The sequence below is a fragment of the Microtetraspora malaysiensis genome, assembly GCF_050947145.1.
In the GTDB taxonomy this organism is placed as follows: Bacteria; Actinomycetota; Actinomycetes; order Streptosporangiales; family Streptosporangiaceae; genus Microtetraspora_A; species Microtetraspora_A malaysiensis.
In genome coordinates this window covers 4,017,997-4,074,287 of record NZ_CP191998.1, presented here as the reverse complement: position 1 = coordinate 4,074,287, position 56,291 = coordinate 4,017,997, and the positions used below count along the sequence as shown (strand labels likewise).

Below are 56,291 nucleotides of genomic sequence, written 5' to 3'. Positions count from 1 at the left end.
CTCCCGGCCGTCGAGGTACTCCCGCAGCCCCGGCGACTGCGCCGCGATCTCCTGGAACGCTCCACGTGTCAGGACGAGTGCCGTACACGGCGTGATGGCCTTGGCGGTGAACTCCCACGCGGCCGCCTCGTCGGTCAGGCCCCGGTCGCCCAGGTGGTCGCCGTCGGCCAGCACGTCGGCCACCTTCTCGGCCCCGTACGCGCCGGCGGCGAGCCGGTTCACCTTGCCGTGCGCGATCAGCACCACCCGGTCCGCCGGCGCGCCCGCGCTGACGATCACCTCGCCCGGCTCGAACTCCCGCTGGGTGAACCGCTCGGCGAGCGCCTCCAGCACGTCGGTGTCGTCGAAGCCGCGCAGCGTGGGCAGCTCGCACAGCTCGGCCGGGATGACGCGGACGTCCGCGCCGGTGGAGACGAACGTGATCCGCCCGTCCCCGACGGCGTAGCTGAGCCGCCGGTTCACCCGGTACACGCCACCCGCGACCTGGACCCAAGGAAGGATCTTGAGCAGGTGCCGCGAGGTGATCTCCTGCATCTGCGGCACGGACTTGGTCGTCGTGGCCAGGTTCCGCGCGGCGGCGGTGCCGAGGCTGAGCTGCGGCTGCTCGTTGGAGGAAACGGTCTCCGTCATGACGTGAACCACCTGTTCTCTGTCGGTTTCCTGGGCGTGCTCGCGAAACGCGCGGCGAGGGTCGGCTTTCTCGGCGCGCGGTCAGGTTCCGCGTGTGGGGTGTCGTCTGGTCCGCGCAGCGGGCACGCGACGCCGGCCGTGCCGTACGGCACGGCGAGGGGGCGCCGCGGCGCGGCGTCAGCGGGTGCGGTGGATGAGTCCGTCGGCCAGCATGGCGAGCCCAGCCCTGGCCTCGGGGCCGATCGACGCGGAGTGGAGGACGTCGTACGCCTCGCGGGCACGGCCGTCGATCATGAGTTCCACGTGCGCCAGCGCCCCGGTGCCGATCACGATCTGCCGCACGCCGGCGGCCTGCTCCTCGGTCAGCTCCGGGTTGCCGTGCCATCTGCGCAGGTGGGCCGCCTCGGCGGGTGAGGCGTGCTGGAGCGCGTGCGCGATGAGGATCGTGTGCTTTCCCTCCCTGAGGTCGTCGAGCACCGGCTTCCCGGTCTGCGCCGGGTCGCCGAACATGCCGAGCACGTCGTCGCGGAGCTGGAACGCCTCGCCCAGCGGGACGCCGAACCGGGAGTAGACGTCGAGCAGGGAGGGGTCGGCCCCGGCCAGCGCGCCGCCGATCTGCAGGGGGCGCTCCACGGTGTACTTGGCCGTCTTGTAGCGCACCACGGTGAGCGCCTGCTCGACCGTCGGCAGGTCGCGGACCTGGGCGAGGATGTCCAGGTACTGCCCGGCGATCACCTCGGTGCGCAACCGGTCGAAGAGGGCCCTGGCCCGCTTCAGCCGGGACGGTTCGACCCCGCTGCCGGACAGGAGCTCGTCGGACCAGGCGAGGGTGAGCGTGCCGAGCAGGATCGCCGCCGCCTGCCCGAACGAGCGGGCCGCGAGCCCCGGGTGCAGCCCGGCGAGGCTGCGGTGCATCGTCGGATGCCCCCGGCGCAGGTCGCTGCTGTCCATGATGTCGTCGTGGATGAGCAGGCCCGCGTGGCACAGTTCGAGCGCCGCGCCCGCCGTGACGATCTGGTCGCAGTCCGCTCCCCCGGCTCCCCGCCACCCCCAGTAGCACAGGAGCGGCCGGACCCGTTTGCCTCCGCCGAGGATGAAGCCGCGCAGCAGGCGGTAGGCCGTGGTCACCTCCGGATCCGCCACGGGGGCGGCGTGCTCGTCGAGGAACCGGGCGAGCCTCTCGTCGACCAGCGTTCGCATCCGCCGGGCGGTTTCACTGACAGCCTCACTGACAGCCTCACCGGCGGTCTCCTCCGCCCCGCCGACCACCTCGGCGAGCGCCGTGTCGGCCGCCTGCCCGATCGACGCCTGGTCACTCTCCACCGTCATCGTCCGTCCCCTCGAGGAAGCTCCGATGCACAGGACGCTATTGATCGACTACAGCGCGCGGAAGAGCCCATTCCGGATAGTGGAACGGTCCCGGCGGCCGTCCCCGCCCCACGTGCGGTGATCCGGATCCATAACATCTTTGATACGCAGTGTGGTGATTCATTGCCATGGGTAATCATGGTCTTGCGAATCTCGTAGCCGGAGTTTGCCCTCACATCTCCCGTAAGGTGCGCACCGACAGAATGCCGCGAACCATCACCCATCAGGGGCCGTCGTCCGTGCCACAATCGCTCCCCGCCGCACCGCCGCCGATCGCACCGGACGACCAGGGGCCACTCGAGAAACCGAGCAGCCTGGAGAAGGGGATCACGATCCTCGCCTCGCTGAGCGCGGCCGTTCAGCCGATGGGCCTCGCCGAGCTGTCCAGGAGGACCGGCCTGCCGAAGACGACGGCCTACCGCCTGCTCGGCGTCCTGTGCGCCAAGGGCCTCGCGCAGCGGGTCGGCATCGACTACGCCATCGGCGACCGGCTGGCCACCCTGGCCGGGCCGGGGCCGCGGATGATCCCCGGCACCCGCCCCCTCGTCCTCCCGCACATGATCCGCCTCTACGAGCGGACCCGGCAGACGGTCAACCTGGCCGTCACGCGGGGGTTGGAGATCGCCTACGTCGAACGCGTCTACGGCCACGACCGGGTGAGCTCGCCGTCCGACGAGGTCGATCGCGCCCCGCTCCACTGCACGGCGAGCGGCAAGGTGCTGCTCGCGTTCGACCACGGGCTCAACTCGGCCTTCCACGATCGGGGGACCCTCGACCGCATGACGCGGCGCACGATCGTCGGGCACGCCGCCCTCGACCGGGAGCTGAGGATGGTGCGCCGCCGGGGCGTCGCCTATTCGCGGGAGGAGTTCGCCGAGGGCGTGGTCTGCGCGGCCGCGCCGGTGTTCGACGGTGACGGCGGCGTGCGCATGGCGGTGAGCGTGGCCTGCCCCTCGCGGTCGGCCGTGTCGGGAGAGGTCACCGCCCTGGTCAAGCAGGCCGCGCAGGCCATCTCCGCCACCGTCGTCACCGCCCTGTCCGCGATGACGCCGCGGCCGCGCCCCGACGGGCCGCCCGCGTCCTTCCTCTGAGCACGCCTCCTGCGCACGACTCCTGGGCACGGAGTACGCCTCAGGAGCGGACGGCGCCCGGGTCCGCTGAACGGTCCCGCCGCCGTCCACGCTCCTCCCCGCCCCGGCCGGGCGTCCCGACGATGTTCCCGAGAAGGGAAAGATCGGCCAGGATTGCGAAGGGCCGTACGTCCGCCGCCCCCGAGACGAGGAGATCAGGTGACGTTGCCCTTCGACGCGGTGCTGTGCGACTTCGACGGCGTGCTCAGGTTCCACGACCCCGTCGCCCAGGCGCGGATCGACGAGACGTACGGACTCGCGCCCGGCACGATCCTGAAGACGGCGCTGAGCCCGGCGCTGATGGGGCCGGCCTCGCTCGGGCTGATCACCTGTGAGGAGTGGGAGGCGTCGCTCGTCACCGCTTTCACCGACGTCCTCGGCTCGCCGGGGCGCGCGGCGCGGCTGGTCGAGGAGTTCGCCGCCGTGCCGTCCTGGATCGACGAGGAGGCGCGCGGCCTGCTGGCCGAGGCCCGGCGGCGGGTGCCGGTGGTGCTGGTCACGAACGCCACGACCCGGCTGGAGGAGGAGATCGAGCGCCTCGGCATGGCGGGCTTCACCGACGCCGTCGTCAGTAGCGCCCGGGTGGGGGTGGCGAAGCCGGACCGCCGCATCTACGAGATCGCCGCCGAACGCGCGGGCGCTGCCGTCGAGCGCTGCCTGTTCGTCGACGACCGGCCCGAGAACGTCGCCGCTGCCGTGGCACTCGGCATGACCGGCGTCGTGTACGGCGGGCCGACGGACCTGCGCGCGGCGTTCGCCGATTTCATATCGCCCGCGTGGCGGAACCAGTCTCGGTAGCCCCCACATGTGAGCATGATCCGCGGGGGGCTCCAAAGTGATCGGGGGATCAATGCTTCGCAAGTTCGTGCTGGCTGCAGCCATCGCCGCTGGGGTTTCGCTGTCTGCGGCACCGTCCTGGGCCGACACTTCCGCGCCGTCCACCACGGCCGTGTCGCCCAGCGCCGCCTACGTGCCCGGATCGCCGTACGCCACCACGCCCTACCCGTTGTACGACTCCGTCCGGTGGGACCGGTGGGACCGGTGGGACCGTTGCCACCGGTGCGACGATCACTGCCGGTGCGATGACCGGTGCGACGACCGCTGCCGCTGCGACGACCGGTGCGACTGCGACGACCGGTGCCGCTGCGACGATCACTGCCGGTGCGACGACCGGTGCGACGACCGCTGCCGCTGCGACGACCGGTGCGACGACCGGTGCCACTGCGACGACCGGTGCGACCACGACGACTGCGACCACGACCACCATGGGAGGTCGGCGCTCCTGGACGTCGACCTGGGTCTGCGGGTGCTGTAACAGGCGGACCGCCTCGCCCGACCGGAGACCGGACGGGCGAGGCGACGAAACGGTGAACGCGGCCCGCCCGACCGGTTTCCCCGGCGGTGCGGGCCGCGCCCGTGTGCGGCGTCCGCATCGGGCGCCCCCTCGCTCGCGTGCCGGCAGTCGTCCACACCGACTCGTACGGCGCCGCCAAGCGCGCGGGCGCTGCCGCCGAGCGCTGCCTGTTCGTCGACGACCGGCCCGAGAACGTCGCCGCCGCCGTGGCACTCGGCATGACCGGCGTCGTGTACGGCGGGCCGACGGACCTGCGCGCGGCGCTCGCCAATTTCATATCGCCCGCGCGGCGCGCCCCGGATCGGTAGCCCTCATATGTGAGCATGATCCGCGGGGGGCTCAAAAGTGATCGGGGGATCAATGCTTCGCAGTTTCGTGCTGGCGGCGGCTGTCGCCGCCGGGCTTTCGCTGTCGGCGGCGCCGTCCTGGGCGGCCGACGCTTCCACATCGTCCGTCGCGGCCGTGCCGTCGAGCGCCGCGTGTGCGCCCGGATCGCCGTGCGCCGCCGCGCTGTGCCCGCCGGGCACCGTCTGCGTCCCGGCGCCCAAGCAGTGCTTCACCCTGCCCTGCCCGCAGTACGACTGCGTTCGGGTCGACAGGGACCACCGCTGGGACCAATGGAACCCGAGGGACCAATGGGGCCGGTGGAACCGATGGAACCGATGGAACCGTTGGGACCGTGCCCGTTGGGACCGTGACCCTTGGGGCCGTGACCCTTGGGGCCGTGACCCTTGGGGCCGTGACCGACTGGACCAGGGGGCGGCGTTCTAACAGGCGGACCGCCTCGCCCGGCCGGAAAGCGGACGGGCGAGGCGGCGGGACGATGAGCGCGGCCCGCCCGACCGGTTTCCCCCGGCGGTGCGGGCCGCACCCATGTCCGGCGTCCACCGGCGGACGCCCCTCGCGCGCTCTGGCCGGCGCGCGGGGACGGGGCCGATCAGAGGCCGAGGCGGACGGGGAGCCGGGCCAGACGCCAGGAGCCGGGCAGGAGCTGGCGTTCGAGATCCTCGGGCGGCACGGCCAGGCGGAGGCCGGGGAAGCGACGGGTCAGCGCCAGGAAGGCGACCTCGCCCTCCTGGCGGGCCAGCGCCGCGCCGAGGCAGTAGTGCAGGCCGTGCCCGAACCCGACGTGGACCTCACGCCGCCCGTCCGGCTCCCGGGCGATGTCGAGGCGCTCCGGATCGCCGAACCGGCGGGGGTCGTAGTTGGCCGAGACGAGCAGGGCCATCACGGGCTCGCCGCGCCGCACCAACGTCCCTCCGATCTCGACGTCCTCGGCCGCGTACCGGAGGCGGGTGGCATGCACGGGCCCGCACCAGCGCATCAGCTCGTGGACGGCACGAGGCGCCAGCGCCGGATCGGCGCGCAGCGCGTCCCACTGGTCGAGGTGGGTCAGCAGGGCCGCCGTGCCGTTGCCGATCAGGTGGGCGGTGGTCTCGTGCCCGGCCAGGACCAGGGTCAGCACCATCGTGACCATCTCGACGTCGCTCAGGCGGTCGCCGTCCTCGTCGTGGGCCCGGATCAGCCCGGTGAGCAGGTCCTCGGCCGGCCGGGCCCGGCGGCGCTCGATCAGGTCGTGAATGTGGTCGATCATCTGGCGCAGCGGCTCGTTGATTGCCCCTGGCTCGATGGAGAACAGCGCCCTGCCCCATTCGTGCCACTGGGGGCGGTCCTCCTCCGGGATGCCGACCAGCTCGCAGATCACCGTGATCGGCAGCGGATAAGCGAACCCCTCGATGACATCGACCACGCCGTCCTCAGCGAGGCCGGGAAGCCGGTCGAGGAGGTCTTCGGTGATCTGCTCCACGCGCGGGCGCAGCTCCGAGACACGCCGCGCCGTGAAAGCGCGGGAGACCAGCCTGCGCAGCCGGATGTGGTCGGCGCCGTCGGCGTCGAGAACACTGTCGAGGATGTACTGGGCGTACTCGGGCAGGACGCCGCGAGCCCTGATGATCTCTTCGCGGAGGTCATGCGCATCCGTTCCCGGCACGTTCGCCGGGTTGTTCACGAACCGCTGGTCACTCAGCACCGTCTTGACGTCGTCGAACCGGGTGACCAGCCAGATCGGGGTGCCACCTCCGACGAAGGCCGCACGCGCGAGCGGAGCCTCCTCCCGGAGACGGGAGTACCCCCGGAACGGGTCGCTCAGCAGGGCGGGGTCCATCATGTCGACGGAACTGGTGGTGCTGGGAGTGCTCATCGTCGCCTCCATCGGGCGTGTCAGATGCGTTTCTGCCTGCCGATCTCTTCGTTCAACCGGTCGAGCAGGCTTTGGTGGAGATCGGCCACCCGCGGCGCCACCGCCGCCGCCGCCTCCGACGCGCGCGGCGTCTCGAAGGCGGCGCGGACGACGTGGGCGACCATGTCCGCGTTGTCCGCGACGCTCGGGACGCCCGAGGGAAGCATGGGCTCGATCATGAGGAACCCGGTCAGCACGGCGACGTACGCGTGCCGCTGCGCGGCCGGGGACGGCCCTGGAACGATCAGGCCGTGTTCCCGCAGGAGCCGGAAGTAACCGTCGAGAGTCCGTTCCCGGACCTCCATGAGATCGCCGATGACGTGGGCGGCGCTCCTGCTCAAGGTGCCCAGGGTCTCGAGGTCGCCGGTGAACATCGCGCGAACGATCGGATCCTCGTGAACCCACAGGTAGGCCGCGGCGGCCACCCGGCTGGGCAGGACCGCCAACGGATCGGCCCGGATCTCCTGGACGAACCGCTCGACCATCCTGCTCTGGGCCCGCAGCAGGACCGTGAGGAAAAGGACCTCCTTCGTGGTGAAGTGCAGGTAGACCGTACCCTTGCCGACGCCGGCGCGGCGGGCGATGTCGCCCACTGTCACGCGCGGGTATCCCCAAGCCACCAGCAACTCCCCGGCCGCGTCGAGGATCCGCTCCGCCCTCCTGTCGCGCTCGGCCTCGACCTGGCTCACCGCTCCGAGATCGACCTGCGTCACGGCTGCCCTCCCGTGCCTTCCGCCTGACCGGACGCGCCGGAGCGGGTGGTCGCCCCCTGGCCGCCCCTGCTCGCGCCCCCGGGACCGCAGGTACGGCGAGCCGCCCCCGGATCTTCGTGACCGAGATGAGAAATCTGGTCATCGGGTCAAACGTAAGCCGGATCCGCCTTCCCGACAACCACCTTCACGCCACGAAAACCTCACCGTAGGGACATGGAGAAGGTGACGTACAGGCGCGGCCCCGGCGTCGACGCCGGCGAGCGGGCTGTGGCAACGTTCGGTCCACATAGATCATAGAGACCACCCGGATACCGACCAGGAAGGCCGTTCATGGACATCTCGACCGCGGACCTGTATGACGAGCGCGAGACCGAGCTCGACTCCTGCGACCTGCAGTTCCGGCAGTACGGCGGGCGCCGCTCCTTCCGCGGCGTGATCGCGACAGTGCGCTGCCATCAGGACAACGCCCTCATCAAGGCGGTCCTGTCGGAGCCGGCGGAGGGGCGGGTCCTCGTCGTCGACGGCGGCGGGTCGCTGCACACCGCGCTGATCGGCGACGTCGTCGCGGGCATCGGCGTGGCCAACGGCTGGGCCGGGGTGGTCGTCAACGGCGCGGTCCGCGACGTCGTGGCGTTGCGCGACCTCGACCTGGGCCTCAAGGCGCTCGGCTCCAACCCCCGCAGGTGCACCAAGGACGGCGCCGGCGAGCGCGACGTCCCCGTGGCTTTCGGCGGCGTGGTCTTCCGTCCCGGCGCCGAACTGTTCAGTGACGACGACGGGGTCCTCGTCACCACGGCGTGAACTCCGCGCCGTTCCCGGCTCTACGGGGGCGAGCCCGCGACGGCGCCGGAGCACGTAACCACGGACATGATCACGGCCGGCCGGAGACCGTTCTGTAGGATTTCAGATGATCACAACGCCCCCTGATCCAGGAGTACCGGTTTGCCCGATCTCTCCCGCGAACGGCTCCGCGCCCTCGTTGACGCTCCGGCCTTCCAACGTGCCGTCATCGCCGTCATCACGCTGAATGGGATCACACTCGGGCTGGAGACATCGCCCGATCTGGCCGACCGGTACCCCGCCGCCTTCCTCTGGACCGACCGGGTCATCATCGCGATCTTCGTCGTCGAGCTCGCCCTGCGCATCGCCGCGCACGGGAAGGCGTTCTTCCGCGATCCGTGGAACTGGTTCGACCTCATCGTCGTCGGCATGGCCATCGTGCCCGCCTCGGAGTCGTTGTCGATCCTGCGGCTCTTCCGGTTCCTGCGCGTCCTGCGGCTGATATCCGTGGTCCCCAGCATGCGGCGGGTGGTCTCGGCGCTGTTCACCGCGCTTCCGGGGCTGGCCTCGATCCTGGCCCTGCTGATGCTGTCGCTCTACATGGCGGCCGTCATCGGCGAGCAGCTCTTCCGCCAGGCGGCCCCGCAGTACTTCGGGAACCTCGGGAAGTCGCTGTTCACGATGTTCACCGTGCTCACGGTGGAAAACTGGCCGGCAGTCGCCGAAGACGTGATGGCCAAGGAACCGATGGCCTGGATCTTCTTCGCCGCGTTCATCGTGATCACGGCGTTCTTCGTCCTCAATCTGCTCATCGGCGTGATCGTGTCCGCGATGGAGACCGAGGTCAACGCGTCGCGATGGAAGGAAGACCAGGAGCTGGAGCTGAAGCAGCACAACGCGGTGATGGGGCAGATCCGGGCGCTCAGCGAGAAGGTGGACCTGCTGGCGGCCAACCTGGCGGCCCTCTCGGCCACCCGCCCCGCCCCGGAGGCCGAGAGGGAACTCCTCCCCGCCGGCGTCGGCGACGGAGCCGGGAGCCGGGACGCGAAGTACGCGCGGCGACGGCGCCGTCGTCAGTGAATGGCTGTCCGAGCACTGGCCCCTGGGGGCCGTCGCGTACGCACCGCGCCTGAGGTTCCCGCCGGGGTTCAGCCGGCGAACCGCTCCTTCCGGCGCGCGACGAACTCCTCGACCGTCTCCGCCGGCCTCCCGGTGACCTCCTCGACCGTACGCGTCATGCGGTCGTACCGGTTCTCCCGATGCAGGCGGGCCATGGTGGCCAGGTGCTCCTCGACGTGCGCCCCGAGTCCGGACGGCGTGAGCACCTGCTCGACCCAGGTCTCCCACGGCACGTCGACGTAGGAGATCGGCCTGCCGAGAGCGCGCGAATACTCCGTGGCGACGTCCGTCATGTCCTCGGACCGCGGGCCGGTCAGCTCCAGGACCCGGCCCACGTACGGACCCGGATCGGCCAGGACGGTCGCGACCACCCGGGCGACGTCGTCGGCCGCGACGGGCGAGGTGCGGCCGGTCCCGAACGGCAGCCGGATCGTGCCGCTTTCGGCGATGGATCGCGCGGCCAGCGTCGTGAACAGCGGGTTGTCCAGGAAGATGGTCGGCCGGACATGCACGACCGGAAGGCCGGACCAGTCGAGCACCTGCTCGGACAGCCAGTGCAACCGCTGCTGGTGCGACTCGCTCGTGCTGACCGCGTCCATCTGCGAGACGGTCAGCTGCGAGATGGCGACCAGCGCGTCGAGGCCGCCGACGGCCCGTGCCACGGTCGCGACAACGGTCGTGGCCTCCAGGTAGGACGGCGCCACGCTCATGCTGAAGAACATCCGGCGGGTCCCGCCGAGGGCCCGCGCCACGTCCGCGGGCCGGGTGAGGTCGCCGACGACGACCTCGGCGCCGAGCGCGCGCAGAGCCCCGGCCCGGTCGTCGTCGTGGTGCGCCATCGCCCGGACGGCCAGGCCGCGCCGGAGCAGCAGTTCCACGACCGTGCGGCCCACACCACCGACTCCCCCGCCGGCGCCGGTCACCAGAACAAGGTCGGTCTCCGCCATCACACCCACCCCCCTTCCAGCATGACGGTCGCGGCCTCCGGCCTACCGCGGGCATACGCCGTTCCCGGTCAGAACGGGAGGGTGACGCGGTCGACGCACCAGTAGAGGCTGACCGCCACGATGGGGATCGACATCGCGACCGTCACCCAGCGGGCGGCGGACGTGCGGCGCAGCAGCGTCAGTAGTGGGAAGAGCACCGCGATGATCACAAGTTGGGTCACTTCGATGCCGACGTTGAAGCTCAGGAGCGACAGGAGCAGCCCCCACGACCCGCTCTCGTCGATGTCGAGCGCGCTCGCGAAGCCCAGCCCGTGCACCAGGCCGAAGGCGAAGACGACCGGCAGCCTCCATCTGCCCGCTCTCTCCTCCCCGCGGCCCAGGAGGTTGGCGACGGCCACGACGATGATCGATACGGCGATGACCGGCTCGACGATCGCCGCCGGAACGTCGACGACGCCCATCGCCGCGAGGAGGAACGTGATGCTGTGCGCGACCGTGAAAGCGGAGGCCGTGACGACGACGTCGCGGCGCCGGCGGGCGCCGATGAGCAGCGCGAGCAGGAAGAAGATGTGGTCGAGGCCGGACAGCAGGTGCTCGGCGCCGAGCAGGAAGAACTCGCCGACCTGGTGGGCGGCCCGGCGCTCGCCGATCCGCAGCGTCGGGCCGGCGGCGGTCAGGACCGCGGAGCCGGTCGTGCCGTCGAGCCGGTATCCGACGAGCGTCTCCGTGCTATGCACGAAGCTCTCGGCGTCGGGGAAGAGCGCGCTGGAGATCGCGTGCTGCCCCGGGCCGTCGCCCGCGCAGTCGTAGTCGAGGGTCACGACCGCGAAGGCCACCTTCGCGCGCTCGCGCACGTCCGCGTCGCCCGCGGGCGTGGGCGTGCACGGTGCGTCGTCGTAGGTCACGGCGAAGCGGCGGGTGACGTAGTCGATGACGGCGTCGTGGTTGATCTTGAGCTGGCGGAGCTGCTCGGTCCGCTCCTTCGCGTCGTACGCCTCCGCGTACAGCCAGGCCGACTTCATGAGGAGGTCGTACTCCAGATCGAGCACGGCCCTGACGTCCGAGCCCGTCCCGGTCACCGTGGCGTGGGCCTTCGTGGTCGCGTCGTGCGCCGCCGCCGGGGCGGGACGCGCCGCGTCGACGAGCACACCGACAAACACGCCGGCGAGCACACCGGCCAGCAGTCCGACGAGAACGTGGGCGAGGACGAGGGCGGACAGCCGGTGCCTGCGAGGCATGTCTCGTTCTCCAAAAAGTACGGGAAAGGTACGGGAAATCCGGCAGGGGAACGCCGCCCCGGACCGGGGCCCGGGGCGGCGGAGATGGGGTTACTTGCGCTGGAACCAGCGGTACATCGGCGAGTCCGGCCCCCAGTCGCCGGGACGGCCGTGCTCGTTCTTCGTGACGAAGACGCTCGGTTCGGACGCGGTCAGGCCGCCGCCGGTGGAGCGTGCCGTGACGAACCACGCGTAGGCCGTGTTGGCCTTGAGGCGGTCCCAGACCACCGAGGCGACCTGCCCCGACTCGACCGTGCTCGTGCCGACGACCCGGGTGGGCTTGTAGATCGCCAGCGAGTCGGTCGCGAAGCTCGTCGTGCGGGTGGTGAGGTCGACCGGGAGCACCATGTTGTCCTCGCGCCCGTCGTAACGGCGCAGCGGGTCGAACTCGCCGGCGCCGAAGTCATTGAGCAGCGGGGAGTAGGTGTCCACGGTCAGCTCCGACCGCTTGACGTTGAACTGCAGCAGGCGGAAGAAGCTCGCGCCGAACTGGAGCTGGTCGTCCGGGTTGTATCCGCCGACCTCGGTGAGCCCGAGGCGGTCGGCCGACACCGTGTAGAACTGGTAGTCCGCCAGCAGCTCGACGACACCCTTGCCGACCTGGCCCACCTTCGGCTTGACGTTGGTGGCCACGCCGTGCTCATGCCCGGCGAGGATGAGGAAGACGTTCGGGTTCTTCTCGACCACCGTCTTGTACAGCATCGAGCCGTCGGGAGCCGAGAATCCGGCGCCGCGTCCGTCCGGGTTGGTGCTCGGCACGAGGTAGTCGTGCGAGAGCAGGATGCCGTTGCGGTCGGGGAACCGCTTGAAGATGGAGTCGGCCCACTCGGCCTCCTCCCGCGTGACGCCGTACGACAGGCCGACCACGACGAAGTCCAGCCCGCCGGCGGAGAACAGGTCGTAGTGGTTCTGGTTGTCGCCTTCCTTCCACGGCCCGCCGTACTCGGCGTGCTGCCAGCCCTGCGCCGCCGTCTGGTACCGGCCGGGGCCGTAGTACTTGTTGTAGATCGCCTCCGGCCCGTCCTCGGTGCCCGACTGGTTGTCGTGGTTGCCGGCGATCACGCCGTTCGGGATGCCGGCCTCGTCCAGCACGCGCTGCTGCCGGGAGGACACCTCGAGCTCGCCGACGACCTGCTTCTGCATGGCCTCGTCCGCGGGCTTGCGGATGTTGTTCTCGATGATGTCGCCGGTGTGCGCGACGTAGGAGATCTTGCGCGGGTCCTTGTTGTCCTTGATCCAGTTGACGATGCCGGAGTAGGCGGACTCCCACACCGCGCGCTCCTCGGCGGTCTCCTGCTCCACCGCGCCTTCGGAGATGTACTGCGTGTCGGTGAAGTGGACGATCGAGAAGTCGTACGTGGAGGGGTCGGCGAAGCCGTTCGGGTCGCCGGGGTCGATGTCGTCGGCGAACGGGTCCTCGCCCGTCACCATGACGTGGACCTTCTGGCCGTCGATGTACTCCGCGCCGACGACGGAGGTGAGCGTGGTGTTGCCCTCGGCGGCGCCGCGGGAGCTCGTCAGGAGATCCCACGCCTTGGTCTTGGTGTTCCAGGCGCGCAGGGACGCCAGGCGCTCGGGGTCGATGACGCCTTCCCAGCGCAGGACCGGGGCGTCCACGTGGCCCTTCACCTGGATGTCGAACCGCTGGTAGGTGACGTCCCGGCCGGCGGGCGCGTCGAGCGTCGCGCCGTCGGCGGGGTCGAGCCCCTTGGTCGTGATCTTCTGCTCGCCGGGCACCTGCAGGGTCGTGGGGACGGTCGCGGCCACGCCCTGGTATGCCTGGTTCGGGGTCAGGATCTCGGCCTCGGAGAACGTCGCCTTCACCTGACCGCCGCCGGGCTCGGCCACCTTCGCCGAGAGCGTGACGGATCCCGACACGTCGACGCTGCCCACCGCCGGTGCGAGCTCGGCGGGGACGTCCGGGACGCCCGCGGACTCGAACGTGATCTCACGCGTGGCGGTGTTGCCGAGGCCGTCGGAGCCGGTCACGGCCAGGGTGTGCGCGCCGGGCGACAGCCCGGGGCCCACCTGGGCGCCCAGCGCGATCGGCCGGCCGTCGAGCGTGACGTCCGGCCCGGACACGACGCCGGAGGCGTCCTCAAGCGTGACGTCCAGCACGACCGAGGCGGTGAGCTTCTCCCCCGCGGCCGGGACGCTGGCGGCGACCTTGGGCGCGGAGTTGTCGGTGATCAGCGTGCGGGTGGCGGTCTCCCCCGACGTCGAGGCCGCGGCGAGCGTGTGCTTGCCGTCCTTGACGGCGGTGGTGTCGAGGTCCGCGCGCAGACCGCCGGCGGGCGCGTCCACGAGGAATTCGAGGTCGATCTCGGTGAGCAGGTTCACGTTGTCGCCGCAGTTGCCGTCGCCCATGCTGTACGAGCTCTTGAGCATCTGGCCGGCCGCCGTCCCCCGCACCGGGGCGAGGGCGATGTTCGAGATCGCGAAGTCGTCGCGGTTGGCGCCGCACGACGTCGGATAGGTGCCGGTCACGAAGTCGATCGTGTTCCAGCCGGGCACGAGGTACTCGTTCGGGAACGTGAAGTCGACACGCCGGCTGACGAAGTCGCCGTCGAGCACGACCTTCCGCCCGTTGACGAGCAGGTAGTTCTGGTAGCGCGCCTCGATCGAGTTGCTGCCCACGGTGAAGCTGAGGGTCGCGTCACCCGAGCCGAGCGTCTGGACGACATGCACCGGCCGGGCGTCGATCGTGTAGTGCAGTTCGACCTCGCGCAGGGCGGTCTGGCTGCTGCCGCAGTCGCCGTCGCCCATCTCGTACGACGGCTTGATGTCCTTGCCGGTCACGGTGGCGCCGTCGAGGGCGAGGTCGAGGTTCGCGATGGTGAAGTCGTCGCGGTCGATCCCGCAGGACGTCTTGTAGTCCCCGGTCACGACCTTGATCGTGTTGTCGCCGGGCACCAGGAATCGGGCGGGCACCGCGATGGGGACTCGCCGGCCGGCCCAGGAGCCGCCCAGGTCGATGCGCTTTCCGTTGACGAGTAAGTAGTCGTCGTACTTGTCGTCGATCGAGTCCGCGCCCACGTCGAAGCTGAACGTCGCCGCCCCGTTGCCCAGGGTGGCCTTCGTGGTGGGCTCGGCGCCGTCGACGGTGAGGGACGTGACGCCGCCTCCGCCCTCGGCGGGCACGGTCGCGAAGACCGACTGGTCACCCGCCACGAGCGTGCCGTCCGTGGGCAGCAACCGCGGCGCCCCGGCCGGAGAGTTGTTCACGGTCACGCTGTTCTTGACGGTGACCCCGGCCGCGGTCTTGGCCGTGATGGCGTGCTCGCCGTTGCCCAGCTTGGTGGTGTCCAGGTCCGCGGCGAGACCCGTGGTGCCCTGCGGGTCGCCCTGAACGAAGAACGTCAGTTTGGCCTGCTTGAGCAGCGAGGTGTTCGAGCCACAGTTTCCGTCACCGAAGGAGAGGGTGTACGGGTTGTCCTCGCCGTCCGCGACCTCGCCGAGAAGTTCGAGGCTCACGTCGGACAGGACGAAGTCGTCGTAGTTGACGCCGCAGGAGCTGTTGATCGTCCCGGCGAAGATCTCGATGGTGTTCTCACCCTTGACGAGGTGCTCGTTCGGGATCTCGATGGTCGCCCGCTCGCTCACGTGGTCGCCGATGTCGCTCCGGTACGCGCCGTTGACGAGCACGTAGTTGTGGTAGCGCGCCTCGGTCGAGTTCGAGCCGACGTCGAAGCGGAGCCGGGAGACGCCCACCGTCCGGGTGGCCTTGATCGCGGCACCGTCCACGGCGAGCTCCGTGACGCTGTCACCGGCCTCGGCCGGAACGGCCGCGACCTTGGCCGTGCCCTCGAGGAACGAACCGTCGGCGGGGCTGAGGGTTGGGGGGGGTACGAGAGCCGGTCGGCGTCGGGCTGGGACGTCCCTTACCGGGTTTCCCCGGGTCGGGGTCGGCGTGCGCCGCCGTCACGACACCGCTGACCAGCAGCGTCGCGACCACGGCTACCACGGCGAAACGTCCTCGAATGCTCGAGCTTCCCAGCAGCTTTCGTGCTGCCACTGGCTGCATCGGGTGCAGTCCCTTTCATCACGTTCGGATAAAGCGCCCATAAAGGCGCTTTGGTCTCGAGCGGCCACAGTGGAGGGCACGAGTGAACAGTAAGCATGAAGGGGCTGAAGGGAAAAAGAAATATCATTTCGCCTCGCGGTGATCGCGCGAGCCGCCCCGGCCGTCCGGCGCGTTCGGACGTGGCGCCCCGCTCGCCCCCGGGGCGAAGGGGCGAGATCCGCGACCGGCGTGAGCTGCCCTGATGGTCCCGGGCCGCGCCGCCGTACAGTGGGCCGTGGGGCACGGCACGGCACAGCACGCCGCAGACGGGCGTGACGGACGCTTGCTCGTGCCGGCGGTTCGCGGTCAAGGGGTGAGAGCCATGACCGGACTCAACGTCACCCGGAAACTGATCGGCGCCCACCTCGTGGACGGCGTGATGACACCCGGGGAGGAGATCGGGCTGCGCATCGACCAGACGCTCACGCAGGACGCGACGGGGACGATGGTGATGCTGGAGCTGGAAGCGCTCGGCCTGGACCGGGTGCGCACCCGCACATCGGTGCAGTACGTCGACCACAACCTGCTGCAGACCGACGAACGGAACATGGCCGATCATCTGTTCCTGCGTTCGGCCTGCCACCGCTTCGGGGTCTGGTACTCCCGGCCGGGCAACGGCGTGTCGCATCCCGCGCACATGCAGCGCTTCGGAGTCCCGGGTGCGTCGATGGTCGGCTCCGACTCCCACACCTGCGCCGCCGGCTCACTGGGCATGCTGGCCGTCGGCGTGGGCGGCCTGGAGGTCGCCATGGCGATGGCGGGGCAGCCGCTGTACCTGACGATGCCGGAGATCTGGGGCGTACGCCTGACCGGCGCGCTCCCGCCGTGGGTCTCGGCCAAGGACGTGATCCTGGAGATGCTGCGCCGGCACGGCGTCGACGGCGGGGTGGGCCGCGTCATCGAGTACCACGGACCCGGGCTGGCGGCACTGACCGCGATGGACCGGCACGTCATCGCCAACATGGGCGCGGAACTCGGCGCGACCACGACCGTGTTCCCGGCCGACGACCAGGTCCGCGCGTTCCTCGCCGCCGAGGGGCGGGCGGGCGACTTCACCGAGATCCTCCCCGATCCGGACGCTGATTACGACGTTCACGAGGAGATCGACCTGTCCGCCCTGGAACCGCTGATCGCCGCGCCCTCCTCGCCGGGCAACGTCGTCCCCGTACACGAGGTCGCCGGCGAGGAGGTCCATCAGGTGGTGGTCGGATCGTCGGCCAACCCCGGGTTGCGGGATTTCGCGATCGTCGCCGCCGTCCTGGCCGGTCGCCAGGCGCATCCGCAGGTGTCGGTGGACATAAATCCGACCTCGCGGGAGACCCTCGCCGACCTCACCCGCATGGGGGCCACCCTCGACCTGATCAGGGCCGGCGCACGGCTGCACCAGGCCGGATGCATGGGGTGCATCGGCATGGGGCAGGCGCCCGCGGTCGGTCGCAACAGCCTGCGCACCATGCCGCGCAACTTCCCCGGCCGATCGGGGACGAAGGAGGACTCGGTGTGGCTGTGCTCTCCGGAGACGGCGGCGGCCGCCGCGCTGACCGGACGCATCACCGACCCGAGGACGCTGCCCGGCCTGCTGGGGATCGAGTATCCCGTCGTGACGCTGCCCGAGCGGGCCTCCGTCGCCGAGGGCATGTTCGAGCCGCCCCTCGCCCCCGCCGACGCGCGGCGGGTCGAACTGGTCAAGGCGCCCAGCATCGGGACGCTCCCCGACTTCGACCCGTTGCCGGACCGGCTGCGCGCCCCGGTCCTGATCAAGGTGGGCGACAACGTCTCCACCGACGAGATCCTGCCCGCTGGGGCCCGCGTGCTGCCCTTCCGCAGCGACATCGCGCGGCTCGCCGAGTTCACCTTCAGCCAGATCGACGAGAGCTACCCGGCGCGCGCGCATCAGGCCGGCCCGCACGTCGTCGTCGGAGGCGACAACTACGGCCAGGGGTCCTCGCGCGAACACGCGGTGATAGCGCCCCGCTACCTCGGCCTGCGCGCGGTGATCGCGAAGTCGTACGCGCGCATCCACTGGCAGAACCTCGCCAACTTCGGCGTGCTGGCCCTCGAGTTCGCCGACCCGGCGGACTACGACCGCGTCGGCCAAGGCGACGAGCTGTCCCTGGAGGACCTGCGCGGCGCGCTGGAGAGGGGCGGCGACATCACGGTACGCGACACGACTACGGGCGCCGACTTCGTCGTCCGGCACCGCCTGTCCCCCCGCCAGGTCGCGATGGTGCTCGCCGGCGGGCAGATCCCGTTGATCAGGTCGCGGACCGCGGCGTGAGGACCCATCTGGAGACACCCCTGGGTGACCGGTGTCTTCTGGTGTCGACCAGCCACCCGACCCAGGCCGGTACCTCTGTCATCGATCAGCTCCGATCGGCGATGTGGCCGTCCCGCGTCGGAGCGCCGCCCCTCTCGCTCGGCCGGGCCTAGATCGCCGAACCGGTGCATGTACGTCGATTTCGATATCTTGCATAGATCGTGACCGACCGAAACCTGCGAAAAAGGGAGCACCATATGCTCGACGACGCCGGCCTGCGGGCGCTCCGCGAGGCGGCCCGCCTTTCTCCGGAGAATCTCCCCCTGCGGCAACACCTCGCCGGGCAGCTCCTGGCCATGGGATATCTCGCTGAGGCGGAGGCCGAGTACCGGGCCGCTCTCGTGCTTGCCCCCAAGAACGCGGACATCACGGCAGGTCTGGCGGAGGCGTTCGTCCGGCAGAGCGCCTACGGCGCCGCGCTGGCGGCGCTCGAACCGTTGCTGGCTTCACCCGGCTACCCGCCCAAGCTCGGCGTGCTGGCGGCTCGGGCGCTACTGGCCGAGGGCGACACGGCACGGGCGGCCCACCGCTACCACGACGCGGTATCCCGTGATCCGTCCGTGGGCGACGCCGATCTCGCCGCCCGCCTGTCGGCCCCTCCCGTGCCCGCATCGCCGTACCCGGCGCCCGCCCCCGCGCCGGCCTACCCGGCGGCGGAGTCCGTACCCGCGTCACCGTACCCGGCGCCCGCCCCCGCCCCGGCGTACGTGGCAGCAGGCTCCACACCGGCCTACCCGGCTCACCCGACCTACCCGGCACATCCTGCGCCCGCTCCCGCACCGGCGTACCCGGCGGCGGGCTCCCCGCCGCCGGATGGTGCCGAGGTGGAGCGCGCCGGGCTCTCCTTCGCTGACGTGGCGGGCATGGAGGCGGTCAAGGAGGCGCTGCGGATCAAGCTCCTGCTGCCGCTCCAGCAGCCGGAGCTGTTCGCCGCGTACGGCAAGCGCGCCGGCGGCGGGGTACTGCTGTACGGGCCTCCGGGCGCGGGCAAGACTCACCTGGCCAGGGCCGCCGCCGGCGAACTGGGCGCGGCTTTCGTCAACGTGGGACTGGCCGACATCCTCGACATGTACATCGGGTCGAGCGAGCGCAACCTGCGCGCCACATTCGAAATGGCCCGCCGCAACCGGCCGTGCGTACTGTTCTTCGACGAGGTCGACGCGCTGGCGGCCCGCCGCTCCGACATGCGCCAGGCGCACACGCGGCAGCTCGTCAACCAGTTCCTGGCCGAGCTCGACGGCGTGGACCAGAAGGCCAACGAGGGCGTCCTGGTGCTGGCTGCCACGAACGCTCCGTGGTACGTGGATGTGGCGTTCCGCCGACCGGGCCGCCTCGACCAGCCGGTGTTCGTGCCGCCGCCCGACGCCGCGGCGCGCGCGGCCATTTTGCGCATCCTGTGCCGAGACAAGCCCCTGGCCGAAATGGACTTCGACGCGGTGGCGCGGGCGACCGAGCATTGCGTCGGCGCGGACCTGAAGGGTGTGGTGGACCGGGCGGTGGAGGCCAAGCTCCAGCAGTCGATCCGTGCCGGCCGCCCCATCCCGCTGTCGACGCCCGATCTGCTCGCCGCCGCGCAGACCGTACGGCCCACGGCGGTCCGCGAGTGGATGTCCACCGCGCGCAACTACGTGATGCACGCCAACGACTCCGGCGCCTGGGACGAGCTGATGCCCTGGGTCAAGCGCAAGTGGTAGCTGTCGCCGACTCAGTCCAGCGGGCGCGCACGCTGCTGGAGATGCGCCGTCCCGCTGACGCCGAGCGGGAGCTGCGCGGTGTGCTCGCCCAGGAGCCGCAGCACGTCACCGCGCACTCCTTCCTGGCCCTCGCCCTGGTCCAGCAGGGCAACGTGGCCGAAGGCGTCGCGGAAGCGCATGAGGCGGTCCGGCTGGCGCCCGACCAGTGGCTCACCCACTACATGGCCGGACAGGTGTATCAACACGCCGGCCGTCCCGATGAGACGATCGCCGCGATCAACGCGTCCCTGGCTCTCGAGCCCGAGTTCGCGCCGGCCTGGGAGCTGCTGGCCCGGGCACACCTGATGAAAGGCGAGTGGCCCGAGACGGCCGAGGCGGCGCGCCGCGGGCTGGCCTTGGATCCGCAGGATTCCGATCTGGTGAGCCTGCTGGCGCTGGCTCTCACGAAGACGGGAGAGGAGGAGCAGGCCAGGGCCGCGGCCGCGCACGCCGTACAGCTGGACCCGGAGAGCGCCACCGCGCACCTGGCGTACGGCCGGATGGCGCTGGCCTTCGGTGATCCCCGGCGAGCGGCGGACGCCTTCCGCGAAGTGCTCCGTCTCGCCCCAGGCTTCGACGAGGCCAGGGATCTCCTCGTGGCCGCGCTGAAGCAGCGCAATCCTCTTTACCGAAGGCTCACGCGACTGCAGGGCAGGTTCCGCGGCAACCGGCGGCTCGTGTTCCTGCTGCCCGCCGTACCGCCTCTCATCGTGTTCTTCGTTCTCGTCGCGGTGCTGCACTGGGCGGCGTGGGTCGCCGAGGCGTGGACCACGCTGCGCCTGGCCCGCATGAAGGCCACCCGGCTGCTCTTCTCCGATGCCGAGGCTCGCGCGGCCCTGATGTGCTGCGGCCTGGTGGCCGTGGGCGCGGCGGTGCTCACGCTGGGAGTGACGCTCGGCCTGAACGCTGTCGGCACCGCGGGCGTGGCCGTCATGGCCCTGGTCACCTCTGTCCAAGAGGCCGTGCACACCGGGTCCGCCCGGGGCCGGACGGTCCTGTACGGCTGGACGGCCCTGCTTGCCCTGGCCATCGCCGCGTCGGCGGTTCTCACCTCGCCGACCACAGCTCTGTTGTGCGTGTACGCCGGCCTGTCCACGATCTGGGTGGCGGCCGGCATACGCCGTGTCCTTGGTCGTGTCTGACAGATCACGCCCTGCTGCGCGCGGCTCCGGCGGGATTCACCCGGCGTCCGGCGCGGAGGTCCCAAGGTTCGACGAGGGAGCGGGCACGGCGCCCTATGGGGTGGGGGACGCGGCACCGGGCGTGGCCGCGTACTCCTCCCTCGTGATCACGGTGACCTGAACAGGCCGACCGGTGCTCGGGACCGCCGTACGGCGCTCCGGGCGCATTCCGAGCTTGGCCATCACCCGCAAGGACGCCGTGTTGTCCACGTGGGCGACGCTGACGATCTCGTCCAGCCCCACCTCCCGGAACCCGAAAGCCAGCACCTCACTCGCCGCTTCGGTGGCGTAGCCGCGGCCCCAGTGCGCCGGTCCCAGCCGCCAGCCGATCTCCACGGCGGGCATCACCTCCGGCAGAAACTCCGGAACCGCCAGGCCGACCCACCCCGCGAACTCCCCTGTCTCCCGCACCTCGACCGCGAACAGGCCGAACCCGCGCTCCTGCCACCCCAGCCCCAGCCTCACCAGCGCCTCGGCCGCCTGCTCGCGGGTGCGCGGCACACCGTCACCGATGTACCGCATCACCTCGGGGTCGCCGTCCATCGCGGCCAGCGGGTCGAGGTCGTCGTCCCGCCACATCCGCAGCCGCAACCGCTCCGTCAGTCGTTCCACTCCGGGCCCTCCTCGATCGCCGAACCGTGATCGTAACCGCCGCGCGCGGCGCCTGTCGTGGCCGAGCCGGACCTGCCGCACGCGCAGACGCAGGCCGGCGCGTCACTCGCCGGGGAGGTCTCCTGTCTCCAGCAGCCGCCCGCCCGACAGTTCCAGCCGGCGGCCCACCTTGATCTCCGCGAGGAACCGCTCATCGTGGCTGACCACCACGAACGCCCCCTCGTACGCGTTGAGCGCGCTCTCCAGCTGCCCCACGCTGACCAGGTCGAGGTTGTTCGTGGGCTCGTCGAGCAGCAGAAGCTGGGGTGCCGGCTCCGCGCACAGCACGCAGGCCAGCGTGGCGCGCAGCCGTTCGCCGCCCGACAGCACCCCGACCGGCAGGTGGGCACGGGCGCCCCGGAACAGGAAGCGGGCGAGCAGGTTCATCCGCTCCGCCTCGGGCATGCCGGGGGCGAACGCGGCGAGATTCTCCGCCACGGTGCGCTCGACGTCGAGCAGGTCCAGCCGCTGCGACAGGTAGGCCACCCGGCCGTCGGCCCGCCGGGTCATGCCGCCGTCCGGCTCCAGATCGCCGCCGATCAGGCGCAGCAGGGTGGACTTGCCCGCCCCGTTGGGGCCGGTCAGGGCGACGCGCTCGGGTCCGCGGATCGTCAGGTCGACGCCGGGCTCGGCGAACAGGTCGCGGGCCTGGAGGTGCTCGCCGTGGAAGACCGTGCGCCCCGCGGGGACGTTGGTTCCCGGCAGTTGCAGCACGATCTTCTGGTCGTCGCGCAGGGCGCGCCCCGCCTCGTCGAGCCGGGCCTTGGCGTCGCTGACGCGGGAGGCGTGCATCTGGCCCGCCCGCCCGGCCGACTCCTGGGCGCCCCGCTTCATGTTCCCGGCGAAGATCCGCGGCAGTCCGGCGCTCTTGAGGTTGCGCGCGGCGTTGCTCGCCCGGCGTTCGGCCCGCTCGCGGGCCTGCTGCATCTCCCGCTTCTCGCGCTTGAGCTCCTGCTCGGCGCTGCGCACGTTCCGCTCGGCGGCCTCCTGCTCGGTGCGGACCGCCTCTTCGTACGCCGTGAAGTCGCCGCCGTAGAAGCGGACCTCGCCCCGGTCGAGTTCGGCGATGCGGTCCATGCGGTCGAGCAGGGCCCGGTCGTGACTGACCACGAGCAGGCAGCCGTTCCAGTCGCCGAGCACGTCGTAGAGCCTGCGGCGCGCGTCGAGGTCGAGGTTGTTCGTCGGCTCGTCGAGCAGCAGGACGTCGGGCCGCCTGAGGAGCTGCGCGGCCAGGCCGAGCGACACAACCTGGCCGCCGCTCAGCGTGCGCAGCGTACGCGCGAACTCGAGGTCGCCGAGGCCGAGCCGGTCGAGCTGGGCTCGGGTGCGCTCCTCGATGTCCCAGTCGTTGCCGATCGTGGTGAAGTGCTCCTCGCTCGCGTCCCCTGATTCGATGGCGTCCAGCGCCGCGATCACGGGGGCGATGCCCAGGACCTCGGCCACGGTGAGGTCGCCGTCGAGCGGCAGGCTCTGCGGGAGGTAACCGAGCACGCCGTCGACGGACACGCTGCCGCCACCGGGCCGGTATTCACCGGCGATCAGTTTGAGCAGCGTGCTCTTGCCCGCGCCGTTCGGGGCGACGAGGCCCGTACGGCCGCCGCCCACGGTGAAGGACAGATCACTGAAGACGGGCGTGTCGTCGGGCCAGGAAAAGGACAGGTTGGAGCAGATGATGAACGCATCGGACATGCGGGAGACCTCGTAAGCACGTGATCCGGGCGCAGCGAAGCCGCCCGGCAATGGGACAGGTTTTCGGGAACGACGACCACGGCCACGTCGGCGGCGGTCATACGCGCCTGCCGGGGCCGATCAACCTCCGGTATCACCCGGAGATGTCGTCGTCACCTGCCACGTCTGGTCTCCTAGCTTTCGCTTACAAGCGTCACACACCATAACAGCCGTCTACCGTCCGACGGCAAGGCGTTTTTGCCGGGCTCCGCCGGCGGGTGCCACGCCGACCACGAACCGGCCTGCCTTGAACGTCAACGCCAGGAGCGGGATCGGCCACGTGCTGCGGGATCAGGGCGTGCCGGAGGTGCCCGGTGGACGGTGCTCGGCGGCGATGCCGATTCGACGCTGCTCAGCCGGGTGGGACTCCCCACTCTGGTGGAAGGCCGCCGCGCCCAGACGAATGATCGTCTCCGAAGGCTGCCGTTCCGCGTCCTCCAGCTCTTGCAGGCGTTCGAGGTCGGCGGCGGGAACCAAGGCCACGATCGGCTTTCCGTGCCGGGTCATCACGATGCGCTCCCCGCCGTACGCGGCACGGTTCACCAGCTCGGCGAAGTCGGCCCGAGCTTGCGTGACAGGGATCTCTTCGGCCATGGATCCAACATAGCAGTCTGTATGTAATGTACGTTCTGTATATTCTGTACAGAACGGAGGCCACCTATGATTCACCCCACCAGCCGCTACGTCCTGCCGGAGGTCGTCGAGAGGACCAGCCACGGCACGGTCGTGATGGATCCCTACTCCAAGCTCCTGGCCGGGAGGATCGTCTTCCTCGGCGCCCCGATCGACGACACCAGCGCCAACGACGTGATGGCGCAGATGCTGTACCTCGACTACGACAACCCCGACCAGGACATCTCGCTGTACATCAACTCCCCCGGCGGCTCGTTCACCGCGATGATGGCGATCTACGACACGATGCAGCACGTCGCCGCGGACGTGGAGACCGTCTGCATGGGCCAGGCCGCCTCCGCGGCCGCCGTCCTGCTGGCGGCGGGAACCCCGGGCAAGCGGCTCGCCCTGCCGCGCTCACGCGTCCTCGTTCGCCAGCCCTCGGGCGAGGGGGAGGGACAGTTCAGCGACCTGGAGATCCACGCCCGGGAGGTCCTGCGCGCGCGGGCGCTCACGGAGACCCTGCTCGCCCGGCACACGGGGCAGAGCGCGGAGCGCATCCGCCGCGACATCGAGCGGGACAAGATCCTCACCGCGAACGAGGCCATCTCCTACGGCTTCGTCGACGCGCTGGCCGGATCCCGCAAGAGGGTCCCGATCCGGTGATGTACCGGTGACCGGCGCGGCCGTCGCCGACGGCGTGATCAAGGCGTCAGGCGGAAGACCGGCCGGCCGCGTGGGTCGCGCTCGGCGTCCAGGGTCTTGTCCTCGAGGAACGCCACGGCATCCGGGTCGAGGAAGACGCGTACGTCCTCCTTCTCGATCACGTGGTCTCCGGACCAGGCATCGCTCGCCAGCGAGAACTCGAGCGCGCCTCGTTCGTCCGGCTTCACGGCGATCCGCAGGCCCGCCTGGTGCGGCAGGTACTCGCCCACGATGAGATCGCGGATCGCCCCCATGGCATTGTCGGTCATCGTCAGCACGGCAGGCTCCTCGATTCTGATGCCGCGGTCCGTCTCGTCCGATGCCGGCCCGCCCAGCGGATCGGCTGCCCTTGGCTCCGGACAAGCCGTGCGCCCGCGCTCCGCCGCCGGTGGACGAGGACACCCCTCGCGCCCCCTGCCCCGAGCCGTCCCGATCAAACGGCGTCGCCGCGCCCACAACCATGGTGGCGGCCGGATCGGACGGGCCGTTCCGGCCGCCCCTCTGTCCGCGGGGGCCGGTCTCGCCCGGGGCGTCCACGACGCTCTTCCTCCTACGGTCGTAGACTCGAAGCCGAACCCGCACCCACCTTCTCGTCGATGACGAGGCCGGCCGCGTCGCGGATCGGGGACGACGGCGTTCGCCCCGGGCGGCGAGCCCGCCGGGCGATCGCGTGGACGCTCAGACGGGGGAGATATGCGTATCGGCAATGTCTATCGCCCAATGATCTTCGGCTGCCGGGCGGACGAACGGCTGCCCGAGGTGGCCCGGCAGATGGTGGACAAGAAGGTCGGCGCGCTCGCTGTGCTCGACGGCGACGAGGTCGCCGGAATAATCACGGAGCGGGACCTGGTCGCGGCGATGGCCACGTTCACCGACCCGTCCTCCGTGAACGCCGCCACGTGCGCCAAGACCGAGGTGAAGACCGCGGGCCTGGACGAGGACTCGCGTGAGGTCGCCCGCCGGATGCTGGACGCGGGCATCCGCCACCTGCCCGTGGAACAGGACGGACGCATGGTGGGCATGGTGTCGATGCGCGATCTCCTCGCTCTGGAGACGTGGGCGTCCTGAGGCGCCCCGCACAGCGTGGGTAGCGGCCTCTGGTCGAGCGCCGCGACTGGACAGGCGCGCCGCAAGCTCCGGGCAATCCAGGTGCAAGCGGGCGCCGGTACCTTCCAGCCATGTCGACACGATGGCTCACCGATGGGGCGGCGGCACTGGCCGCGGCCGCGCTGCTGCTCCCCTCACCCGCTTCCGCCACCACTTCCGGCACAGAGCTTGGCGGCCACGCCGTTCCGAGTGCCGCGGCCGCCCGGACCGCGCCGGTCACGCCGGCGACGGTCGCCAAGCGGCTGTTCGGCGCCTGGCTGCGCGGCGACCGCGCGGCGGCGGCCCCGATCGCCGCGCCGTCCGCGGTGAACACGTTGTTCTCCTACGTCTACCGAGCGCCGGACGGCTTCGCCGGGTGCGCCGGGAACCGGTGCCGGTTCACGCACACCAGCGTCCGGGTGCCGGGCGGCCTGAACGGGATCCTGATGATCGTCTCAGGGACGAAGGTGACCCGGGTCTACGAGTCCCGCCACCTCACCCGCCCGTCAACGGCGGCGGCATACCTGTTCTCCGCGTGGCAGAAGGGTGATCGCGACCGCGGACTGGAGGTCGCCTCGACGACGGCCGTCTCCTCCCTGTTCCGCACGAAGTACGACCGGGCCGGCGTGACGTACTACCCCCAGGGGTGCACGGCCGAGCCGAAGGGCTTCACCTGCGCCTACTCCTACGAGGGCGGGGCCCTGCTGACGCACGTCACCGGGTCGCGCTCGTCCGGGTACGAGGTGCGCTCGATCAGCTTCATCGCGGACTGACCGGAAACGCGGCGCCCGGCGGACGCGAGCGGGCGCCGTTCGGCGGGTTCAACCACAGCGGCATGGGCCGTGAGATGGGCGTCGAGGGCATCCGGGAGTTCATGGACACCCACGCGGTGGGCTTCCCTACCGACCGTCACGGGCGGGCGTTGCCGGGCATCCCCGCAACGCCGGAAAATGGGTACAAAACTCGCCGCATTCGGTGCGAGGCTGAGCGCGTGAACCATACGCACACCGTGGTCCTGGTCGAGGGGACCAGTGATGAGTCGGCCATCAACGCGTTGGCCGAGCGCCGGGGCCGAAATCTCGCGGCCGAAGGCATCTCCGTCGTGGCGATGGGCGGTGCCACGAACATCGGGACATACGTCGGCACGTTCGGCCCTCCCGGTCGCAATCTCCGGCTGGCCGGTCTGTATGACGCCGGCGAAGAAGGCGCCTTCCGGAGGGGGCTCGAGCGGGCCGGCCTTGGATCCGATCTCAACCGAAGCGATCTGGAGGCGCTCGGATTCTTCGCGTGCGTGGCCGACCTGGAAGACGAGCTGATCCGCGCTCTCGGCACCGCCGCGGTTGAACGCGTCGTCGATGCCGAGGGCGAGCTCCGCTCGTTTCGCACACTCCAGAAGCAACCCACATGGCGCGGGCGCAGCACTCACGACCAGCTGCGCCGGTTCATGGGATCAGGCAGCGGCCGCAAGATCCGCTACTCAGGCCCGTTCGTCGCGGCACTGGAGCTCGATCGCGTACCGCGACCGCTGGACGGACTCCTGACGCACCTGTGAGGGGGTAACGACCGGTTCCCCGGGATCAGGGCATGTCCTTGTCCGGAACGACGATCAGCTCCAACGGGTGGTGCCCGTTGTATCCGAGCCCGTGCTGGTTCCATACGACGTCCTCCGGGCGGGGCTGGATGTTGCCGGCCTTGTCCTTCGCGCGTGACATCACGCGGTACTGGCCGGGCTTGACCCCTGGCCAGGGCACCTCGAACCGCACCCACATGTAGGGTTCGGGCGAACTCAGCAGCTTCGCCGCGCGCCATGGCATCTCGGTGACCCATCGCCCGGGCGAGGCCAGCTTCTCCACCGAGACGTCGACCCGATCGATCGCGCCGGACCCCGACCAGGCCCGCCCGCGCAGCGTGATGTCACCAGGAGCGAGTGTGATCTCCGGGTCGTGCTCGATGGCGCTGCGGACGGGGCCGACGCTCAGGGCGACCGGCTTGGCATAGGCAGGACCGACAAGCACATGCCTTGTCTGAAGTCCTGCCGGCGGAATGCGATGCTTCGACACCTCGATCTCACCGAGTCACTTCACGTAGGTGACGGCGGCCCATCCCGACAGCAGCAGGCGGAGCGGGTATCCGTGGTCGACCGGCAGGTCCCACCCATTCATGCCGTACACCAGCAGGGTGTCGTCTTTGAGCACCTTGTCGGCGGGGGCGACCTGCGAGTAGCGGATCGTCCCGCCGGGGAAGCTGCGGTTGACGATGACGTCCAGACCGGTGAACTTCACGTCCACCGGTGATTCCGCCCCGGCCGCCGCCAACACGTCCTTGGCCCGCACACCCGTCCACTCGGCGGCCCCCACCGCGCCGAAGTGCCACTGGGTGTAGCCGACCGGAAGCCAGCGGCCGTCGGCTCCGCCGGGCGGCAGCTTGGGGAAGAAGGCGGAGCAGTTGGCGCCGCAGTCGATCGTCCGCTTCAGCGTCACATGGGGCATCGCCAGCAGTTCGTCATACGTGAACGAACGGGGGCGGGCGAGCGCGTCGCCCGTCAGCTTGAGCCGCCACGTCCGACGGTCGATCCGTGGCGGGCGGGCCCGGTTGTGGATGTACATCCGGTCGTTGGGCGTCAATTCTCCGTATCCCTCGGCCCCGCCGGCGAGCACCGCCTGTCCGACGGGGCCCCACTTCATCTCCTCCGATCCGTTCTCCCGGTGGACGAAGTACCAGGACGGCGTCGGCTGGACCACGAAGTTCGTCACGCCGGCCGCCGCTTCCGGGGTCGTGCCGGGAATCGCGGACGCCTGCTCGATCAAGAACGGCGCCACGGCGCCCGCCGCCGAGTACGCCAGGAACCGCCGACGCGAGTACTCGTCCTCCAGCGGAATCTCCTGGCTGCGATCGGCCTCGGCATCTCCCGGGTCTGGCCGGTGCGTCATCGTGGAACCCCCAGCTCTCGCGCAGCACCGGGGGGCGACGTTTTGTCGATCATTGTGCTGGATGCCCGAATTCCCGGGCGCTCTAACGCGCACTCCGCGCATGTCCGCGCGGGCAGTCAAGGACGACAACGCCCTCAGCGTGCGGCGCCGGGTCGGCTCATCATCCCTGATCGTCCGCATGGAGTACGGCGGCTACCGCCTGATCGACGTCAAGACCGGCAAGGTTCGACCCATCGAGTTCGATGTCCCCTTCGCGGACTATCCGCACGTGGTCTTCGGCAAGATGTCGCCGCAAGCGCACCCTCCACCCCACCTGACGGTCTCCCAAGCCGGCCCGAACCAGCCTCCTTTACGATGTAGATTCATCAACCGGATCTTCCCGGAGAACCGGCGGACACAATGGAACGCAGGTCAGACATCGGGCACCGGACGCCCCAGCGGTGGACGTCACCTGCCTCAACGTCCTCGGGGTCCTGGATCACGTCCCGCTCGTCCTGGAATGGTGGATCGACACGTGCTCGATAAGATCGTCGCCCATTACGACGACATGCTGGATCGCCTCTGTTTGGGCTTCTTCGCGTACACGGTGACGATCCCCGACTCCGGCGTTCTCACGATCGAGGGCGCCATGCGCCGTCTTGGAGCCGCCCCCGCCGCGGTTCGTGATCTCGGGGAGCCGGTCGACAGCGATCGCCTTTCCCTCTACCAGGTCGGCACTGGCGTCGTCACCCTGGACTGGCATCCCGTCGAGCGCCAGGAGATCACCGATCGGCTCGCCGGTGACGGATTCCGGCACTGGTATCTGTGCGTCGACATCGAGGGCAACACCATCATGTACGCCCGCTACGGAGCGGCCGAGGGGCACCTCGAGCATCCCGAGCCGGGATACATCCCCTTCACTCACTGGACAGATCATTTCGGCCCCTTGAGTCCCTACACCGAGTTTCTCGTCAGCGGCCACGACAGTGAGGAGGCAGAAGCGCAAGTGGACATCACCGCAGCGTGCCTGGCCGTGATCGAGATGGAAAGCGGCGTGCGTCTGGACGAGGAACTGATGGAGAGTCCTCATTCAGAGGTGTCGATCTCCACGTAGAACCGTCGCGAACGAGCCGGTCGACCCCGGTGAACGTGACCGCGACAGCCGGTTCACCGGAGACGCGGCGTCGCCTCTCGCGGCTGCTCGATCATCCGCTGGAGGGACGCGCGGGTGACGATCGACGTCCCGGTCCACCGGGAGAGCACGCCCCGCTGTTCCAAAAGGACCAGTACGGCAAATGCGGCCAGTGGCAGCACGGTCAGGGACGACGACGCCTGGCCGAACGCCGCGACAGCGATGAGAGCCAGGTACGGTGCGGCGGTACGGACCGTCCTGCGGAGCCGCGACGCGTAGCTCCCGGGCGCGGCACCCGCCACGAGGGCTGTGCCGTGGGTGGGCTCGCTGCCTGAAGTGCCGTCCCCTGCCACCGCGAGGCGCACGGCCGCCAGGCCCGGCGTGGCGCCATCCCGCCGGATGGCGGGCATGGCCACGAAAAGAGCCAGCCCGACGAGCACGTAACACAGCCCCGGCAGCCAGTCGCGCAGTGCGGATCCCTCAGGGAGGGGCGCGCCCGCGGCGAGGCCGTACAACCGGACCAGGACGAGTCCGGTGATCGGGGCGGCGAAGAACCACACGATGCCGTCCAGGAGCATGCCGAGCGTCTGGCGTGCCCGGCTCGGCGGAGCCACGTCCGTACGCGGCGCGGGCCAGGCGGAGGGGAGCAGCCGGGCGAGGGGGCCCGCCAACAGCCAGCCGCAGACGGCGCCCAGGGTGTTGATCCACAGGTCGTCGATGTCGAACAGCCAATAGGGGCACGGATACAGCCCCCAGAGCCCGGTGAGCTGGGTGAGCTCCACCGCCAGCGAACCGACGAAGCCGGCGAGCGTGGTCCGCGCGAGGCCGAGCCGGTGGCGGTAGCGCAGCAGGAACCCCAGCGGAACGAACAGCAGGACATTGAACACGACCTGCAAAGAGGCCCGGCTGACGAGCGTGGTGAACAGCCCGGCGCCGACGTTCTCCCGGGCGATGTCGGCGAAACTCCCGAAGAGCTGGAGCTTCGGAGTGGCGAGCGCCACCCTGGCCGCGCAGAAGCCCGGCGTGACCTTCGGAAGGGGGAACAGGGTGAACGCCACGACGCCGCAGCCGTACAGCACGACCAGCATGGCGACGACCCCTGACCAGCCGCCGATCTGGCCGAACCTCCGGTATTGCCGCGAGACGAACGGCAGGGTGAGGAGCGCGATGGCCAACGGTGCGAGGAAAAGGGCTGTTCTGCCCTGGGTCAAGTAGACGTCCACGGGAGGGCGACTCTATCGAGGCGGAACCTACCCCTCCAAACCCGAATGCGAAGAATGCGAAGTTCATTCTGGAGGCGACTCCGCCGCCCCGGACTTTAGGAACGATCGTTCTTGACTGTTCATTCCTAAACGCTCTATGGTCATCACATGGGCCGACCGAGAGGGTTTGACGAGACCGAGGTGGTGCGAGCGGCGGCGACACTGTTCGCGCACCGGGCGTACGACGGCGTCTCCATCGACGACCTGGTCACCCACCTCGGCATCCATCGCAACAGCCTGTACAAGACCTTCGGCAGCAAGCGCGGCCTGTACATGGCCGCCCTGCGCTGGCACGTGGAGCACCGGGTACGTCCGCTGATCGCCACGATCGGCGAGACCCGCGACTTCACCGAAGCGGCGCGCCGGGCCCTCGCCGTCCACGGGGACGGCGCGGCCCTGGACCTGCTTCTGATGGCGGCGGTCGAACTCGCGCCGACGGACCCGGAGGTCGCCGCCGAGGTCACCGCGGCCCTCGACGCTCTGGACGAGGCGCTCGCCGCCGGCGACACCTCCGCGCCGGAGTTGGCGGGTGCCCTTACCTCGGCACTGCTCGGGCTCCGGTTGCGCGCCAGGACGACGTCGTCCGGCGCCGGACCCGAGCAGGCGGGCGCCGCTCTGGCGCGGCGCCTTTCCCTTCACGATTCCCCACAATCCTGACTCTTCCGCATAAGGAGTACGACATGGCACGAGTGCAGGTCGACGGCGACGCGCTGGTCGTCGTCATCGAGGGGCTGGACAAGCTCTGGGCGCTGAAGAGCCGTCTGACCATTCCACTGTCCAACGTCCGCGGCGTCACCCACGACCCCGGCATGATCAGGGAGGCCAAGGGCATCCGCTCCCCGGGGACGCACCTGCCCGGCGTGATCACCGCCGGCTCCTTCCACCTCGACGACGAGTGGGTCTTCTGGGATGTGCAGAACCCGGCCAAGGCCGTCGTCATCGAACTGACCGACGAGCGTTACGCCCGCCTCGTCGTGCAGGTCGACGACCCTCGCGCCACCGTCGCGCTCATCGAGGGCGCCATCCCCCGCGCCTGATCGCGCCGGCCCGACCACTCCCCACGCGGACCGACTACCCGGCCTTCGTGCGCCAGGCGGCCGCCGCCTACACCCTGCTGCTCCGTCAGCCGGAGACCGACCGACGCGCCGTGTCCGTGATCGGGCACAGCGAAGGAGCGATGACCGCGCTGGTGATCGCCGACGAGGTACGGCCGCGCCCGGCGGGCTTGGCGCTCCTGCAGCCGCAGGCGCTCCGCCTGCTGGACCTGGTCGCTCTGCATGCGGCGGGCCCACGCCACCGGTCCCGGACGCGTCGTGCTCCAGGGGATCGACCACAACCTGCGCGACGCCGCCCATCCCGACGTCCTCGCCCCGGACGCTCTCGCCGCCCTGCGCGAGTTCACCTCCCGCCGGCGACACGGCCGCTAGCGGAGTCGTCGCCTCCGCCGGGCCGTCGCCTCTGACTAGATGTCGGCTGATCGCAGGTATGTGGTGTCCACCCGGTGCCCCGCGTCTTCGAGAACGGCGACGGCCTCCTTGACCTTCGGCTCGGGCACGAGCACCAGATCACCGTGGAACGTCGAGGCGACGAAGACCGGGATCGCCGCCTCGGCCAGCGGCCCCACGATCGCCGCCAGCATGCCGGGCACGTCCAGGCTGTGCGGGCTCGCCCCGCCGTACAGGCCGATCCACCGATCGCCGGACGCCGTCGGCCAGATCTCGCGGACGACGGTGAGGCCCTCGGGGGCGCGCACCAGCGCGATCCACTCGTCGTCCTCGGGGAACGTCGCGTGCGAGAGGTGCTCGACGGCGAATACGGACGGCACGACGCCCAGGCGCTGAGCTGTGGGTGACTTCATAGAACGTATGTACCAGAAGTGCGGCCGACATGTGGCCATGCCGGGATCCGGCCAACTACCCGGAGACCAGGCGGGTCACGCTCATCGCGTACCCGGTCCAGCGGTGAAGCCGGAGCAGGCCATCAAGGCCCGCCGGCCCGAGCGGACCTGGGTCATGCGGCGGTGGGGGCGCCCGCGACGCGCCGCTCGCCGCCGTTGCGCTCCTGCCAGAACCGGTACACCTCGACGGCGTCCTCGCGCGCCTCGTAGCGCATCGGCATCCGGCGCTCCTGCCAGGGCTTGGCGATCTCGTCGTAGAAGGTGTTCAGCTCGAAGTACTTGCGGTCGTCGACGTAGTGGGGCTCGTAGGCGTCGCGGGTGGTGAGGAAGACGACCTCGTCCGGGGAGCAGTAGTACAGCGAGCCCAGGCACATCGGGCAGGGGTGGGCGAGCACGTAGATGGTGGTGCCGGTCAGGTGCTCGGTGCCGAGCTTGGTGCAGGCCTCGCGGATGGCGAGGATTTCCGCGTGGGCGGTGGGGTCGCCTGTCTGGGCGACCTTGTTGGGGCTCTCGGCCAGGATCTCGCCGTCCTTGACGATGACGGTCGCGAACGGGCGGCCGCCCTCGGCGACGTTCTGGCGGGCGATGTCGATGGTGCGCTGGACGAAGTCCACGGAGGTCCTCCGGAGGTTGGCGGGGCAGGCCGCTGGCAGGCGGCTTCTCGGGGTTCGGGGAACGGGGCGGGGCGGGCCCGGAAGGCTGTTTCCGGCCCGCCCCGTTGCCGCCCGTCTGTGACGCCGTCTCGGTGCCGGATCGTCAGAAGGGCTGGGTCGGCAGGTACTTGCCGTTCAGGGTGATGACGGCGCGCTCGCCGCCCTCGGGGTCGGCGACCTTCTTCACGTCGAGCTTGAAGTTGATCGCGGAGATGATGCCGTCGCCGAACTGCTCGTGGACCAGGGCCTTGAGGGTCGTGCCGTAGACCTGGAGCATCTCGTAGAAGCGGTAGATCGTCGGGTCGGTCGGGATCCGGTTCGGGATCGAACCGCGGGTCGGGATGGCCTGCAGCAGCATCGCCGCGTCCTCATCCAGGCCCAGCAGCTCGGTCACGGCCTTGGCGGACTCCTCCGGCAGCGGGTGCTGGCCGAGAATGGCGGCGGTGGTGAAGGCCACCGACAGGCCGGAGGCGTCGGCGATCTGCTGCCAGGAGAGGTTCTTACGGGTCTTGGCCTCCACGGCGGCGACGGCCAGGGCCTCGCGAGCGGTGGGGTCGAACTGTGCGTGCACCATGATCAGTACGTCCTTCTCTCAGGTGGGCCACTTCACGAGCCATGGGTGGAGTGGCTAGTGGGTGGGGTGGATGCGGGGTTCCCGGCAGGCTGTCGCGGGCGGGAGACCGAAGCCGGGAGGGTCAGGCCGCGAGCGCGGAGCCGGCGGCGGTCAGGTCCTCAACGCGGCCGGTGGGGATGTCGTAGACCCAGCCGTGCAGGGCGACCTTCCCCTCCTCCAGGGCGCGGGCGACCGAGGGGTGGGTGGCCAGGTTCGCCAGCTGGGCCAGCACGTTCTGCCGCACCAGGACGGGAACGTCACCGTCGGCGGTGGTGCGGGCCTGGGAGGTGTCCGCGTGCCGCAGCCAGGCGGCGACCGCCGGGGCACCGCTGAGGTCGTGGCCCTCGGCGAGTGCCGTCATCGCGCCGCACGCCGAGTGGCCGCAGACGACGATGTCCTTCACCCCCAGTGCGGCGACGGCGTACTCGATGCTCGCCGCCACCCCGTCGGCTTCGGGGCTGTAGGCGGGCACCAGGTTGCCGGCGGTACGGATGACGAACAGGTCACCCGGCTCGGTGCCGGTGATCAGCTCGGGGACGACGCGGGCGTCTGAGCAGCTGATGAACAGCGTGTGCGGCGTGTGATGTGTGGCCAGATGGGCGAAGAGCTCCGCCTTGGCCGGGAAGACGTCCCTCTGGAAACGGGCGACGCCCTCGGTGAGGTCCTGCATGGTCACTCCCTCCGGGTGGTGATCGGCCCCTGCCGGCTGGCGATGTCCACTATGCATGACCTGCGCCTATAGTGTCCAAGAGTTGTTGGCTACGGAATCTATTGATGGCATCTATAGTCGTTCCCATGGCTGTTCTCGAACTCCGCCACCTGCGCTATCTGCTCGCCGTGGCCGAACACGGCAACTTCACCCGCGCCGCCGAGGAGCTGCACATCTCGCAGCCCACGCTCTCCCAGCAGATCAAGCAGCTGGAGCGGACCCTGGGCGTACAGCTGCTGGACCGCACCGGCCGCACGGTACGGCTCACCGACGCCGGCGCCGTCTACACCGACCACGCCCGGCGCGCACTGCGCGACCTGGCCGCCGCCGAACGCGCCGTCCACGACGTCCAGGACCTCTCCCGCGGCCACCTGCGCCTGGGCGTCACGCCCACCTTCACCGCCTACCTGATCGGCCCGCTCACCGCCGAGCTCCACACCCGCCACCCCGGCGTCAGCCTCACCCTGGCGGAGACGACCCAGGACCGCATCGAATTGGCCCTGCTCGCCGACGACCTCGACCTCGGCATCGCCTTCGCCGGCCCCCACCTGCCCGGCGTAACCGCCACCGCGCTGTTCACCGAGACCCTGAGCCTCGTCACCGGCGCCCCGCGCGCCCAGGCCACGCCCAAACCCCTACCGGTCCGCGCCCTCAAGGACGAGCAACTCGCCCTGCTCAGTGGCGACTTCGCCACCCGCGGCCACATCGACGCCTACTTCGCCCGCCACCGGGCCGCCCCCCGCATCGCGGTCGAGGCCAACTCCATCCAGGCCCTCACCGAGATCGTCCAGCGCACCCCGCTGTCCACCGTCCTGCCCGACGCCATCACCCACGAGCACCCCCACCTCACCCCCGTCCCCCTCGACCCACCCCTGCCCACCCGCACCGTCACCCTCCTGCACCGCGAAGGTGCCTACCGCAGCGCCGCCGCCCGCGCCTTCGCCGAGCTCACCCACGACCTCGTCCGCACCCGCGGCTACACCCGGCCCCTGTGAACCGCCCGGCCTACCGGCGAGCGGAGGAGATCTTCGAACGGCAGGGCCGTGAGACACCCGGGGAGGCTGTCTCACGGCCCTGCCACATTCGTCGACCGGCTGGACGGACCGGCTGGAAAACGGACCGGTCGGCGACGGGTGGCCCCGCCGCCGACCAGAGGAGGCGATCAGCCGAGGGCGTCTCGACCGTTCTCCTGACCATGGCCGTCCGCCGGCCGGCCGTCGCGGGAGATCGGTGCGCGCCACATCGGATACATGACCGGACCATCGGGCAGCCGCAGCAGCTCCGGCATGTCCACGTAGCCGTGCCGGAAGTAGAGGCGGCGGCTCGCCTCGCTGCTGGCCTCCAGGTAGGCCGGGATCCCCTGGGCGTCGAGCCGCCGGTGGTGCTCCTCCAGCAGCAGGCTGCCGAGCCCGCGGCCGGTCCGCCCGTCCCGCAGCGCGATGAACGCCAGGTAGTGGTGCGGCTCCTGCGGGTGCAGCTTGTCCATGAGCTCGCCGAGGACGGCGTAGCGCTCGGCGTGCTCCCCCGCGAAGGAGACGATCGCCTCGTCCTGGCCGGGGATCTCGGGGAACGGCGCGGTGAACCAGACCGCGACCCCGGCGAGCTCGCCGGACTCGTGCACGCCGTAGATGTCGCCGTGGTCGAGCGCGTGCGCGGTGTGCATGCCGAAGAACCGCCGCTGGATCGGCAACCGGTCCCGCTCCGGCGGGATGAGCCAACGGGTGATCGCGTCGCGGCTGAACCTGTCGGCGACGATCTCGCCGGCCACGGCCGCGTCCGTCATCCGGGTGATCTCGACCGTCACCGGGGACCTCCGCCGGCCGCCTGCGCGCCCAGGCCGATGTTGGCGTACACCTCCGGCCTGGTCGCCTTCAGCACGCGGGCCCACACGACGCCCAGGATGATCGCGACGACCAGGATGCCGGGCAGGATCCAGCGGACGACCGAGTCGGGCGCGACCCCGAGCACCGTGTCGAAGTTCATCAGCGTCATGCCGATCATCACGCATAGCGCCAGGGCCGCCAGGGCCGGGGCGATGCGCGTCCGCCACGCCGTCTCCCCCGAGGGGTTCCGCACGAAGAACACGATGACCGAGATCGAGGTGATGGTGAGCAGGGTCAGCAGCCCGAGGCCGCCGAAGGTGCCGAACGTGAAGAACAGCTTCGTGACCGGATCGAGGCCGAAGATCGCGTAGACGAGGATCACGATCAGCCCGAGCGCCGTCTGCAGCACCGATCCGGCGATCGGAGCCGCGGTGCGGGCCGACGTACGGCCGAACACCGAGGGAAGCACGTTCTCACGTCCCAGGGCGAAGATGTAGCGGGCCGTGGTGTTGTGGAAGGCGATCATGCAGGCCATGCTGCTGGTCACGAACAGCACGGACCCGATCGTCGAGACCGCGGAGCCCAGGTGGGCGCCCGCCTGGTTGAAGATCAGCTCGGTCCGCTGCTCGGACGCCGCCTTGACGATGCCGTCCGGGCCCGTCGGCACCGTCTGCGCCCAGGCGGAGATCGAATACAGAATCGCGATGATCGCGATACCCAGGTAGGTGGCGAGGGGCACGGTCCTGTTGCGGTCCCTGCTCTCCTCGGCGAAGACGACCGACGACTCGATGCCGGCGAACCCCGCGACGACGGTGGCGAGCGCGGCGCCGACGCCGGACACGAACAGGGAACCGGGGTTGAAGCCCTCGAAGCTGATACCGCTCGGGGCGGGGTGGAGCAGGTCACCGATGTCGAAGACCAGGACGACGGCGATCTCGGAAACCAGCAGGACAGAGAGGATCTTGCCGTTGACGTCCACCCGAAGCAGCCCGAGCAGTCCGGTCACCGCCCACGCCACCAGCGCGATCACCCACCACGGGGGCGAGGCGCCGAACCAGTCGAGGAGCAGCGGCTCGGTCGCCGACCCGATGATGCCGTAGAGGCCGAGTTGCAGCGCGTTGTAGGCGAGCAGCGCCACCCACGCGGTCGCCACACCCTGCGTCCGGCCGAGCCCTTGGGCGGCGTACGCGTAGAACGCGCCGGCGTTCACGACGTGGCGGGCCATCGTCACGTACCCGACGGCGAACAGCGCGAAGATCGCGCCCAGCATCAGGAACGCGAACGGCACGCCGATGACGCCCGTCACCTCGTACACCGTCGGGACCGAACCCGCGACGACCATCAGCGGCGCCGCCGCGGAGACGACGAAGAAGACGACCGACGGGACGCCGAGCCGATCCTTGGCGAGGGCGGTGGAGACGGCGCTGGGCCGTTGTTGTGTAAGGGACATCCGGAACTCCGTGAGGGTGGGGGGGGAAGAAGGATCACCGACGGCTGATGACGGCTTCGCCGACGACGACCTCGGTCTGGGCGATGAGTCTCTGCAGCGGCGCAGGGAGCAGGGCGGTCGTGGCGGCCGCGAACTCGGCGTCGTGCTCGCGCAACGCCCGCGCGGCTCCGCCGGTGGCGACGACGAGCCCGTAGAGGACGCAGTCCCTGATCGCGGGCGGCTTGCGCCGCTGGATGGCGAGGTTGAGGCGGGCGAGCGGCCACGCGGCCGTGTTCGCGTCCACGGGGGTCGCGGGCTGCTGTTTCAGCAGGTGCCTCGCCGGCGGGTTGAGCAACGTCTTGGTGATCATCCTGGCCATGACGTCGGCGTAAACCGTACGGGCGAAGAAGTGGAGCCAGGTGACGATCGGGTGGTGTGGTTCGGCCACGACGTTGTCGAGCGCGTTCTGGGTGAGCGGATCACCGGTGGCGTTCTCGGTGATCACGTAGAGGCGGTCCTGGCCCGGCGCGAGGTCGAGGGTGACCCGCTCGGCGAGCATCAACTCGCCGATGACGGCACCCGCCAACCCCAAACTCGCGAGACGCGGATGGAGTCGCGCCCGACCCGTCACGTTGTGGTGGATGACGAAGAACAGATCGTCGGCCAACGACGGGCGTGAAAGATCACCTTCAGCCACGATCGGCGATCATATAGGCGAATTGTTAAATCTGTCATCGAGCGAAGTTGCGAAATTATCACCGACGGCGACCACTCCCCGCCGCACCCCTCAAAGGACAGATAAGTTCCGAAATATTCCTCTGGAGATAACTCCATTACGTCCCGTTTTGGGGCGAACGGCGGCTTTGCCGATGAGGTCGACCCGCCGACGGACGACCCTCCGGGCGGGCGCGGGATCCCCGATCACGGCGCGACCTCGCGGGAGGGCAGAAACCGCACGATGCCGGGCGCGAGGAGCGACAGCCACGGCGCCGCGCGGGGATCATTTCGGGCGCCGGAATAGCCATTATTTGGCGGCACAGAATCCGACGCTGACGGATTCCCGCTCAGCGAGGAGAATCGGCCGTGCCCAGATATGCGGCATGAACCACCCGATATTCACCATCCAGAGGTCGCACGCCTCGAAGGAGCAGGTCGAATTGGCGAACACGTTCACGTACCGCAGGCCCGAAAAGCACGAGGCGATTCCCGCAGTCCGTGTTCTCCGGAGACGCCGTTCCGCGCGATCGAGGGTCAGTTCCCCTCGCACACGGTGCGGGAGACCACCTCCAGCCAGATCGCCACCGCCTCCGCGCCCGGATCGACCCGGCCCACCGCACGCTCACCGAGATAGCTCGAACGGCCCCGCCGCGGCGTCATCGCGGCGGTCGCCGCCGTCCCCTTCCGCGCCGCCTCCACCGCCGCCGACAGCGCGCCACACGGCTCCGCGCCGCCGTCGAGCGCCTGGCGCATGGCGTCGGCGGCGGGCACGAGCGCGTCCAGCATGGTGCGATCGCCGACCTCCGCTCGGCCGAGTTCCGACACCGCCCGCGCGCCTTCGGCCAGCGCCCTCGCCCAGTCGCGTGCCGCCGGAACCCCGCCCGCCTCCTCCAGCACGGCCGCCGCGCGCAGCAGGAGAACCGCGTACAGCGGGCCGGAGGTGCCGCCCAGGGCCCGGCGCAGCGTCGCCGAGAGGGCGCGCAGGACGGCGGCGGGATCCTCTCCGTAACCAGGGAACTCGCGGCGCACGGCCTCGGCGCCGCGGGCGAGGCTGATACCGAGGTCACCGTCGCCGACCGCCTGGTCCATCATGGTCAGCTCGGGTTCGGCCGCGACCAGGGCCGCGCAGACCTCCTCGACCACCCGTTCCAGCACCCGCCGCGGCGGCGGGCCGCCCGCCGCCGCCGCTGCCGCGGGCCGGCTCCCGGCGGCGGGCACGCCGCCCGGAGCGGGCGTCCCCGGGACGCGCAGCGGCTCCGGCCGTACCCGGCCGAGGTGCGCGGCCGGCCAGGCCGGAGCCGACACCGGCGCGTCGAGCCGCTCCAGGAGACGGTCGTCCACCCGCAGCACCGACAGCGAGCACCCGGCCATCTCCAGGGCGGTGAGGAAGGACCCCGTCCAGGCGCGTTCCAGCCGGAAGCCCTGCTCCGTCAGCCTGCGGACCGCGCGCCGCGCGACGATCTGAAGCTCCATCAGCGGTGTGCCGCCCAGGTTGTTCACCAGGAGCGTGACCCGCTCTCCGGGCGCCAACGCCAGGTCCGCGGTGATCCGGTCCAGCAGTGTGTCCACCACCACGTCGGCCGGTGCGACGGCGGTCCGCCGCACACCGGCCTCACCGTGGATGCCGAGCCCCAGCTCGACCTCGTCCGGGCCGAGCTCGAACCCCGGACGGCCCGCCGCGGGCACCGTGCACGCGGACAGGCCGACCCCCATCGAGCCGACCGCGGCCGCGGCCGCCTCGGCCTCCCGGCGCACCTCGGCGAGCGGCAGCCCCGCCTCCGCCGCCGCGCCCGCGACCTTGTGCACGAACACCGTGCCCGCGATGCCCCGGCGACCGGCGGTGCCCTCGCCCGTGTCGAGGGCGACGTCGTCCGCCACGACCACGACCTCGACGGGGATGCCCTCAGCCCGGGCCAGCTCCGCGGCCAGGCCGAAGTTCAGCCGGTCGCCGGTGTAGTTCTTGACGATCAGCAGGACGCCGGTCGGGCCCGCGACCGTACGGATCGTCTCCAGCACGGCGTCGGTGGACGGGGAGGTGAAGACGTCGCCGCACACCGCCGCCGTCAGCATGCCCCGCCCGACGTAGCCGGCGTGCGCGGGCTCGTGCCCGGACCCGCCGCCTGAGACGACCGCCACCCGGCCCGACCTCCGGAAATCGGCGACATCCGCGCGTACGGCGACCGTCTGTCCGTCCAGCAGGGCGATCTCGGGGTGGGTGAGGGCGAGTCCCTCCAGCATGTCCGGGACCACGCCGGACACGTCGTTGACGAGTTTCTTCATCGAATCTCCTTGGATGGGGGTCCGCATGGAGGCGAGGTCTACCCCGGCGCCGTACGGGAGTACCCGCTCTCAATGATGCGAGGACCCCGCGGGGTGATACCCCACTTATCGGGAAAGACCGGCATATCGGGCACATCGCATCAGGGGGCGTGATGAAGTTCGTTGGCGAAAGGCAGCTCAGGGCGACCAAGGCGCCGCCGGAGAAGTTCACCGGCGGCAACGTCTGGGAGACGTCGGCCCTCGAGGAGCTGCGCCCCGACGGCCTGCGGGCGCTGCGGTTCTCCTACGAGCCCGGAGCCCGCTCGTGCTGGCACGTGCACGACGGCGAACAGGCGCTGTACATCCTCTCGGGGCGAGGCGTGGTCACGCGGTGGGGCGAGACAGAAGGCCGGGAGGTCGGGCCGGGCGACTGGGTGCACGTGGAGCCGGGCGAGAAGCACTGGCACGGAGCCATGGCGGACACCACCTTCGAGCACCTCGCCGTGACCGCGACCGGCGCGACCCACTGGTACGAGCCGGTCTCCGACCAGGAATACCGCGCCGGCCACGGCGCCGGGACCGGATCCGCCGACCAGGCGGACGGAGGCGACGCCGGCTGACCGGCCGCCACCGGCGTCCCCGTCCTCAGCCGACGAGCTGCCAGGGGCGCATCATGTCGTTGTCCTCGTGTTCGAGGATGTGGCAGTGGTGGATGTAGTCGGCCGGGTACGTCGTCCCGGTGCCGGCGATGCCCGGTATCGACGGCGGCGGTGTGTACGCGGCGATGATCCGGTTCACCATCTGCGGCAGGGCGACGAAGCTGTCCCGCCAGCCCTGCTCCTCGGGGGCCGGGGGCAATGGCCCGCCGACGAGATACCCGGCCAGGACGGGCTTCCCGTCGGCGGGGCGGCCCGCCGACAGCCACCGGGCGTAGTCCTTCTTGTACGCGTCGGCCCGGAACCGCTGCCGGTTGTACACGTGGAACTGGACGAGATGCACGTGCATGGGGTGGGCGTCCGGCGTGGTGTTGACGTACTCCCACACCTCGGTGGCGCCGGCGCGGACGAAGTCGTCCACCGGCTCGTAGAAGAAGCGGCCGTTGATCTGCATGTGGATCGGGTTGTCGCGCCGGTCGGTCGTCTCCGTCAGCACTCGCTCACGCCACCTCGTCCCCTCCCCCGCCCGCAGCGGCTCGAACGGCGGCAGGGCCAGCTTCTCCGGCGGCATCGTGGGGTCACGTCCGCTGAGGGGCTCGGTCACCTGGAACCGCATGATCTCGGGGATGGCCGGCCCGCCGCCTCCGCTCGGGTACGGCGCGGGGGCGTCGTTCATGAGAGTGACGCCGCCTCCGGCCGGCACGGAGGCGAAGTCCACGACAAGGTCCATCCGGTCCGCCGGCGCCATCAACAGCTCCGTGAGGCGCAGGGCGGAGCCGCGCAGGCCGCCGCCGAGCCCGATCAGCCAGAACGGCAGGCGGGTCCGGCCGTCGCCGAACCACAGGTGGTAGAAGCGCGAGTTCGACCCGTTGAGCACGCGCAGGCGGTAGCGGCGCGGCTGGACCTCCAGGAACGGGTACGCCTTGCCGTTCACGATCGGCGTGTCTCCGAAGAACTCGGGCGACCAGACCGGGTGGTAGGGGGTCACGCCCTTGGACGGGTAGAAGAGCGAGCCGTCGCGGTTGAAGGTCCGGTCCTGTAGGACCAGGGGGATCTCGAAGCGCCCCCTGGGGAGGCCGAGCGCCTCCTCGTCCTGGTCGCGGATCAGGTAGACCCCGGACAGGCCCGCGTAGTTGTTCAGCCGGGTGATCTCCATCGCGTGGTCGTGATACCAGAGCATGGTCCCCAGCTGCTGGTTGCCGTAGGCGTAGATCGCCTCGTTGGACGCGGCGCCCGGCAGCGAGCCGTACAGGGGGCCGTGCTGTCCTTGGGGGCTGAACCAGGCGCCCGGGTTGCCGTCCGACTGGGGCGGGTTCCATCCGCCGTGCAGGTGGACGACGTTCCACACGGTGAGGCCGCGGGGGAGGTCGTCCATGTGCCGCCCGCCGGACGGATCCGGAGGCGAGCCGGGGACCTGCCGCCACAGTGTCGGGTCAATCGAGCGGTGCAGCAGATGCGTGGTCGGCAGATCGTTGCGGTACCGGACGACCGAGGGCCGGTACCGCCGGGCCACCAGGATCGGGCCGAGGCAGCCGAGACCGGCCGGCCCGCCCCCGCCGGACGGGGCGGACGCCCAGTATCCCCAGGCGACCGTGGCGCCGAGATCGGTGTGGAAGCGCCACGGCCGCTGACGCATGGTCAGCTCGTAGTAGTCGGCGTCCGGGTAGACCGTCCTGTCGGGGACGGCCACGGGCAGCCGGGGCAACCGGTCGACGTACTTGCGGAGGCCCCGAGCCGTCGCCGTCGCCCCGCGCACCCCCGCGCCCGTCGCCACCGCACCGGCCGCCACCGCGGCCAGGCACACGAACTCCCGTCTCGTCAACATCCCTGTGCCTCCGACTGGGTCGTTGCCGGCGCGGCCCGCCATGCCGTCCTTCCACGCTAGGCGGGGGCCGGTCAACGGCCGCCAAAGGTCGGGTCGGCCCCGGATCGGCGCTCCCGGGCCGGGGCCGCTGAACGGGGGTGCCGACTGACCGACGGGGCCCCCGCCTCCGGACGGATAGGCTCGGTACTTGAGTCGAGACATCACGCCTACCCCTGCGGGGCGCTCGCGAGATCGGCCGAAGGTCATGTCGGTGACCGGCGAGCGCTCGGGCGACCATGAGGGAGGCCCGTCATGGCGATCGCCACGATCAATCCCACGACCGGGGAGACGGTCCGGACGTTTCCCGAGTTGAGCGAGTCCGAGATCGAACGGAAGGTCGGCCTCGCCCACGAGCGGTGGCGGACGTACCGCGACACGGGGTTCGACGAGCGGGCCGAGTGGATGCGTACCGGTGCCGACCTGCTCGAACAGGAGGCCGACGCCGCCGCCCGGCTGATGACCACCGAGATGGGCAAAACGCTGGCCGCGGCCCGCGGCGAGGCGCTCAAGTGCGCCCGCGGCATGCGGTACTACGCCGACAACGCGGCCGAATTCCTGGCCGACGAGCCGTTGGCCGACCCGGCGGCGGTCGGGGCCAGGCACGCGCTGAGCCGGTACCGCCCGCTGGGTCCGGTGCTGGCGGTGATGCCGTGGAACTTCCCGATGTGGCAGGTGATGCGCTTCGCCGCGCCGGCGCTGATGGCGGGCAACGTCGGGCTGCTCAAGCACGCCTCGAACGTGCCGCAGTGCGCGCTGTACCTGGAGGACGTGTTCCGCCGCGGCGGGTTCCCCGAGGGCTGCTTCCAGACGTTGCTGATCTCCTCCGGCCGGGTGGAGGCGATCCTGCGGGATCCGCGGGTGGTCGCCGCCACGCTGACCGGGAGCGAGCCCGCCGGACGTTCGGTGGCGGCGATCTGCGGCGACGAGGTCAAGCACACCGTGCTGGAGCTCGGCGGCAGCGACCCGTTCGTGGTGATGCCCTCGGCGGACCTGGATCGCGCGGCGGAGACCGCGGTGGACGCCCGGGTGCAGAACAACGGCCAGTCCTGCATCGCGGCCAAGCGGTTCATCGTGCACTCCGACGTCTACGACGCCTTCACCGACAGGTTCGTGGCCGGGATGAGGGCGCTGACGGTGGGTGATCCGTTCGACCCGGCGACCGATGTCGGGCCGCTGGCCACCGAGCGGGGCCGGGCGGGGGTCGAGGAACTGGTGGACGAGGCGGTCGCGCGCGGCGCGAAGGTGCTGTGCGGTGGGCGTCGGCCGCCCGGACCGGGGTGGTTCTACCCGCCGACGGTGATCACCGGCATCACCCGGGACATGCGGATCTTCACCGAGGAGGTGTTCGGCCCGGTCGCCACATTGTTCCGGGCGGCGGACATCGAGGAGGCGCTGGAGATCGCCAACGCCACCACCTTCGGCCTGGGGTCCAACGCCTGGACCAGGGACGAGGCCGAGCAGGACCGGTTCATCTCCGACCTGGACGCCGGTCAGGTGTTCATCAACGGCAAGACGGTGTCGTACCCGGACCTGCCGTTCGGCGGCGTCAAGCGCTCCGGCTACGGCCGCGAGCTGTCCGCCCACGGCATCCGCGAGTTCTGCAACCTCAAAACGGTCTGGATCGGCTGACTCCGCCCACGGCCCCTTCGATCGGCGGGCCCATGTGATCTCGCCCGCGTGATTGTGACTGGTTTCGCGTGGATAATCACCGGCATGCGGTTGGGAATCCTCGGCGAGACCCGGGCGTGGCGCGACGACGGCGCCGAGGTCCCGCTGGGCGGACCGGCCCGGCGCGCGCTGCTGGCCCTGCTGCTGGTCCGGCCGGGTGAGGTCGTGCCGGCCGACCGGCTGGCCGAGGAGATCGACGCGGGCGCGGCGCCGTCGGCGCACGCGCTGCAGTCCCAGGTGTCCAGGCTGCGTGCGGCGCTGGGTTCGGCGGCCGTGATCGAGCGGGCCGGGGCCGGGTACCGGATCGTGGTCGCGGCCGATGACGTGGACGCCTGCCGGTTCGAGCGGCTGGCCGGGGAGGGCCGGGCGGCGTTGCGTGACGGCGACGCCGTACGAGCGGTCGCGCTGCTGCGCGAGGCGCTGGAGCTGTGGCGTGGGCCCGCGCTGGCCGAGGTCGCCGACAGCGAGACGGCCCAGGCCGCCGCCGTACGGCTGGAGGAGTCGCGGCTCGGGGCGCTGGAGGACCGGTTCGAGGGCGAGCTGCGGCTCGGCGAGCATCGCGCGGCCGTTCCGGAGCTGCGGGAGCTGGTCGGCCGCCACCCGCTGCGGGAACGGCTGGCGGGGCTGTTGATGCGGGCGCTGTTCGCCGCGGGCGGGCAGGCCGAGGCGCTGGTGGTGTTCGAGGAGACCAGGCGGCACCTGGCCGAGGAGCTGGGCGCCGATCCCTCGGCCGAGCTGGTCGCGCTGCATCGGGAGTTGCTGGACACCGGCACGTCGCCGTCGCTCGCCGGGCCGCCCGCCCAGCTGACCTCCTTCGTCGGCCGCGACGAGGAGGTGGGCGAGGTCGCCGACCGGTTGCGGGTGGCCCGGCTGGTCACGTTGATCGGCCCCGGCGGCGTCGGGAAGACCCGGCTGTCGGTCGAGGTCGCCGGGGCGGTGACCGATGAGGTGTGCTTCGTGGAGCTGGCCGCGCTGGGCGACGAAGCCGGGCCGGCCCGGGCGGTGCTGGGCGCGCTCGGCCTGCGTGAACACGGGCTCCAGATGGGAGATCCCACGCGGACGCCGGTCGATCGGCTGATCGCGGCGCTGTCGGACCGGGTGCTTCTGCTCATCCTGGACAACTGCGAGCACGTGATCGAGGAGGCCGCCGCGCTGGCGGCCCGGTTGCTGGCGGCGTGCCCGCGGCTGCGGGTCCTGGCCACCAGCCGCGAGCCGCTCGGCATCATCGGCGAGCACCTGCACCAGGTGCGTCCGCTCGACGACGACGCGGCGGCGCGGCTGTTCGGCGACCGGGCCGCGGCCGTACGGCGCGGTTTCGCCGCCGATCCTGAGCTGGTCCGGCGGATCTGCGCGGCCCTGGACGACCTGCCGCTGGCCATCGAGCTCGCGGCGGCGCGGCTGCGCACGCTGGACCTCGACGATCTGGCGGCGCGGCTGGACGACCGGCTCGGTGTCGCGGCCCGCGGCAGCCGTACGGCCCATGACCGGCATCGGACGCTGCGCTCGGTGGTCGCGTGGAGCTGGGACCTGCTCTCCGAATCCGAGCAACGGGCCGCGCGGCAATTCACGGTCTTCGCCGGGGGCGCAACGGCGGAGTCCGCGCTGCGGGTGTGCGGCGCGGACGGCGAGACGCTGGAATCCCTGGTGGACAAGTCACTCCTGGAGGTCTCTCGCGGCCGGTTCCGGATGTTGGAGACGATCCGCGCCTACGGCGCCGAGCGGCTCGACGAAGCGGGCGAACGCGAGTCGGCGCGGCGGGCCCACGCCCGGCACGTCCTGGATCTGGTGCGTACCGCCGACCCGCGTCTGCGACGGGCCGAGCAACTGGACTGGCTGCCGGTCCTCGTGGCCGAGCATGAGAACGTCCTGGCCGCCCTGCGCTGGGCGGTCGAGGCCCCGGACGTCGCGACGGCCCTGGAGCTGCTCGCCTCGGCCGCGACGTACGTGTGGATCCGGGGCGCGTCCGCGTCGGCCGCGCCGCACGCGATCAGCCTGCTCGGCGCGATCGGCGACGCGTTCCCTGCCGGGCTCGGCGAGGAGTACGCGACGTGCGTGCTGCTGGCCGCGTCCGACCGGGCGACGTGGCGGCGCCACCACGCGACGGCCGGGAGAGCGCTGGCCGCCGCGTGGCCCGGTGACCGGCCGGGCCGGTACCCGGCCGCGCTGCTGCTGTGGCTGATGCGCAACGCGACCGACACCGACCCGCAGAGCGCGTTCGCGCTGGTCTCGGCCCAGCGTGACTGTCCCGAGCCGTGGGTGCGCGCGGCCGCCCGGTTCGTGTCGGGGTTCGGAGCTCTGGGCGAGCGGGACATCGCGGCGGCCGAGCCCGCCTTCGGCGCGGCGGCCGAGGGCTTCCGGTCGCTCGGTGACCGTTGGGGCACCGCGCTGGCCCTGGACGTCCTGGCCGGTCTCGCGGGCGGGCGCGGGGACCGCGCGCGGGCGATCGCGCTGACCGACGAGGCCCTCGCCCTCACCAGCCGGCTCGGCGCCCTGGAAGACTCGGCCGACCTGCTGGTCAACCGGGGCGATCATCTCGCCGCCGACGATCCGGCGGCCGCCCGCGCCGACTACACCGAGGCCGCCGATCTGGCCCGCCGTGCCGGCAGCCCGACCTGCCTGGCGGCGGCCCTGCGCGGGCTCGGCGACATCGCCCTGCTGGAGGACGAACCGGCCGAGGCGGAACGGCTCTACACCGATGCCCTGGAGCGGATCGACCCGCACTGGGTCAAAAGCCTCGGCAACCAGGTCCGCGCCCTCGTCGGCCTCGGCCGGGTCGCCGAAACGCGCGGCGACCACGCCACGGCCCGCGCGCGCTACCGCGAGGCCGCCAAGAACGCGGCCGTGCTGGGCCCCTCGGCTTCGGACGCGCTGCGCCTGCTGGGACTTCCCCCGGCGGTCACCGAGGCGGTGAGCCGGGGGTGAGTGTCCGGTGAGCCCTCCCATGCAGGCTCTCCACCATGACGAACCGCAACGTACTGATCTCCGGCGCCTCCGTTGCCGGCCCCGCGCTCGCCTACTGGCTCCACCACCACGGCTTCACCCCCACGATCGTGGAGCGCGCCCCGGCGCTGCGTGACGGCGGCTACGCCGTCGACTTCCGCGGCGAGGCGCACCTGTCGGTCCTGCGCCGCATGGGCATCCTGGACGCCGTCGAACGCGCCCGCACCGGCATGGGCTCGATGTCGTACGTCAACAGCGCGGGCAAGCCGCAGGCGAAGATGCCCGCCGACCTGTTCGCCGGAGACATCGAGATCCTCCGCGGCGACCTGGCCCGCATCCTCTACGACGCGACCAGGGAGCACACCGAGTACGTCTTCGGCGACTCCATCGCCTCGCTCACCGAGGACGCCGACGGGGTGACCGTCACCTTCGAACGCGCCGCGCCGCGCCGGTTCGACCTGGTCATCGGCGCCGACGGCCTGCACTCCACCACCCGCCGCCTGACCTTCGGCCCCGAGAAGGACTACGTCAAACACCTGGGCGTCTACTGCGCGATCTTCACCACCGCCAACCACCTCGACCTCGACCACACCGGTCACGCGTACCGGACCGCGAACAGGCTGGTGGCGATGTACAGCGCCCGCCACAACACCGAGGCCAAGGCCGTCTTCTACTTCGGCTCACCGGAGCTGGACCTGGACCGGCGGGACGTGGCGCGGCAGCAGGCCATCCTCACTGAGCACTTCGCCGGCAGCGGCTGGCAGAGCGACCGGCTGCTGCACGACATGCGGCACGCGCCCGACTTCTACTTCGACTCGGTCGGCCAGGTGCGCATGGACGCCTGGACCCGGGGGCGGGTCGCCCTGGTCGGCGACGCCGCCTACTGCCCGTCCTCCCTGTCGGGCATGGGGTCGGGCCTCGCCCTGGTCGGCGCGTACGTCCTGGCGGGCGAGCTGGCCGCGGCACGCGGTGACCACCGCGTCGCGTTCGCCCGTTACGAGCGGGAGATGCGCGAGTACGTGGAGCGCTGCCAGAAGATGGGCGACGGCGTGGCCCAGCTCATGGTCCCGAGCAGCAGCTTCCTGGCCTCGCTCCTCAACCACTACTACAAGATCATGCCGTACCTGCCGGGGAAGAACATGGTCACCAAGATGGCCCGCAGGACCGCCGAGAACATCACGCTCCGCGACTACGTCGGTTGAGGACTCCCCCGTGACTCCCGCCGGTTCACCGTCGCCGCGGCTCGAGCGCGGTCAGCTCCCGCCGGACGACCGGCCATGCCTCGCTCTCCGGGTCGATGACGACGTAGTGGCCGGCGCCGGGGATCCGCACCAGCGAGGTCGCCGGGTGGGAGGCGACGTAGGACTCCGAGACGCGCAGGGGGACGCGCTCGTCGTCGGTGCCGTGCACGATCACCACCCGGCCGGGCGGATCCGGCATCCGGACCGGGTCCAGGTCGGCGTGATCATCCGGAGGGCCGCCGAGGAAGTCGGTCACCGCGCCGTCGTCGAGGTTCAGCCGATCCGCGAGCCGCAGGTCGGCGACCGGGGCGAGGGCCAGGACGGCGGTCCCCTCCGGCACGGCGCACATCGCGAGATGTCCACCGGCCGAGTGACCGACGACCACCGACGGACGCAGGACGTCGAGCGCGGTCCGGACGTCGTCCACCATGGGGCGGGGCCGGCCGGGCCGGCGGCGGTATTCGATCGCGGCGACGCTCCACCCCGCGTCGCGCAGCGCGTTCGCCATCGGGCGCAGGTGGGTCCGGTCGTACTCGGGACGCCAGAACCCGCCGTGGACCAGCGCCACCGTGGGGCCCTCGGCCGGCCAGAGGTCGATCACCTGGTCGGCGTCCGCGCCGTACCGGAGGGTGCGGTCGGGGCGGGGCGCCGGGCGCGTCAACACGGAACGCTCCTCCATGGTCACCTCCGGCCCGGGTGCCGCGGCGAGGTCATGACGTCCTCCGGATCCCGGCCACGGCGGCCGCGACCACCCCGGCGAGCAGGGCGGCCCCGGCCCCGGCGAGCAGCCGCTGCTGCCTGCGCACCCGGCGTTTGACCTGCGCGTACGGCATCGTCGAGAACGACACCAGCTCGTACCGCGAGACGTAGCGGCCGGGGAACGCCCGCTCCATCCGGTGCTCGATGCCCTTCACCAGCCGGAACACCGGCGAGGCCACCTTGTCGCGCATCTCGATGAAGTTGGCCAGGGCCATCTCGGCGATCGCGTCGGCGTTCTCCTTGCGCCGCCGCTCGAACAGCGGCAGGGCGCGGGCCCAGGAGCCCCCGGTCTCGTCCAGGCACCGGTCCAGGGCGACCACGTCCTCGAAGCCGCAGTTGGCGCCCTGGCCGTAGAACGGCACGATCGCGTGCGCCGCGTCACCGATGAGGCCGACCCGGCCGTCGGTCTGCCACGGGGCGCAGCGGACGGTGCCGAGCAGCCCGACCGGGTTGTGCCGATAGTCGTCCGCCAGGGTGGGGGCGAGCGCCACAACGTCCGGGTAGTGGGTGCGGAAGTGGCGTTCGACGGCCGCCGGGCTGCTCAGCGAGGCGAAGCTCGCGGTGCCGCCGGTCGGCCAGAACATCGTGCAGGTGAACGACCGGTCGGGGTTGGGCAGCGCGATCATCATGGAGGTGCCGCGCGGCCAGATGTGCAGCGCGCCCGGGTCCAGCGCGAACTCGCCGTCGACCGCGGGGATCGTCAGCTCCTTGTAGCCGTAGTCGAGGAAGTCCGCGCTCTCCTCGATGTCCCGGTGCGCGAGCAGCTCTCCCCGTACGGCGGAGCCCGCCCCGTCCGCGCCGAGCACCACGTCGGCCGTGGCGCGCGTCTCGCCGTCCGCGGTCGCGAAGGTCATCGCGCCGGTCGCCGGGTCGAGCCCGGTCAGCCGGTGCCCGAAAATCACCTTCACCCCGGGGGCGGCCTCGGCGGCGTCGAGCAGCGTGTTGTTCAGCGCGCCCCGGCTGATCGAGTTGATCGCCATCTCGCCGTCGTGGCTGTAAGGCTGGAAATCGAGCGGGCCGTCCACCGGGTGGATCATCCGGCCGCGCATCGGCAGCGCGTCGGCCATGACCTGCTCCTCCAGGCCGATGCGGCGCAGCGCGTCCAGGCCGCGTTCGGAGATGGCCAGGTTGATCGACCGGCCGCGCTCGGGGGTGCCGGCACGCGGGTCGGGTCGCCGCTCGTACACGGTCACGTCGAGACCGCGCCGGGCCAGGTAGCAGGCGAGCAGGCAGCCGGTCAGACCGGCGCCGACCACGGCCACGTTCATCGGTCCTCCGCAACGCACTCGGCCAGCGCGACGGCGGCGCGCCAGCAGTCGTGGTAAGTCGAGTAGAGCGGCGTCGGCGCCATCCGGACGATGTCCGGCTCGCGGGCGTCGGTGACGACCCCGTGCTCGTGGCGCAGCCGCCGGGCCAGCTCCGCGGCGCTGCCGCGCTCGATCCGCAGGGAGAGCTGGCAGCCGCGGCGCTCCGGGTCACGCGGGGTGACCACGGCGATCGGCCGGGTCGGGACGATCCGGTCGAGCAGGCTTTCCAGGTATCCGGTGAGCCGCACGCTGCGGGCCCGCAACTCGGACATGCCGACCTCGTCGAACAGCCTGAGCGAGGTACGCACCGGGCCCATGGCGTAGATCGGCGGGTTGGAGATCTGCCAGGCGTCGGCGCTGGCCGGCGGCCGGGAGACCGGCGCCATCTCGAAGCGCGTCTCCGGCTCGGTGCTCCACCAGCCCTCGAAGCGCTGGAGCGACGGGTCGCCGAGGTGCCGCCGGTGGACGAAGACTCCGCCCAGGGCGCCGGGTCCGGAGTTGAGGTACTTGTAGGAGCACCAGGCGGCGAAGTCCGGTCCCCAGTCGTGCAGGCGCAACGGGACGTTCCCGGCGGCGTGCGCCAGGTCCCATCCGACGATCGCCCCGGCGGCGTGCCCGGCCGCGGTGATCGCCGGGATGTCCAGGAGTTCGCCGGTGAGGTAGTTGACCCCGCCCAGCAGCACCAGCGCGACCGTGTCGCCCTCGCGCTCCAGGAAGTCGAGCACCTCGTCGCCGTCGCGGAGCCGTACGACGGTCTTGTCGGGGTCGAGGCCGTGGAAGCGGGCCTGGCTGCGCACGGCGTAGCTGTCGGAGGGGAAGGCGGTGTCCTCGATGACGATCCGGGACCGCTCCCCCGCCGGCCGGTAGAACGAGACCATCAGCAGGTGCAGGTTGACGGTCAGCGAGTTCATCACGACCGTCTCCTCCGGCAGCGCGCCGACCAGCCGGGCGGCCGGCTCGGTGAGCAGCTCGTGATAGGGCAGCCAGGGGCGTTCGGCCTCCAGGTGACCCTCGACGCCGAGCCGGGCCCACGCGTCCAGGTCCTGCAGCAGCTCGGCCTGGGTCGCCCGCGGCTGCAGGCCGAGCGAGTTGCCCGCGAAGTAGGCGCTCTCGGGATAGCGGCCGCCGTCGGCGGGCGGCACCAGGAAGAGCTCGCGGCGTCCCGGGTCCTCGGCGTCGCGCCGCAGCGCCTCCTCCTCGGGGAACGGCATCGGGGCGATCATGTCGGTCTCTCCTTCACATGTGCGTTCTGGCGGACCACAGCTCCGGGAAGACCACCCGGGCCATGCTGCGCTCCAGCCAGGCCAGGCCGTTGGAGCCGCCGCTGCCGGGCTTGGCGCCCATCGACCGGCGGACCGCCGCGACGTGCTGGTAGCGCCAGTCGCCGAACTGCTCGGCCAGCTCGGTGAGCGCCTCGCCGAGGAACCGCAGGTGGTTGTCCGGGCCCTCGTCGCGGTAGGCCTCGACCCAGGCGCGCTCGACCGCCGGATGCGGCTCGTACTCCGCGGCGACGTCGCGGCCGAGCACCTCGCGGGGGATGTCATGGCCGCGTCGCGCCAGCACGGCGATGACGTCGTCCCAGATGCTCGGCATCTCGTACGCGCGCGCCAGGTCGCGGTGGAGCGCGGTCTGCCGCTTGAACGGCCGCAGCAAGGCGGGGTTCTTCAGCCCGAGCGTGAACTCCACCTGCCGGTACATCGCCGACTGCAGCCCCGACGCCTCGCCGAGCTGGTCGCGGAAGCGGTTGAAGTCGCCGGGGGTCATCCAGCGCAGCCCCCGCCAGCTCCCGTTGAGCGCCTCCAGGTGCAACGCCGTACGGCGCAGCGGCGCCAGCGCGCCCCACACGTCGTCGTTCCGCAGCCGCTCCTGGGCGTTGCGCAGCTCGAACGTGATGAGCTTGAAGTACAGCTCCATCACCTGCGTGACCATGAGGAACGACATCTCGCCGGGGTCGTCGCTCAACGGTCGCTGCAGGTCGTGCAGCACGTCGGTGCGCACGTACGCGTCGTACGGAAGCCGCGTCCCGAAGTCCAGAGTCGGCATCCCACCGGTGACTTGGACCCGTTCGGCGCGTTCCCACGCCGTCGTCGGACGCACGGCAGGTTCCTGTCGCGTCGTGTCCACGCGCTCGCCCCTCTCCTCGCTGGCCACCCAATGATGGCGTCGCGCTATGGGGCGAAGGAATGCCGTATCAACGGGCATTTCTGGTTATTGCCGTACATCTATTGCCATATCGGGGCATCCGCTTTGCGAACGGAAGGTTCCCATGGTGGACGGCACGGACGGGGAGTCACCGCGCACGCTCGGGCCGACGCGAGCCGGGTCGGCGCCGTGGAGCCGGGACGGAGCCGGTCCGGATACACGTCCGCCGTCTCATCGTCTGGTGTCGACCAGGGAGAACCCCACCCCTCTCATCGACTCCACGCTGACGGTCGCGTCCGCGTTTCGGAGTTTGGCGCGTAACCGCTTGACCGTCGATCGGACCGCGGACGCGTCGTCCACGTAGTGAGCGCCCCAGGCCTGCTCGTAAAGCTGCCGGTAGGTCCAGACCCGCAGGGGCGGGCTGGCGAGCGCGGTGAGCACCTCCCGTTCGATGCGAGTGAGTGGAAGGACCCTGCCGGCCCAGCTGACCTGCTGCAGGTCGGCGTCGATGACCAGGCGGCCCAGGGCCACCATCTCCGCCGCATGGAGGGAAGCGGCCTTCTCCTCCGTCGCACAAAGGATCTGACGGACCGAATTCAAGTCGGAGAACATCAGCACGGTGCCGGTGCCGCCCATCAACTGGGCGATCCTGGCGCGCTTGCTGGGGCTGGAAGTCACACAGAAGATGACCGGCTGTTCGTCGATGCCACCTGCCGGGTTAACACTCATGCGCTAAGGAAAACAACGGCTCCACTCCCAGTCAATATCCAGAGTTGCCGTCCCCGCCCGGCCGCGGTCAGGTCCGCGCGGCCCCGGCGTTGAGCCGATTCTGCCCCGCTTTCGCCCATATTTTGTGCTCGAAAAAAGACCTACGTAGATCCATGATGACCAGATCGCTGCGACCCCGCAGCGGCGCGTGCCGACTCTGTCACCCCTCCTTCACCGACGGCGGACCGTAACCCCTTGTCCGCCGCGGCCCAGCAGTCCGCCTGCGTCTTCAGGCGGCGACCCACCCCCGTCGCCGCCGGCAAGGAGCCCCCCAGATGAGACAGGTACGACGACCGGCGAGAGCACTGGTGGCGACATTCGCCGCGCTGCTGCTCTTCGGCGGCCTGCCGGCCTCCGCCGAATCCGCGGCCAGGGAGCCGAGTCCATCCACGAGCGCCAAGGCGCCCGCCAACCCCAAGGCGGAGACACGCCAGGCCGTCAAGCACGACCTCTCCCGCAAGATGCGCGATCTTCAGCCGAAGGCCGCCCGCGACCGCGGCGCCAAGATCGAGGAACCGGCGAACCGGCAGCTCCCCCGCGAGGCGACGGCGTCGACCGCGAAGACCGGTAGCGACGCGGTCCAACGAGGCTTCACCGAGAACCAGGTGCCCGAGTTCGGCGTGAACTTCGAGGGCATCGGCAACGTCGACGGGGTGCTGCCCCCGGACATCAACGGCGACGTGGGCCCCAACCACTACGTGCAGATGGTGAACCTCTCGTACGCGGTGTACGACAAGCGCGGCACCCTGCTGCTCGGCCCGCTGCCCGGAAACGCGGTCTTCTCCGGCTTCGGCGGGCCCTGCGAGACCAGCAACGACGGTGACCCGATCGTCCTCTACGACGAAGCCGCCGACCGGTGGATGGTCACCCAGTTCGCGCTGCCCGGCGGATCGGCCGGCAACCACCAGTGCATGGCGATCTCGCAGACCCCGGACCCGACGGGGGCGTACTACCGGTACGACTTCCTCTATCACCAGACCCGGATGAACGACTATCCGAAGTACGGCATCTGGCCGGACGCCTACTACATGACCGCCAACGAGTTCGCCCCGTCGTTCGTCGGCGTCGGCGCGGTGGCGTTCGAGCGGGAGAAGATGCTCGCCGGTCAGCCGGCCCGGATGGTGTACTTCCACATCGGGCCGGACTACGGAGGCCTGCTACCCTCCGACGCGGAGGGCCTCGCTCCGCCGGCCGGGGCGCCGAACCCGTTCGTCATGTTCGACGACGACGCGTGGGGCGTCTCCCCCACCGACCGGTTGCTGATGTGGGACTTCAAGGTCGACTGGGCAAACCCGGCGAACTCCACCTTCGGCAACAACCTGGCGCCTAACCGCTACCTGGAGACCGCCCCGTTCGACTCCAACATGTGCAACTACGCGCGCGGCTGCGTCCCGCAGCAGGGCACCTCGGCCAAGCTGGACGCGATCGCCGACCGGCTGATGTACCGTGCCGCGTACCGTAACTTCGGCGACCACGCCTCGATCGTGCTGAACCACACCGTGGACGCCGACGGCAACGACCACGCGGGCGTGCGCTGGTACGAGCTGCGAAGCACGAGCACCACCAACTGGGCTATCCACCAGGAGGGCACCTACGCGCCCGACGCCGAGCACCGCTGGATGGCCAGCGGCGCGATGGACGTCTCCGGCAACATCGCCTTCGGATACTCGGCCTCCGGGCCCACAACGTACCCGTCGATCCGGATGGCGGGCCGGCTCGCCGGCGATCCGCTGGGCCAGCTCGCCCAGAGCGAGCGGACGCTGATCGCGGGCACCGGGGCGCAGACCCACTCCGCCTCCCGCTGGGGCGACTACACGTCGATGTCGGTGGACCCGACGGACGGCTGCACGTTCTGGTTCACGTCCGAGTACCTGACCACGACGAGCTCCGCCAACTGGCAGACCCGCATC

General features: G+C 70.9%; 51 protein-coding genes (2 of these 51 only partly in view). 23 read left to right on the top strand and 28 right to left on the bottom strand.

The window, feature by feature from the left end; all coding sequences use genetic code 11:
- Window positions 1–630: the 5' portion of a cyclic nucleotide-binding domain-containing protein gene (locus ACQP1V_RS19125; protein ID WP_433424929.1), read on the bottom strand. It extends 99 nt beyond the left edge of the window; 630 of the gene's 729 nt are visible here — the first part of the coding sequence; it begins with the start codon at window positions 628–630; its stop codon lies off the left edge, out of view.
- A 177-nt stretch (window positions 631–807) separates the two neighbouring features.
- On the bottom strand, window positions 808–1,959 hold the full coding sequence (locus ACQP1V_RS19120) for a polyprenyl synthetase family protein (protein WP_433424927.1): 1,152 nt from the start codon (window positions 1,957–1,959) through the stop codon (window positions 808–810).
- Between the two features lie 242 nt (window positions 1,960–2,201).
- Here ACQP1V_RS19120 and ACQP1V_RS19115 point away from each other — a divergent pair, with 242 nt between their 5' ends.
- From ACQP1V_RS19115 to ACQP1V_RS19100, 4 genes are all read left to right on the top strand, one after another.
- The gene (locus ACQP1V_RS19115) at window positions 2,202–3,089 is read left to right on the top strand and encodes an IclR family transcriptional regulator (protein WP_433424925.1); all 888 of its coding nucleotides are present in this window, start codon (window positions 2,202–2,204) and stop codon (window positions 3,087–3,089) included.
- Window positions 3,090–3,287: 198 nt separating this feature from the next.
- A complete protein-coding gene (locus ACQP1V_RS19110) occupies window positions 3,288–3,926 on the top strand; it encodes an HAD-IA family hydrolase (RefSeq protein WP_433424923.1) in 639 nt (212 codons plus the stop codon).
- Between the two features lie 52 nt (window positions 3,927–3,978).
- On the top strand, window positions 3,979–4,443 hold the full coding sequence (locus tag ACQP1V_RS19105; protein WP_433424922.1) for a hypothetical protein: 465 nt from the start codon (window positions 3,979–3,981) through the stop codon (window positions 4,441–4,443).
- Between the two features lie 137 nt (window positions 4,444–4,580).
- Window positions 4,581–4,790 (top strand): HAD-IA family hydrolase, encoded by a 210-nt coding sequence (locus tag ACQP1V_RS19100; RefSeq protein ID WP_433424920.1) that lies wholly within the window; start codon window positions 4,581–4,583, stop codon window positions 4,788–4,790.
- A gap of 629 nt (window positions 4,791–5,419) precedes the next feature.
- On the opposite strand, the gene ACQP1V_RS19095 is transcribed toward ACQP1V_RS19100, so the two are convergent.
- A complete protein-coding gene (locus ACQP1V_RS19095; RefSeq protein WP_433424918.1) occupies window positions 5,420–6,682 on the bottom strand; it encodes a cytochrome P450 family protein in 1,263 nt (420 codons plus the stop codon).
- 20 nt (window positions 6,683–6,702) lie between these two features.
- Window positions 6,703–7,434, bottom strand: a complete 732-nt coding sequence (locus ACQP1V_RS19090; RefSeq protein WP_433424916.1) for a TetR family transcriptional regulator — start codon at window positions 7,432–7,434, stop codon at window positions 6,703–6,705.
- A gap of 330 nt (window positions 7,435–7,764) precedes the next feature.
- Between ACQP1V_RS19090 and rraA the strand changes: the two genes are divergently transcribed.
- Together rraA and ACQP1V_RS19080 are read left to right on the top strand one after the other, a co-directional pair.
- Window positions 7,765–8,235 (top strand): ribonuclease E activity regulator RraA, encoded by a 471-nt coding sequence (rraA, locus tag ACQP1V_RS19085; protein ID WP_433424915.1) that lies wholly within the window; start codon window positions 7,765–7,767, stop codon window positions 8,233–8,235.
- Window positions 8,236–8,376: 141 nt separating this feature from the next.
- Window positions 8,377–9,294, top strand: a complete 918-nt coding sequence (locus tag ACQP1V_RS19080) for an ion transporter (RefSeq protein WP_433424913.1) — start codon at window positions 8,377–8,379, stop codon at window positions 9,292–9,294.
- A 68-nt stretch (window positions 9,295–9,362) separates the two neighbouring features.
- Here the strand turns inward: ACQP1V_RS19080 and ACQP1V_RS19075 are convergent, their stop codons facing one another.
- The 3 genes from ACQP1V_RS19075 to ACQP1V_RS19065 form a co-directional block, all read right to left on the bottom strand.
- Complete coding sequence (locus ACQP1V_RS19075) at window positions 9,363–10,280, bottom strand: NAD(P)H-binding protein (RefSeq protein ID WP_433424911.1); 918 nt, start codon at window positions 10,278–10,280, stop codon at window positions 9,363–9,365.
- 68 nt (window positions 10,281–10,348) lie between these two features.
- Complete coding sequence (locus ACQP1V_RS19070; protein WP_433424910.1) at window positions 10,349–11,518, bottom strand: HupE/UreJ family protein; 1,170 nt, start codon at window positions 11,516–11,518, stop codon at window positions 10,349–10,351.
- 90 nt (window positions 11,519–11,608) lie between these two features.
- Window positions 11,609–15,301, bottom strand: coding sequence for a metallophosphoesterase (locus tag ACQP1V_RS19065; protein ID WP_433424908.1), 3,693 nt, complete (start codon window positions 15,299–15,301; stop codon window positions 11,609–11,611).
- Window positions 15,302–15,942: 641 nt separating this feature from the next.
- On the opposite strand from ACQP1V_RS19065, the gene ACQP1V_RS19060 reads away from it, so the two are divergent.
- From ACQP1V_RS19060 to ACQP1V_RS19050, 3 genes are all read left to right on the top strand, one after another.
- Window positions 15,943–17,898: an aconitate hydratase gene (locus ACQP1V_RS19060; protein ID WP_433424906.1), complete on the top strand. Its 1,956-nt coding sequence runs from the start codon at window positions 15,943–15,945 to the stop codon at window positions 17,896–17,898.
- 236 nt (window positions 17,899–18,134) lie between these two features.
- Window positions 18,135–19,631 (top strand): ATP-binding protein, encoded by a 1,497-nt coding sequence (locus ACQP1V_RS19055; protein ID WP_433424905.1) that lies wholly within the window; start codon window positions 18,135–18,137, stop codon window positions 19,629–19,631.
- Window positions 19,541–20,812: a tetratricopeptide repeat protein gene (locus ACQP1V_RS19050; RefSeq protein WP_433424903.1), complete on the top strand. Its 1,272-nt coding sequence runs from the start codon at window positions 19,541–19,543 to the stop codon at window positions 20,810–20,812. Before ACQP1V_RS19055 ends, ACQP1V_RS19050 begins: the two co-directional genes overlap by 91 nt.
- A gap of 93 nt (window positions 20,813–20,905) precedes the next feature.
- Here the strand turns inward: ACQP1V_RS19050 and ACQP1V_RS19045 are convergent, their stop codons facing one another.
- The 3 genes from ACQP1V_RS19045 to ACQP1V_RS19035 all read right to left on the bottom strand — a co-directional run bounded on the left by ACQP1V_RS19045 (window position 20,906) and on the right by ACQP1V_RS19035 (window position 23,824).
- On the bottom strand, window positions 20,906–21,463 hold the full coding sequence (locus tag ACQP1V_RS19045; protein WP_433424901.1) for a GNAT family N-acetyltransferase: 558 nt from the start codon (window positions 21,461–21,463) through the stop codon (window positions 20,906–20,908).
- A 102-nt stretch (window positions 21,464–21,565) separates the two neighbouring features.
- Window positions 21,566–23,191: an ABC-F family ATP-binding cassette domain-containing protein gene (locus ACQP1V_RS19040; protein WP_433424899.1), complete on the bottom strand. Its 1,626-nt coding sequence runs from the start codon at window positions 23,189–23,191 to the stop codon at window positions 21,566–21,568.
- 330 nt (window positions 23,192–23,521) lie between these two features.
- Entirely contained in the window at window positions 23,522–23,824 is a 303-nt protein-coding gene (locus ACQP1V_RS19035) for a type II toxin-antitoxin system Phd/YefM family antitoxin (RefSeq protein ID WP_433424897.1), read from the bottom strand.
- A 66-nt stretch (window positions 23,825–23,890) separates the two neighbouring features.
- Between ACQP1V_RS19035 and ACQP1V_RS19030 the strand changes: the two genes are divergently transcribed.
- On the top strand, window positions 23,891–24,508 hold the full coding sequence (locus tag ACQP1V_RS19030) for an ATP-dependent Clp protease proteolytic subunit (RefSeq protein ID WP_433424895.1): 618 nt from the start codon (window positions 23,891–23,893) through the stop codon (window positions 24,506–24,508).
- Between the two features lie 38 nt (window positions 24,509–24,546).
- Here the strand turns inward: ACQP1V_RS19030 and ACQP1V_RS19025 are convergent, their stop codons facing one another.
- Window positions 24,547–24,825 carry a HesB/IscA family protein gene (locus ACQP1V_RS19025; RefSeq protein WP_433424893.1) on the bottom strand — a complete coding sequence of 93 codons (279 nt, stop codon included), beginning with the start codon at window positions 24,823–24,825 and terminating at the stop codon, window positions 24,547–24,549.
- A gap of 415 nt (window positions 24,826–25,240) precedes the next feature.
- Between ACQP1V_RS19025 and ACQP1V_RS19020 the strand changes: the two genes are divergently transcribed.
- The 3 genes from ACQP1V_RS19020 (at window position 25,241) to ACQP1V_RS19010 (ending at window position 27,185) form a co-directional block, all read left to right on the top strand.
- Window positions 25,241–25,615: a CBS domain-containing protein gene (locus tag ACQP1V_RS19020; RefSeq protein ID WP_433424891.1), complete on the top strand. Its 375-nt coding sequence runs from the start codon at window positions 25,241–25,243 to the stop codon at window positions 25,613–25,615.
- 110 nt (window positions 25,616–25,725) lie between these two features.
- Window positions 25,726–26,406 (top strand): hypothetical protein, encoded by a 681-nt coding sequence (locus tag ACQP1V_RS19015; RefSeq protein ID WP_433424890.1) that lies wholly within the window; start codon window positions 25,726–25,728, stop codon window positions 26,404–26,406.
- A 62-nt stretch (window positions 26,407–26,468) separates the two neighbouring features.
- Window positions 26,469–27,185: a TOPRIM nucleotidyl transferase/hydrolase domain-containing protein gene (locus tag ACQP1V_RS19010; protein WP_433424888.1), complete on the top strand. Its 717-nt coding sequence runs from the start codon at window positions 26,469–26,471 to the stop codon at window positions 27,183–27,185.
- 25 nt (window positions 27,186–27,210) lie between these two features.
- Here the strand turns inward: ACQP1V_RS19010 and ACQP1V_RS19005 are convergent, their stop codons facing one another.
- Both ACQP1V_RS19005 and ACQP1V_RS19000 read right to left on the bottom strand, forming a co-directional pair.
- The gene (locus tag ACQP1V_RS19005; RefSeq protein ID WP_433424887.1) at window positions 27,211–27,648 is read right to left on the bottom strand and encodes a hypothetical protein; all 438 of its coding nucleotides are present in this window, start codon (window positions 27,646–27,648) and stop codon (window positions 27,211–27,213) included.
- A gap of 60 nt (window positions 27,649–27,708) precedes the next feature.
- Window positions 27,709–28,563, bottom strand: a complete 855-nt coding sequence (locus ACQP1V_RS19000) for a molybdopterin-dependent oxidoreductase (protein ID WP_433424885.1) — start codon at window positions 28,561–28,563, stop codon at window positions 27,709–27,711.
- A 61-nt stretch (window positions 28,564–28,624) separates the two neighbouring features.
- Here ACQP1V_RS19000 and ACQP1V_RS18995 point away from each other — a divergent pair, with 61 nt between their 5' ends.
- Window positions 28,625–29,656: a hypothetical protein gene (locus ACQP1V_RS18995; RefSeq protein WP_433424882.1), complete on the top strand. Its 1,032-nt coding sequence runs from the start codon at window positions 28,625–28,627 to the stop codon at window positions 29,654–29,656.
- Window positions 29,657–29,709: 53 nt separating this feature from the next.
- Here ACQP1V_RS18995 and ACQP1V_RS18990 read toward each other — a convergent pair whose 3' ends face one another.
- Window positions 29,710–30,897 (bottom strand): VanZ family protein, encoded by a 1,188-nt coding sequence (locus tag ACQP1V_RS18990; protein WP_433424879.1) that lies wholly within the window; start codon window positions 30,895–30,897, stop codon window positions 29,710–29,712.
- A 147-nt stretch (window positions 30,898–31,044) separates the two neighbouring features.
- On the opposite strand from ACQP1V_RS18990, the gene ACQP1V_RS18985 reads away from it, so the two are divergent.
- From ACQP1V_RS18985 to ACQP1V_RS18975, 3 genes are all read left to right on the top strand, one after another.
- On the top strand, window positions 31,045–31,593 hold the full coding sequence (locus ACQP1V_RS18985) for a TetR/AcrR family transcriptional regulator (RefSeq protein ID WP_433424876.1): 549 nt from the start codon (window positions 31,045–31,047) through the stop codon (window positions 31,591–31,593).
- Window positions 31,594–31,616: 23 nt separating this feature from the next.
- Entirely contained in the window at window positions 31,617–31,973 is a 357-nt protein-coding gene (locus tag ACQP1V_RS18980; protein WP_067135002.1) for a hypothetical protein, read from the top strand.
- A gap of 240 nt (window positions 31,974–32,213) precedes the next feature.
- Entirely contained in the window at window positions 32,214–32,363 is a 150-nt protein-coding gene (locus ACQP1V_RS18975; protein WP_433424873.1) for a hypothetical protein, read from the top strand.
- A 35-nt stretch (window positions 32,364–32,398) separates the two neighbouring features.
- Here the strand turns inward: ACQP1V_RS18975 and ACQP1V_RS18970 are convergent, their stop codons facing one another.
- From ACQP1V_RS18970 to ACQP1V_RS18955, 4 genes are all read right to left on the bottom strand, one after another.
- Entirely contained in the window at window positions 32,399–32,794 is a 396-nt protein-coding gene (locus ACQP1V_RS18970) for an ACT domain-containing protein (RefSeq protein WP_433424870.1), read from the bottom strand.
- A 152-nt stretch (window positions 32,795–32,946) separates the two neighbouring features.
- Window positions 32,947–33,447: a nucleoside deaminase gene (locus ACQP1V_RS18965; protein WP_067135007.1), complete on the bottom strand. Its 501-nt coding sequence runs from the start codon at window positions 33,445–33,447 to the stop codon at window positions 32,947–32,949.
- 142 nt (window positions 33,448–33,589) lie between these two features.
- Complete coding sequence (gene cynS / locus ACQP1V_RS18960; RefSeq protein ID WP_433424867.1) at window positions 33,590–34,060, bottom strand: cyanase; 471 nt, start codon at window positions 34,058–34,060, stop codon at window positions 33,590–33,592.
- 121 nt (window positions 34,061–34,181) lie between these two features.
- A complete protein-coding gene (locus ACQP1V_RS18955) occupies window positions 34,182–34,769 on the bottom strand; it encodes a carbonic anhydrase (protein WP_433424864.1) in 588 nt (195 codons plus the stop codon).
- Between the two features lie 125 nt (window positions 34,770–34,894).
- Here ACQP1V_RS18955 and cynR point away from each other — a divergent pair, with 125 nt between their 5' ends.
- The gene (gene cynR, locus ACQP1V_RS18950) at window positions 34,895–35,803 is read left to right on the top strand and encodes a transcriptional regulator CynR (RefSeq protein ID WP_433424861.1); all 909 of its coding nucleotides are present in this window, start codon (window positions 34,895–34,897) and stop codon (window positions 35,801–35,803) included.
- A 167-nt stretch (window positions 35,804–35,970) separates the two neighbouring features.
- On the opposite strand, the gene ACQP1V_RS18945 is transcribed toward cynR, so the two are convergent.
- The 4 genes from ACQP1V_RS18945 to dhaL all read right to left on the bottom strand — a co-directional run bounded on the left by ACQP1V_RS18945 (window position 35,971) and on the right by dhaL (window position 41,057).
- Entirely contained in the window at window positions 35,971–36,612 is a 642-nt protein-coding gene (locus ACQP1V_RS18945; protein ID WP_433424859.1) for a GNAT family N-acetyltransferase, read from the bottom strand.
- Entirely contained in the window at window positions 36,609–38,081 is a 1,473-nt protein-coding gene (locus ACQP1V_RS18940) for an APC family permease (protein ID WP_433424856.1), read from the bottom strand. The genes ACQP1V_RS18945 and ACQP1V_RS18940 overlap by 4 nt, the downstream gene beginning before the upstream one ends.
- Before the next feature lie 34 nt (window positions 38,082–38,115).
- Window positions 38,116–38,757, bottom strand: coding sequence for a GOLPH3/VPS74 family protein (locus ACQP1V_RS18935; protein WP_433424853.1), 642 nt, complete (start codon window positions 38,755–38,757; stop codon window positions 38,116–38,118).
- 554 nt (window positions 38,758–39,311) lie between these two features.
- On the bottom strand, window positions 39,312–41,057 hold the full coding sequence (dhaL, locus tag ACQP1V_RS18930) for a dihydroxyacetone kinase subunit DhaL (RefSeq protein ID WP_433424850.1): 1,746 nt from the start codon (window positions 41,055–41,057) through the stop codon (window positions 39,312–39,314).
- 152 nt (window positions 41,058–41,209) lie between these two features.
- On the opposite strand from dhaL, the gene ACQP1V_RS18925 reads away from it, so the two are divergent.
- Entirely contained in the window at window positions 41,210–41,656 is a 447-nt protein-coding gene (locus ACQP1V_RS18925) for a cupin domain-containing protein (protein WP_433424847.1), read from the top strand.
- Window positions 41,657–41,681: 25 nt separating this feature from the next.
- Here ACQP1V_RS18925 and ACQP1V_RS18920 read toward each other — a convergent pair whose 3' ends face one another.
- Window positions 41,682–43,517 (bottom strand): multicopper oxidase family protein, encoded by a 1,836-nt coding sequence (locus tag ACQP1V_RS18920; protein ID WP_433424844.1) that lies wholly within the window; start codon window positions 43,515–43,517, stop codon window positions 41,682–41,684.
- Between the two features lie 291 nt (window positions 43,518–43,808).
- On the opposite strand from ACQP1V_RS18920, the gene ACQP1V_RS18915 reads away from it, so the two are divergent.
- The 3 genes from ACQP1V_RS18915 (at window position 43,809) to ACQP1V_RS18905 (ending at window position 49,366) form a co-directional block, all read left to right on the top strand.
- Window positions 43,809–45,185: an NADP-dependent succinic semialdehyde dehydrogenase gene (locus ACQP1V_RS18915; protein ID WP_433424841.1), complete on the top strand. Its 1,377-nt coding sequence runs from the start codon at window positions 43,809–43,811 to the stop codon at window positions 45,183–45,185.
- A gap of 84 nt (window positions 45,186–45,269) precedes the next feature.
- A complete protein-coding gene (locus ACQP1V_RS18910) occupies window positions 45,270–48,146 on the top strand; it encodes a BTAD domain-containing putative transcriptional regulator (protein WP_433424838.1) in 2,877 nt (958 codons plus the stop codon).
- 35 nt (window positions 48,147–48,181) lie between these two features.
- On the top strand, window positions 48,182–49,366 hold the full coding sequence (locus ACQP1V_RS18905; RefSeq protein ID WP_433424836.1) for an FAD-dependent monooxygenase: 1,185 nt from the start codon (window positions 48,182–48,184) through the stop codon (window positions 49,364–49,366).
- Window positions 49,367–49,391: 25 nt separating this feature from the next.
- Here the strand turns inward: ACQP1V_RS18905 and ACQP1V_RS18900 are convergent, their stop codons facing one another.
- The 5 genes from ACQP1V_RS18900 to ACQP1V_RS18880 form a co-directional block, all read right to left on the bottom strand.
- Window positions 49,392–50,069, bottom strand: coding sequence for an alpha/beta hydrolase family protein (locus tag ACQP1V_RS18900; protein ID WP_433424833.1), 678 nt, complete (start codon window positions 50,067–50,069; stop codon window positions 49,392–49,394).
- A 46-nt stretch (window positions 50,070–50,115) separates the two neighbouring features.
- Complete coding sequence (locus ACQP1V_RS18895) at window positions 50,116–51,432, bottom strand: FAD-dependent oxidoreductase (protein ID WP_433424830.1); 1,317 nt, start codon at window positions 51,430–51,432, stop codon at window positions 50,116–50,118.
- Window positions 51,429–52,694, bottom strand: a complete 1,266-nt coding sequence (gene kynU / locus ACQP1V_RS18890; protein WP_433424828.1) for a kynureninase — start codon at window positions 52,692–52,694, stop codon at window positions 51,429–51,431. The genes ACQP1V_RS18895 and kynU overlap by 4 nt, the downstream gene beginning before the upstream one ends.
- Before the next feature lie 13 nt (window positions 52,695–52,707).
- Window positions 52,708–53,568: a tryptophan 2,3-dioxygenase gene (locus ACQP1V_RS18885; protein ID WP_387410681.1), complete on the bottom strand. Its 861-nt coding sequence runs from the start codon at window positions 53,566–53,568 to the stop codon at window positions 52,708–52,710.
- A gap of 276 nt (window positions 53,569–53,844) precedes the next feature.
- The gene (locus ACQP1V_RS18880) at window positions 53,845–54,342 is read right to left on the bottom strand and encodes a winged helix-turn-helix domain-containing protein (RefSeq protein WP_433424825.1); all 498 of its coding nucleotides are present in this window, start codon (window positions 54,340–54,342) and stop codon (window positions 53,845–53,847) included.
- Between the two features lie 314 nt (window positions 54,343–54,656).
- Here ACQP1V_RS18880 and ACQP1V_RS18875 point away from each other — a divergent pair, with 314 nt between their 5' ends.
- A protein-coding gene (locus ACQP1V_RS18875; RefSeq protein ID WP_433424822.1) for a carboxypeptidase regulatory-like domain-containing protein crosses the window boundary here: on the top strand, window positions 54,657–56,291 show its beginning. 2,931 nt of this gene lie beyond the right edge of the window; 1,635 of the gene's 4,566 nt are visible here — the first part of the coding sequence; the start codon lies at window positions 54,657–54,659; its stop codon lies off the right edge, out of view.

What these genes read in the sequence shown, in the direction of transcription:
- ACQP1V_RS19120 (WP_433424927.1), bottom strand. Translation starts at nt 1,959, where the DNA reads ATGACGGTGGAGAGTGACCAGGCGTCGATCGGGCAGGCGGCCGACACG.
- ACQP1V_RS19115 (WP_433424925.1), top strand. Translation starts at nt 2,202, where the DNA reads ATGCCGCGAACCATCACCCATCAGGGGCCGTCGTCCGTGCCACAATCG.
- ACQP1V_RS19105 (WP_433424922.1), top strand. Translation starts at nt 3,979, where the DNA reads ATGCTTCGCAAGTTCGTGCTGGCTGCAGCCATCGCCGCTGGGGTTTCG.
- ACQP1V_RS19095 (WP_433424918.1), bottom strand. Translation starts at nt 6,682, where the DNA reads ATGAGCACTCCCAGCACCACCAGTTCCGTCGACATGATGGACCCCGCC.
- rraA (WP_433424915.1), top strand. Translation starts at nt 7,765, where the DNA reads ATGGACATCTCGACCGCGGACCTGTATGACGAGCGCGAGACCGAGCTC.
- ACQP1V_RS19075 (WP_433424911.1), bottom strand. Translation starts at nt 10,280, where the DNA reads ATGGCGGAGACCGACCTTGTTCTGGTGACCGGCGCCGGCGGGGGAGTC.
- ACQP1V_RS19070 (WP_433424910.1), bottom strand. Translation starts at nt 11,518, where the DNA reads ATGCCTCGCAGGCACCGGCTGTCCGCCCTCGTCCTCGCCCACGTTCTC.
- ACQP1V_RS19060 (WP_433424906.1), top strand. Translation starts at nt 15,943, where the DNA reads ATGACCGGACTCAACGTCACCCGGAAACTGATCGGCGCCCACCTCGTG.
- ACQP1V_RS19055 (WP_433424905.1), top strand. Translation starts at nt 18,135, where the DNA reads ATGCTCGACGACGCCGGCCTGCGGGCGCTCCGCGAGGCGGCCCGCCTT.
- ACQP1V_RS19040 (WP_433424899.1), bottom strand. Translation starts at nt 23,191, where the DNA reads ATGTCCGATGCGTTCATCATCTGCTCCAACCTGTCCTTTTCCTGGCCC.
- ACQP1V_RS19035 (WP_433424897.1), bottom strand. Translation starts at nt 23,824, where the DNA reads ATGGCCGAAGAGATCCCTGTCACGCAAGCTCGGGCCGACTTCGCCGAG.
- ACQP1V_RS19030 (WP_433424895.1), top strand. Translation starts at nt 23,891, where the DNA reads ATGATTCACCCCACCAGCCGCTACGTCCTGCCGGAGGTCGTCGAGAGG.
- ACQP1V_RS19020 (WP_433424891.1), top strand. Translation starts at nt 25,241, where the DNA reads ATGCGTATCGGCAATGTCTATCGCCCAATGATCTTCGGCTGCCGGGCG.
- ACQP1V_RS19015 (WP_433424890.1), top strand. Translation starts at nt 25,726, where the DNA reads ATGTCGACACGATGGCTCACCGATGGGGCGGCGGCACTGGCCGCGGCC.
- ACQP1V_RS19010 (WP_433424888.1), top strand. Translation starts at nt 26,469, where the DNA reads ATGGGCCGTGAGATGGGCGTCGAGGGCATCCGGGAGTTCATGGACACC.
- ACQP1V_RS19000 (WP_433424885.1), bottom strand. Translation starts at nt 28,563, where the DNA reads ATGACGCACCGGCCAGACCCGGGAGATGCCGAGGCCGATCGCAGCCAG.
- ACQP1V_RS18995 (WP_433424882.1), top strand. Translation starts at nt 28,625, where the DNA reads ATGCCCGAATTCCCGGGCGCTCTAACGCGCACTCCGCGCATGTCCGCG.
- ACQP1V_RS18985 (WP_433424876.1), top strand. Translation starts at nt 31,045, where the DNA reads ATGGGCCGACCGAGAGGGTTTGACGAGACCGAGGTGGTGCGAGCGGCG.
- ACQP1V_RS18980 (WP_067135002.1), top strand. Translation starts at nt 31,617, where the DNA reads ATGGCACGAGTGCAGGTCGACGGCGACGCGCTGGTCGTCGTCATCGAG.
- ACQP1V_RS18975 (WP_433424873.1), top strand. Translation starts at nt 32,214, where the DNA reads ATGCGGCGGGCCCACGCCACCGGTCCCGGACGCGTCGTGCTCCAGGGG.
- ACQP1V_RS18970 (WP_433424870.1), bottom strand. Translation starts at nt 32,794, where the DNA reads ATGAAGTCACCCACAGCTCAGCGCCTGGGCGTCGTGCCGTCCGTATTC.
- cynS (WP_433424867.1), bottom strand. Translation starts at nt 34,060, where the DNA reads ATGGTGCACGCACAGTTCGACCCCACCGCTCGCGAGGCCCTGGCCGTC.
- ACQP1V_RS18955 (WP_433424864.1), bottom strand. Translation starts at nt 34,769, where the DNA reads ATGCAGGACCTCACCGAGGGCGTCGCCCGTTTCCAGAGGGACGTCTTC.
- cynR (WP_433424861.1), top strand. Translation starts at nt 34,895, where the DNA reads ATGGCTGTTCTCGAACTCCGCCACCTGCGCTATCTGCTCGCCGTGGCC.
- ACQP1V_RS18940 (WP_433424856.1), bottom strand. Translation starts at nt 38,081, where the DNA reads ATGTCCCTTACACAACAACGGCCCAGCGCCGTCTCCACCGCCCTCGCC.
- dhaL (WP_433424850.1), bottom strand. Translation starts at nt 41,057, where the DNA reads ATGAAGAAACTCGTCAACGACGTGTCCGGCGTGGTCCCGGACATGCTG.
- ACQP1V_RS18925 (WP_433424847.1), top strand. Translation starts at nt 41,210, where the DNA reads ATGAAGTTCGTTGGCGAAAGGCAGCTCAGGGCGACCAAGGCGCCGCCG.
- ACQP1V_RS18920 (WP_433424844.1), bottom strand. Translation starts at nt 43,517, where the DNA reads ATGTTGACGAGACGGGAGTTCGTGTGCCTGGCCGCGGTGGCGGCCGGT.
- ACQP1V_RS18915 (WP_433424841.1), top strand. Translation starts at nt 43,809, where the DNA reads ATGGCGATCGCCACGATCAATCCCACGACCGGGGAGACGGTCCGGACG.
- ACQP1V_RS18910 (WP_433424838.1), top strand. Translation starts at nt 45,270, where the DNA reads ATGCGGTTGGGAATCCTCGGCGAGACCCGGGCGTGGCGCGACGACGGC.
- ACQP1V_RS18905 (WP_433424836.1), top strand. Translation starts at nt 48,182, where the DNA reads ATGACGAACCGCAACGTACTGATCTCCGGCGCCTCCGTTGCCGGCCCC.
- ACQP1V_RS18895 (WP_433424830.1), bottom strand. Translation starts at nt 51,432, where the DNA reads ATGAACGTGGCCGTGGTCGGCGCCGGTCTGACCGGCTGCCTGCTCGCC.
- kynU (WP_433424828.1), bottom strand. Translation starts at nt 52,694, where the DNA reads ATGATCGCCCCGATGCCGTTCCCCGAGGAGGAGGCGCTGCGGCGCGAC.
- ACQP1V_RS18880 (WP_433424825.1), bottom strand. Translation starts at nt 54,342, where the DNA reads ATGAGTGTTAACCCGGCAGGTGGCATCGACGAACAGCCGGTCATCTTC.